We start from the raw sequence: 55,308 nt of genomic DNA, 5'->3' as shown, positions 1-55,308 counted from the left end.
GTCATAGTCGGAGCCGCGCTCGGCCCGCGGTGCCCGGGTGTACAGCCGGTCCTGCGTGGTCGTCAGCTCCTGGATGGAGTCGCCGTCGTGGTCGCGGCGGGCCTTCGGGCGCTTCGGCCTGCCGAGGATCCCGGCGAGCTCGTCGAGCAGCGGGATGTCGGACACCGACCAGTCGGGCTCGGTCAGCGAGGCCGCGACCGCCGAGACCTCCTGCCGCGACAGCATGCCCTGCGAGGCCGCGCCGAGCCGCCGCTCGTCGGACAGCCAGCGCAGCACCTCCTCGGGGGTGAGTTCGGGCCACCAGGCGTGCAGGAACTCCAGGAACTCGTTGCGGTGGCCGACCTCGCGGGAGAACTCGGCCGGGACGAGCCCGGTCTCGATGCGTTCTTTCGCCTTGCGCCACAAGGCGACCAGCAGCGCCCGGCCTGCTTCGGTGACGGCGTGGTTGTGCTGCTGGTTCTTGCGCTGCACGGCCGCGCGGGCCTCGATCAGGTCGCCTTCGCGCAGGCGCAGCACCTCACCCCGGTAGACCATCGTGAAGGTCTCGGGCGCGTTCGGGGGCGCGAGTCTGGTCGCGCGGGCGAGGATCTTCCGGATCCGCCCGGCGCCCTTGACGGCGGCGACCTTCAGCGGGTCCTGCCGGACGGCCTTGGCGCCGTCGACGAACTCGCCGAGGGCGTACAGGGCCGCGGCGTCCTCGCCGAGGGACGGCAGTACGCGCTCGATGTAGCGCAGGAAGACCGTGGAGGGTCCGACGACGAGCACGCCGCCGCCTTCGAAGCGCCGCCGGTCGGCGTACAGCAGGTAGGCGGCGCGGTGCAGCGCGACGACGGTCTTGCCCGTGCCGGGGCCACCGCTGATCAGCGTGACGCCGCGGGCCTCGGCCCGGATCGCCTCGTCCTGCTCGCGCTGGATGGTGGCGACGATGTCGCGCATGCGCTCGCCGCGGGCGCGGGCCAGGGCGGCCATGAGGGCGCCGTCGCCGATGACCGACAGGCCGGTCTCGCCGGGGTCGGCGTGCTCGGTGTCGAGGAGGTCGTCGGAGATGTCGAGCACGGTCCGGCCGCTGGAGCGGATGACCCGGCGTCGGATGACCGACATCCGGTCGGCCGCCGTGGCCTGGTAGAACGGCGCCGCGGCGGGCGCGCGCCAGTCGATCAGCAGCGGCTTCTGCTCGGCCGAGCGCAGTCCGAGCCGGCCGATGTGCCGGGTGACCGGACCGTCGAGGTCGAGGCGCCCGAAGACCAGGCCCTCGTGTTCGGCGTCGAGGGTGTGCAGCCGTTTGGCCGCCTGGTAGACGAACACGTCGCGCTCGTACTGCGCGCCCGGAACCCTTGCGTGCGAATAGTTGTAGCCGTCACGCTCGGCTCGGACCGCGACGTCGCGAAGCTCGTCCAGCCGGTCGTAGACAGTGTCGACGTGGCGTTGTTCGAGGGCCACCTCGGCGTCCCTTTCGGCTGTCTCCACAACACTCTTGTCGTCATCCCGCCCACCGCTGTGGCTCAACTGCGCACTCCCCTGGCCTTTGAAAACGAAGCCATTCAGTCTATCCCCTCGCCGGATTGATCATCGAATCCGGCGGACATCGAGTGAAGTCGATATGTCGCCATTTGGACTGACTTGGGAGGAGCCGAGGCCTTAGGTTTCGTCTGCGTCCGATCCGAGGTGGGCGGACGTGAACGTGAGACAACGGCGGATGCCCCTCAGGGTGGGGCACCTCTTTTCAGGAGGCTGGTCATGCTCGTCAGCATCGGTCTGGGAATCACGGTCATCGGTGGGTGGTACGGATGGCACTGCTGGTGGTGGTAGTGCTTCCGTAGCAGCCCGGCCCCCGCTTCTCTCCAGGTCTTGGAGCGGGGGCCGGGCCTTGTCCACGTTCGTTTCGAGCCGGATTCAGGCGGTGACCTCCTGCGGCCGGCGTCGCGACTGGGCGGTGAACAGCCACGGCATGCGCGGCTCCACGACCCACCGGAACAGCCGCGTCACGGGCGCGGTCATGAGCAGGACCGCCAGACCGGCTGCCAGCAGTGTGACGAGAACCGCACCCGCGGGCGTGTGCAGCCATTCGAAGCGGTAGAGGTCGAGACCCTCGTCGGCGATCTTGATCACGAAACCGTGCAGGAGATAGGCGTAGATGGTGCGCTCCCCCAGCGCGCTCAGCCGGAACTCGCGCTTCGGCGTCCAGGCCAGGAAGGTGACCACCAGGATCCCGGCGGCCAGGAAGGTGCCGACGCGGATCGGCACGATCCACGCCAGGGCCGTCTCCAGCTGGCCGTAACCCTGGTTGTAGTAGACCCACTCCGGCGCCAGGTCCGAACCGAAGACGTAGGCGACGGCCAGCAGACCGGCGGTGGCGGCCAGGCCGCTCCAGCGGATCCACGGCCGCCGCAGCGCCTCGAAGTGCTCGCGCCTGAGCCGGAGCCCGATCACGAAGAAGGGCAGGAACTGCAGGATGCGGCCGAGGTCGAGCACGTCACTGAGGGCGGTGAGCGAGGCGGCGAAGGAGATCGCGAAGGCCACCGCGATCGGCCACCGCACGACCTTCCAGATCTGTGAGGTCAGCCGCCAGAAGAACAGGGCGGGCAGGAACCACAGCAGGTACCACGGGTAGAGCAGGTTCCAGTCGAACTGACCCTCGGTGTAGATGCGCATCAGCCCGTAGGCGAGCGAGAAGGTCACGTACGGGAGCGCGACGCCGGTCAGGAGCCGCCGCCACTGATCGGGACGTCCGGCGAAGCTGCGGGAAAGGTAGCCCGAGATGAGGATGAACGCGGGCATGTGCAGGTCGTAGAGGACCAGATAGGCCGCGCGGACGGCGTCGCTGTCCATCAGGGGCGCCCACGCGTGACCGCAGGCGACCAGCACGATCAAGATCAGTTTCGCGTTGGAGAAGTACGGGTCCTTCCTGGTGGGGCGCGGGTTTGCCGGAGGCGCGTCGGGCGCCGTGGTGCTCGAAGCGGGTGCGGACATCAGCTTGGCGTGGTCTCCTCATCGGTTTTCACCGTTGGCGGGAGGCTGGGCTTCGGCCTCGTGCCGGGGACGACGTGAACGCCGCCGCCAGGGGGCCACACGGGGGCTGACAACGACGAACACGGACGCGGCCTACGGCCGCCGTCCGGCACCTGTCTTTTGTTGTCGCCGCGTCAGCGGTGGGCACTGACGGCAGGGCCACGGGCCACCGGGAACCTTTTACCCGCAAAGGAACAGGCGAAACGCGCAACCGGGACGGCCGACGTGGTCGAAACATCGTAACAAGCCGGGTGGATGCGGCCAATAGGGGCCGGAATCGCATACGGGGTAGGTGCGTCCACATAGGACCACAAAGGGCATGCCCCAGCAGCACACATGACCGTGTGCACACGGCGGATTACCATGCATGAAGAGATCTCGGCCCTCAGGCCGCCGCCGCGACCGTCCTTCGCAGGGCGGCGACGTAGGCCGCACGGACCGCACCGAGCAGCTCGTCGGCGTCGCCGAGCGGGGGCGCGACCGGCACGCCCGCCGCGACCGCCGCCGCGCGCACGCGCTCGTAGAGCAGACCGGGCGCGATGAAGTAGGAGGCGACCGCGACATTCCGGGCACCCGACGCGTGCAGGCGGGTGACCGCCTCGCCGACGCCCGGCTCCGCCGAGGCGGCGTACGCGGCCACGCCCGGCACTCCGAGGTGCCGGCCGAGGCGCAGGGCCATGTCGCGTACGTGTGCCTGCCCCACCGTGTCGCGGGTCCCGGCCGCCGCCAGCACGACCCCGTCGCAGGGGCCCAGCGCCCGCGCCAGCGCCGGAATGAGCGCCGCTCCGCCGACGGGTGGCCCCAGCGGCACCTCCAGCCCCGGCCGCTTCTCACGCACCTCGGCGACGAGCCGGGGCACGTCGACGCGGCTGTGGAAGGCGTCGGTCAGCAGGAGCGGGACCACGGCCACGGTGCGGTGCCCGGCGTCGGCGAGTGCCGTGAGCAGGGTCACCGGGTCGGGGCGGTCGAAGTCGATGAAACTCGCCCGGGCGTCGAGGCGCGCGGCGATGCGGCGGACGACCGCGGAGGAGCGGCCGTCCCTGCTGCCGTGGGCGATGAGCACGAGCGGCGGGCCGGGGCCGTCGCCGCGCCAGGCGGTCACAGGTGGATCCCGCATTCCTGCTTGTCGAACATGGCCCAGCGGCCGGCGCGGGGGTCCTCGCCGGGCTTGACGCGGCGGGTGCAGGGCCAGCAGCCGATGGAGCCGTAGCCGCGGTTGAAGAGGTCGTTGACGGGGATGTCGTTGGCCTCGATGTAGGTGTCCACGTCGGACTGTGTCCAGCGCGCGATGGGCGAGATCTTGACCTTCTGGCGGCCGGCGTCGAAGTCGACGATGCGGGTGTCGGCACGGCTGGGGGACTCGTCGCGGCGCAGACCGGTGGCCCAGGCGTCGTAGTCGGCGAGCGCCTCGGCGAGGGGTTCGACCTTGCGCAGGTGGCAGCACTCGTCGGGGGCGCGGTCCCACAGCCGGGGGCCGAACTCGCCGTCCTGGCGGCCGACGGTCATGGGCGGGCGGACCGACTTGACGGTCACGGGGAGCCTGCGGCGGACCTCTTCGCGGACGTCGAGGGTCTCCTCGAAGTGGAGTCCGGTGTCGAGGAAGACGACGTCGACGCCGGGGACCACGCTGGAGACCAGGTGGGCGAGGACGGCGTCGGCGAAGGAGGAGGTGACGCAGAAGCGTTCGCCGAAGGTGTCGGCGGCCCATTCCACGATGCGTTCGGCGGAGGCGTTCTCAAGGTCGCGGCCGGCCTTGTGGGCGAGGTCGCGGAGGGCGAAGGGGTCACGAGTCATGGCCGGTCTCCGGTCTGTTGTCGACGGGCACGGTCTGTGGGGTGGCGTCGTCGCCGAAGTTGAGTCCTTTGAAGGTCACCGAGAAGACGCGGGCGCAGGAGCGGCATTCCCAGCCGGAGGGGCGCGCGCCGGGGTCGGCGGGGAGATGGGGGTGCAGGTCCTCGTCTCCGCAGTAGGGGCAGAAGTAGGGGACGGCGCGGCCGCTCACTGGAGGTCCTTCTCGTCGGCGCGGGCGACCCAGGCGGCGAAGACCTCGCCGTCGGTGCGCTCGTCGAGGTAGCGGCGGGAAAGGCGCTCGACGTAGTCGGCGAGTTCGGTCGCGGCGACCTTGTGGCCGCGGAGTTTGCGGCCGAGGCCGGCGTGCAGGGCGTGGCCGCCGCCGAGGTGGACCTGGAAGCCTTCGACGCGCTTGCCGTCGACGAGGACGAGCTGGCCTTTGAGGCCGATGTCGGCGGTTTGGGTGCGGGCGCAGGCGTTGGGGCAGCCGTTGACGTGGATCGCGAGCGGGGTGTCCATGTCGGGTACGCGCTTTTCGAGCTGGAGGACGGTTTCGCGGGCGCGTTCCTTGGTGTCGACGAGGGCGAGTTTGCAGAACTCGATGCCGGTGCAGGCCATGGTGCCGCGGCGCCAGGGGCTGGGGTCGGCGTGGAGGCCGAGTTCGCGGAGGCCTTCGACGATGGCGTCCACATCGGACTCGGCGATGTCGAGGATGAGGAGTTTCTGGCCGGGGGTGGTGCGCACGCGGTCGCTGCCGTGGCGGGCGGCGAGTTCGGCGACCTGGTGCAGGACGGTTCCGGTGACGCGGCCGACGACCGGTGCGGCGCCGACGAAGTAGCGTCCGTCGGCCTGCCGGTGGACGCCGACGTGGTCGATGAGGGCGGGTGCGACGGCGGGTTCGTCGAGGTCGTCGAGTTTGCGCTTGAGGTACTCGTTCTCCAGGACTTCGCGGAAGCGTTCGATGCCCCAGTCGGCGACGAGGAACTTGAGGCGCGCGCGGGTGCGCAGGCGGCGGAAGCCGTAGTCGCGGAAGAGCTGGGTGACGGCGTGCCAGACGTCGGGAACGTCCTCAAGGGACACCCAGGTGCCGAGTCGCTTGGCGAGCATGGGGTTCGTCGACAGGCCGCCGCCGACCCAGACGTCGTAGCCGGGTCCGTGGATCGGGTGGACGGCGCCGAGGAAGGAGAGGTCGTTGGTCTCGTAGGGCAGGTCGGGCAGCCAGGAGATGCCGGACTTGTACTTGCGGGGCAGGTTCGACAGGCTCTGGTCGCCGATGAAGCGGCTGGTGATCTCGTCGATGGCCGGGGTGGCGTCGATCAGTTCGTCGGCGGAGACGCCGGCCACGGGGCTGCCGAGGACGACGCGTGGGCAGTCGCCGCATGCCTCCTGTGTGGACAGTCCGACTTCTTCGAGGCGGCGCCAGATGTCGGGGACGTCCTCGACGCGGATCCAGTGCAGCTGGATGTTCTGGCGGTCGGTGATGTCGGCGGTGTCGCGGCCGTAGAGCCGGGAGATCTCGGCGATCGCGCGCAGCTGCTCCACGGAGAGCTGCCCGCCGTCGATGCGGACGCGCAGCATGAAGAACTCGTCTTCGAGGTCCTCGGGTTCCATGACGCCGGTGTGGGTGCCGTCGAAGCCGGGTTTGCGCTGGGTGTAGAGGCCCCACCAGCGGAAACGGCCGCGCAGGTCGGCGGGGTCGATCGAGGCGAAACCCCGGTGCGCGTAGATGTTCTCGATGCGCGCGCGGACGTTGAGGGGGTTGTCGTCCTTCTTCTGCTGCTCATTGGGGTTGAGGGGCTCGGTGTGTCCGAGCGCCCACTGGCCCTGGCCCTTGGCGTTGTGCCGACTGCGGACCGACGACGTGGTCATGATGCTCCCGGTGCTCAGTGATCAGCACGCGAGGCGTTGGCGTCATGAGGATCCACGGCGGCGACACGTCGCGCGCCCTGGAGAAGGAAAGGGTTCGATCAGGCGCGACGATGCACCGGGCGACAGATCGCGCTGCGGGTACGCCCGAAGTCCACGTGGCGGCGGGCCACGAGGCGGATGCGCAGGGCAGCACTCATGCGGGCAAGCATGCCACAAGGGTGCGGGGGCCGTCACCTCCATGCGGACGGTCCCGGGGCGGCCGTGCGGGCGTCACACGCCGACATCTGGGGTAACGGTCCCGACATGGAGACGACGGGGGCCGATTCACGGTTTCCGGGCCGTCCGCATGGCGGGACGGGGTGGCTCAGATTGCGATGACCTCGACTCGGGCCGAGTGAGACCCTTCAAGTTTGCGATCGGACGTCAGCAGGGTGCTTCCCAGACTCTCGGCCAACGCCACGTACGACGCGTCGTACGGGTTGTAGTTATGCCGAAGTTCCCACGCCCGCTTGAAGGTCTCCGCGCCCGGGTGCCGGGTGATCGGGAGGTCGAAAAAGTCCCGCAGTGCCTGATCCGCCACCACTTCGGTGATCTTGCGGCCGACGAGCATGCCGCGCATCGCGCTGAGGAACTCGAAATCGATGAGAGCCGGAGCGTGCATCTGGCGCGGCGCGGACAAACGCCTTCGCAGAAGCTCGGTCCCCGCGGATTCGGTGAGAGCGTAGACGATGACGGAGTTGTCCACGACGATCGTCTGGCTCACCGTTCGCGATCCGCCCGCTGGAGCGCCACGATGTCGTCCACCGATACACCGGTCTTCGGGCGGTCGGCGGTCCGGGCGAACACTTCCGCCGCCGTCGGCTGGGCCGCTTGGTCGATGAGAAGCGCTCGCACATAGCGCTCGACGCTCATGCCGTAGGCCTGAGCTCGCGCCAGCAGTACGTCGTACGCATCATCCGGCAGCTCGGGAACTTCTATTCGCTGCGCCATGAAAGCCATGCTATCCCCCTCTGGTCACCCCCGCGATCAGTAAGAACGCACGGAAAACTACCAGTGGTGACGGCCCGATGACAAAGGATCTTTCTGTCGCATCCAGGACACCCCGCCCTACACCGGAACGACGAGCACCGCCTCGGTCCCGCCGCCCTCGCGCGGGCGCAGGTCGATCGTCCCGCGCAGCTCACCGGTCGCGAGGGTCCGCACGATCTGGAGCCCGAGCCGCTGGCTGTTCTCGATCCGGAAGGACTCCGGCAGCCCACGGCCCTCGTCGGCGACCCGCACGCGCAGCTCGCCCTGTTCCCGGTGCACGGCGAGCACGACCTCGCCCGACTGCCCCGGCCCGTAGGCGTGCTCGACGGCGTTCTGCAGCAGCTCGTTGAGGATCATCACCAGCGGTGTCGCCACCTCGGCCGGGAGGACCCCGAAGGATCCCTCCCTGCGCAGCCGCACCTGCGACTCGGCGGCGGCGACCTCGGCGGCCATCGAGGAGATGCGGTCGACGATCTCGTCGAAGGCGACGGCCTCGTCGCTGGACTGCGACAGCGTCTCGTGGACCAGCGCGATCGAGGCGACCCGCCGCACCGACTCCTCCAGCGCCGCCCGCGCCTGCGGCGCCCCGACCCGCCGGGCCTGGAGGCGGAGCAGCGCGGCGACGGTCTGCAGGTTGTTCTTGACCCGGTGGTGGATCTCGCGGATCGTGGCGTCCTTGGTCATCAGCGCCCGGTCGCGGCGGCGGACCTCGGTGACGTCCCGGACCAGGATCAGCGCGCCCGCCGGTGAGCCGACCGGCCGCAGCGGCAGCGCCCGCATCAGCACCGTCGCGCCCCGGGCCTCGATCTCCTTGCGCGGCGGGCTGTCACCGCGGAGGGCCGAGTTGATGCGCGCGACGGCGTCGCCGCCGTCGAAGGGGTCGTCGGCGAGACGGCCGGTGATGGCGGCCAGGTCCTCGCCGAGCAGGTGCCCGGAGACGCCGAGGCGGCGGTAGGCCGACAGGGCGTTCGGTGAGACGTACTTGACCTTCCCGGCGGCGTCGAGCCGGACGAGGCCGTCGCCGACGCGGGGCGCGGTCGTCGTCTCCCCGGGCAGACGCGGGGGCGGGAAGCTTCCGTCGGTGACCATCTGCGCGAGGTCGTCGGCGATGTTGAGGTAGTTGGACTCCAGGCGGCTGGGGCTGCGCACGGTCATCAGGTTCGTGTCGCGCGCGATCACCGCGATGACCGGCCCGGTCGCGGTCCGGCGCACCGGGATCGCCTCATGACGCGCGGGGGTGTCACCGAACCAGACCGGGTCGCCCTCGCGCCAGATCCGGCCCTCGGCGTAGGCGGCGGTCAGGTGCGACGCGTCGCCGCCGGAGCTGGTCCGCGCGACCTGGTCGTCGTAGTACGCCGTCATTCCCGTGGTGGGGCGCACCTGGGCGACGCAGACGTAGCCCTTGTCCTCGTCCTTGGCGCGCACCCACATGAGCAGGTCGGCGAAGGACAGATCGGACAGCAGCTGCCACTCGGCGGCCAGCAGGTGCAGGTGGTCGACAGCGTCGGAGTCGAGGGTCGTGTGCGCGCTGAGGAGATCACGGAGGGTGGCCACCTGTCGAGGGTAGCGACGCCGGGGCCGATATCGCGTTGAGAGCGCTCCCGGGCCTTCGTAGTGTGGCGGGATGGACTCCCTTGAACTGTGCGGCCAGCTCGCCGAGCCGGCCCGCCTGCGCGCCTTCGCCGCCGTGGTGCTCGGTGCCGGAACCTCCGCCGAGGTCGCCGAGGCGGCCGGCGCCGACGCGAAGTCGGCCGTCAAGGCCCTCCAGCGACTCATCGGCAGCGGGATCGTGACCACCGGCGAGGACGGTCGCCTGACCGCCTCCGCCGACCTGTTCAAGGAGGCCGCGCGGCAGGCCCCGGCCACCGAACCGGAATCCCTCGACGACGACCCCGACCGCAACGCCGTGCTACGCAACTTCGTCCGCGACGGGCGCCTGCTGAGTCTGCCCAGCGGTTTCCGCAAGTCCCGGATCGTCGTCGAGCACATCGCCGAGCGGAGCTTCGAACCCGGCGTGATCTACACCGAGAAGCAGATCGACGACGTGCTGAAGGGCTGGCACGCCGACCACGCCTCACTGCGGCGGTACCTGGTCGACCACGGCATCATGACGCGCGAGGACGGCCGGTACTGGCGTAGCGGCGGGCGCGTCGAGGTCTAGTCGAGCCCGACCGTCAGCGGCCGCGGGTCACCCAGCAGCCAGTTGCCGGGCGCGTCGAGATCCTCGCCGGTGAAGTACTCCCGGCAGACCCGGGCGAAGTCGTCTCGCGAAACACCCCTGCCGTGATGCGCGAGATGCTCGACGGCCGCGGCCACCTGCGGCTCGACGAGCCCGTGCGCGCGCAGCAGCGAACTCAGCTCGGGGGCGTCGAGACGGCCGTCGCCGTCGAGGTCGGCGAGCGCGAACAGCGCCTCCCAGAGCGGCCGGACCGTCGCGTCGAAGGTGGCGACACCGGCGATGAGGGCCTTGTCGTTGGCGGTGACGAACTCTTCGAGGGTGACCTTCGCCGTCCCGTCCCCGTGCACGTCGCGCCACAGCCGCTCGTAGGCGTCGCGGAGGGCGGCGACGCGGGCGTCGTCGTCGGCGAGCCCGAAGGCGCAGCGCAGCCTTTCGGCTATGCGCAGGTAGTCGGCGGGTTCGACGTGTCCCGCGTGGTCGGCGTCGAGCAGCCCGAAGCGGCGGATGAGCTTGCGCGTCTGGAACTCGCTGGCCATGGCCGGCCTCCCCCGTCTCTCGTACGGTCACTCTAAGTTGCCGGAGGGTCGCGCCGGACGGTTTCAGTCGCGCCGGATCTGCCGGAGGAGGCCGGTGGCGAGTTCGGCGGCGGCGCGGGGGCTCAGTGGGCCGTGGCCGAGCAGAACGCGGTACCACAGGACGCCGTACACCTGGTCGATGAGCAGGTCGAAGTCGGCGCCGGGGGGCAGTTCGGCGCGTGCGCGGCCGCGTTCGAGGAGCGCGCGGAGGGCCGTGCGGCGTCGGTCGGTGAACTCGCGGAGGGTCTCCAGGGTCGCCGGGTCGCGCTGGGCTTCGCCCATGAGCGCGCTGAGGACGGGGGCGGCCTCGGTCATGCCGTCGAAGGTCGCGACGACGAAGGCGCGCAGGTCGCCGTCGACGGTGCCGGTGTCGGGCTGGGGGACGACGGCGCTGCCGTAGGCGGTGAAGGCTTCGAGGAGGATCGCGTACTTCGAGGGCCACCAGCGGTAAATGGTCTGTTTCCCGACGCCCGCCTCGGCGGCGATCGCGCCGACGGTGACGTCGCCGCCGGAGGTGCCGAACAGGCGCAGGGCGGCGTCGAGGATGGCCTGCCGGGCGGCTTCGTTGCGCTGGCGGCCGGTGTGGGCGCGTTGGTGTGCCATGTCACCACGCTAGCAGTTGACGAAACCATGAGTCTCGACAAACACTTGTCGAGACAGCAAGACTCGACAACGAGAGGCTCAGGCCATGGAACTCAACGGTCAGCGGGCACTGGTCATGGGCGGCGGCAGCGGCATCGGCGCGGCCACCGCACGGCTCTTCGCCGAAGCGGGCGCCGAGGTGGTCATCACCGGCCGCCGGGCCGATGTCCTCGCCGACACCGCCGCGGCCATCGGCGCGCGGGTCCGACCCGCCACCGTCGACGCGGCCTCCGACGAAGACCTCGCGGCCTTCTTCGCCGACGGCACCACCTACGACCACCTCGTGCTCGCCCTCAGCGGCGGCAGCGGCGGCGGCCCCATCACCGCACTCGCCCTCGACGATCTGCGCGACGGCATCGAGGCCAAACTCATCGCGCACGTCCGGGCGCTCAAGGCGACCCTCCCCCACCTCGCCCCCGGCGGCTCGGTGACCTTCATCGGCGCCGTCTCGGCCCGCGCGGCCCTGCCCGGCACCGCCGGACTCGCCGCGATCAACGGCGCCGTCGAGGCGATGGTCGGACCGCTCGCGGCAGAACTCGCGCCCCGGCGCGTCAACGCCGTCTCCCCCGGCGTCATCGACACCCCGTGGTGGCACGCGCTGCCCGAGGAGCAGCGCCAGGCCATGTTCGACGGCTTCGCCAAGGCCCTGCCGCTGGGCCGCGTGGGACTGCCCGAGGACGTCGCGCGGGCGGTGGTGTCGCTGGCGACGAACACCTACATCACCGGCACCGTCCTCGAAGTGGCCGGTGGGGCTCAGCTGGCGACGGCCGGCTGACCCGCCCAGTCGGCGGCGTCGCTGAGCAGCGCCTCACGATGGTGATGCACGCTCAGGACCCCGGCGCCGCCGACGGTGAACCCGCTCAGATCGCCGTGCGGGGAACCGATCCCGGGGACGGCGTGGAAGGCCGAGAAGGTCCGCACGGGATGACCGGCGAGGACCACCTCGGCCTCCACTGTCATCGTCGCCAGGTCGACGATCCGCACGCGTCGACTGTAGGAGCCCCACGCGGCCTTCCCGCCCGGCAGCAGCCACAGGTCGCGGGTCGGGCGCTCGTCCTTCGGATCGGGCGAGATGTCGGTCCAGGGCAGGCGGGCCAGTTCGGACCCGCCGGGCCAGGAGACCCGCAGCAGGTCGGGCAGCGCGACGAGGAGCTCGCCGCCGCCGGGCAGGAAGACGGGCGGATCGGGGTTCTCAAAAGGAATCGGCTCCACCCGGAGCCGGTCGCCGTCGCGGGTGACGACATGGGCCTCACTGCCCGCCCAGACCGGCCCGGCCGTCCACAGCACGACCGTTCCGGGGTCGGGATGCGGGTGCAGCCACGCGCCCGAACCGCCGTACCGCTCGGGCAGGCTCGCCGCCGCGAGCACGCCGAAGTCGGGGTCGCGCAGCTCGACGGCGACCTCCTCGCCGGTCCGCGCGGTCCACAGCCCGCCGCCGGTCCACAGGACGGCCTCGGTGCGCTCGGGACCGGGCCGTGGCTTCTCCGGGGTGCCGGTCCACAGGCCCGAGTCCCCGACCCAGGCCCAGGTCCCGTCGCAGGCGACCCGCAGGTCGCCGATGCGCATCCCGAGGTCGACGCGGCGTTCGACGGTCAAGACCGGGTCGGTGACGGTGACGGTTCCGTCGAAGGCCGCCAGCGCCCACCCACCGCCGGGCAGGTGCCGGGCGAGGTCGACGCGGTGTCCGGGGGTCAGGGCCGCCCGAGGCTGGACTTCACGGAGCATGCGTCATTGTCTCCGCCCGCCTCAAGACGCGAGGAAGCCCTGTTCCATGAGCCAGTCCTCGGCGACGTAGACGGGGTCGCGGCCGTCGACGTCGACCTGCGCGTTGAGGCCGCGCATGACGTCGGTGGTCAGGCGCGCGGCGAGGTCGGCGAAGATCTCGCCGATCTGCGGGGACCGCTGGTAGATCTCCTGCCGCACGGTCAGCGCGGGCTGGTAGATCGGGAAGAAGTGCTTGTCGTCGGTGAGCGTGACCAGGCCGTTGGCGGGGATGCGGCCGTCGGTGTCGAAGACCTCGCCGAAGGTGCAGCTGCCGCCGATGCGGTTGTAGATCAGGCCGGTGTCCATCGACTGGACGTTGCCGGGCGGGATGTCGGCGTCGGTGAAGCCGTAGGTCTGCTTCATGCCGACGAAGCCGTCGTTGCGGTTGATGAACTCCGCCTCAAGACAGAAGGTCCGTTCGGCGACCGGCAGCTCGGTGATGTCGCTGATGTTGACCAGGCCGTACTTGTCGGCGGTGGCCTGCTTGACGGCGATGGCGTAACTGTTGTTGAGCGGCGCCGGCCGCGTCCACACGATCTGGTTCTGCGCCAGGTCCTCGTCGGCGACGGCCTGGAACTGCTCGGCGGGGTCGGCGATCGGGTCGGGGTGTCCCATGTAGACGATCCAGGCGGTGCCCGTGTACTCCCACATGACGTCGACCTCGCCGTCGAGCATCGACAGGCGCGCGTTGACGCTGCCCTTGATGTTGGTCTTGTCGGTGACCTGCGCCCCGGCCGCCGACAGCACCAGGCTGGTCATCTTGCCCAGCACCAGCTGCTCGGTGAAGTCCTTCGAGGAGACGGTGATCTCGGCGCCGTCGAAACCGGGGTACTTCTCCAGTTCGGGCCCGGCCGAGACCTCCGGGATGAACTGCGAGGCGGGCTGCAGCCCGCAGCCGGCGAGCATGAACGCGCAGGCCAGCAGCCACGGAAGCCGCCGCGACACGGCGTGGGACGAGCGAGGTCGGGCTGCGGGCTCGCGCACCGCTCACACCCCTTTCGGCCGCAGGTAGCGCTCGGCGAGCGCGCCGAGCCAGTCGATGCTCAGGGCGAGCAGGGCGATGAGGACGCTGCCGGTGATCAGGACGATGTTCTGCTGGAGTTTCACGCCGGCCGAGATCATCTCGCCGAGGCCGCCGGCGCCGATGAAGGAGGCGAGGGCGGCGACGCCGACGTTGAGGACGAGGGTGGTGCGGATCCCGGCGAGCATGATGGGCGTGGCCAGCGGCAGTTCGACGCGCAGGAGGGTGCGCATCGCCGACATGCCGATGCCGCGCCCGGCCTCGACGAGCGCGGGGTCGACCTGCTGGAGGCCGACCATGGTGTTGCGCAGGGCGGGCAGGACGCTGTAGACGCTCAGCGCGAGGATCGCCACCCAGAAGGGCGCGACGGTCGGCAGGACGACGGCGAGGATGACGATGACGCCGATCGCGGGCGCGCCCTGGCCGATGTTGGCGACGCCGAGGACCGCCGGGGCGGCGAGGCGGGCGCCTTTGCGGGTGAGCATGACGCCGAGCGGGATGGCCACGGCGAGGACGATCACGGTCGACACGGCGGTGAGGTTGAGGTGCTGGCCGAGGAGTTTGAGGACGAAGGGCGCCTCAAGGGAGCGCCGCTCGGAGACGTTCGGGTCGGCGGCGTTGACGCCGATGACCAGGGCGACGCCCGCGACGACGATGATCGCCGGGGTGATGAGCAGGTGCCAGGCCCGGCCGGTCGCCGACGGGGACGGTGCGACGTCGGTGGCGACCTCGACGGCGGCCTGCGCGGACGTCATCGCCGTTTCGCCTTCTCGCGGAGGCTGGCGATCGCCTGCTGGACGGTGTTGAGCGTGACGAGGCCCCGGTAGCGACGTTTGACGACGACGGGGACGAGTTCGGCGTCGGAACGCAGGAGCGCCTCCAGGGCCTCCTGGAGGGTCGAGCGACCCGAGATGGTGACGTCGACGGGACCGCCGAAGTCCTCGACGGGGCCGCTGGCGTCGGCGAGTTCCTCGCGGTTGACCCAGCGGACCGGGCGCCCGGCGCCGCGGTCGAGGACGACGGCCCAGTGTTCGTCGCGGTCGGCGAGTTCGCGGTGGACCTCGGCGGCGTCGGCCTCGGGCGCGACGGTGAGGGCCTGGTCGAGATCGATGTCGGCGACGCGGGTGACGTTGAGGAGCTTCATGGCGCCGTTCTCGCCGATGAAGCCGCGCACGAAGTCGTCGGCGGGGTTGGCCAGGATCTCGGCGGGTTCGGCGTACTGGACGATGCGCGAGCCCTCGGCGAGGACGGCGATGCGGTCGCCGAGTTTGACGGCCTCGTCGAAGTCGTGGGTGACGAAGACGATGGTCTTGCTGAGCTCGTCTTGGAGGGCGAGCAGTTCGTCCTGCAGTTTGGCGCGGGTGATGGGGTCGACGGCGCCGAAGGGTTCGTCCATGAGGAGGACGGGCGGGTCGGCGGCGAGGGCCCGGGCGACGCCGACGCGCTGCTGCTGCCCGCCGGAGAGCTGGCGCGGGTAGCGGGTCGTGTAGATCTCCGGTTCGAGGCCGACCATGGTCAGCAGTTCCTCGACGCGTTCGGCGATGCGCTTCCTGTCCCACTTGAGGATCCTGGGGACGATGGCGATGTTGTCGGCGACGGTCATGTGCGGGAACAGTCCGCCGGCCTGGATGACGTAGCCGATGTGGCGGCGCAGCTCGTCGGCCTTCTTCTTGCGGGCGTCCTCGCCGTTGATGAGGATCTCACCGGAGGTCGGCTCGATGAGGCGGTTGATGAGCTTCATGGTGGTGGTCTTGCCGCTGCCGGACGGGCCGACGAAGACGACGATCTCCCCGGCCTGGATCGTCATGGTGACGTCGTCCACGGCCGGTTTGGCCTGTCCCGGGTAGCGCTTGGTGAGGTTGCGCAGATCGATCTGCACACCGCCGACGTCGTCAGACACGCAACCCCCTGGAAGTGGTGAGACGGCCGATGAGGATGTAGGCCGCGTCGAACAGCAGCGCCAGCAGGATGATCCCGAGCGTGCCGGCGAGTGCGGCGTTGAGCGCGTTGGCGCCGCCGAGACGGGCGAGGCCGGAGAAGATCTCGTCGCCGAGGCCGGGACCGGAGACGTAGGCGGCGATCGCGGCGACGCCCATGGTGAGCATCGTGGAGACGCGGACGCCGGTGAGGATGACCGGCCAGGCGAGCGGGAGCTCGACGCGGGCGAGGACCATCGCGCGGCTCATGCCCATGCCGCGGGCGGCGTCGACCATCGCGGGGTCGACCCCGGACAGTCCGACGATGCAGTTGCGGATGATCGGGAGCAGCGCGTAGAGGGTCAACGCGACGACCGAGGGGACGACGCCGAGGCCGAAGACCGGGATCATCAGGCCGAACATCGCGAAGGACGGGATGGTGAAGATGACCGAGGCCGTCCCGGTGGCGAGGTTGGCCAGCCAGGACGTGCGGTAGGTGGCCACGGCGACGGCGAGGCCGATGACGGTGGCCAGCAGGACGCACTGGAAGACCATGCTCGCGTGCTGGTAGGTCTCGAAGAGCAGGAGATCCCAGCGGCTGGTGACGTAGTCCCAGAAACTCAACGGCTCGCCTCGCGATCGTGACCGGGCGGTCAGCGTGAGGCAATCAGATGACGGCGGGGAAGTCCAGGCGACTCGCCCGGTTATGCCGGATTAGTCCGTGCCGTAGGCGGCGAGGAAGGTCGTGACCGCCGCCGAAGCGACCTCGGCGGCCTTCTCCGCGGTGACCTCGCGGGTGCCCATCGCCGAGCAGATCTCCATGGGGCCGGTGATGAGGCTGACGAACTGCTCGGCGGCCAGGACCGGGTCGCCGACGCGGAGGCGGCCGCCCACCGAGAGCATCGCGACATGGCCGGCGAGGTCGTCGACGAGCCGCCCGTTGAGGGCGCCGCGGACGGTGTCGAGGAGTTCGGGGAACCGCGGGAGTTCGGCGTAGGTCAGGCGCCGGAGGGCGTGGGAGCTCTCGGTGAGGCAGCTGTCGAGCAGGAGCCGGGCGGCGGTGCCGAAGGCGGCTTCGAGGTCCTCGCCGGGGTGACGTAGTCCTTCCACGGCGGCGGCGCTGGTCGCGGACACGCCTTCGGCGGCGGCGGCCATCGCCTCGCGGAAGAGGGCGTCCTTGTCGTCGAGGTGGCTGTAGATGGTCGGCTTGGCGACCTTGGCCTCGGCGGCGATGTCCTTGACGCAGGCGTTGGCGAAGCCTTTGCGGGCGAACACGCGGAAGGCGGCCGCCAGGATCGCCTCGCGCTTGTCGATGCGTCCGCGCGAACCGGTCCGTCCGGGATGCGTCTTGGGTGCGGTCACTCCGAAAGCCTAGCTCACTGAACCCATGGGTTCATTTATACGCCCCCGAGGGTTTCCAAGGACCAACAGGTTCGCTACGGTGAACCCGCTGGTTCAGTTTCCCTCAATGGAGTCACTCATGACACGAACCGAAGACCGTCTCGAACCCGCAGTGCGGCGGACGGTCGCGGTGATCCTGCTCGGCGGGATCATGGGCATCCTCGACGGCTCGATGGTCGTCGTCGCCGCCGACACCCTCGCCGGGCACTTCGGCAGCTCCCTCGCCGTCATCGGCTGGGCCTCGACGGGCTACCTGCTCGCGCTGACGATCGCGGTCCCGGTGACCGCCTGGGCCGTCGACCGCGTCGGCGGACGGCGGCTGTGGCTGTTCGGGCTGGTGCTGTTCCTGGCCGGCTCGGTCGCCTCCGGGCTCGCCTGGGACGTCGGGCCGCTCATCGTCTTCCGCGTCGTGCAGGGCGCGGGCGCCGGGATCCTCGACCCCCTCATGCTCACCCTGCTCGTTCGCACGGCCGGACCCGGCCGCTCGGGGCGCGTCGTCGGGCTCATGGGCGCCGTCGGCTCCGCCGGGCCCGTGGTCGGGCCTATCGTCGGCGGTCTCATCGTGCAGAGCCTCGACTGGCGGTGGATGTTCTTCGTCAACGTCCCGATCGTCATCGTGGCGTTCGTCCTGGCCCGCAGGGTCCTCCCCGTCGACCGGCCCGCGCCCGGGACGGCCCGCACACGCCTCGACGTGGTCGGCGTGGCGCTGATCGGGCCGGGCGTCGCCGCCTCCGTCCTGGCGCTCTCGCAGGCCGCGGAGCACGGCGGGTTCACCACTCCGTACGTGGTCGCGCCGCTGGCCGTCGGGCTGGTGCTCGTCGGCCTGTACGTGTCCCACGCCCTGCGCCGTACCGAGCCGCTGATCGACCCGCGCATGTTCGCGCACCGGGGTTTCCCGCCCGGGGTCCTGGTGCTCGCCTTCAACGGGGTGACGACGTACGGAGCCCTCTTCGCGCTGCCGCTGTTCTACCAGCAGGCGAGCGGGGACGGGCCGTTCGCGGCGGGGCTGCTGCTGGCGCCGCTGGGGATCGGCGCGGTCATCTCGATGCCGCTCGCCGGACGGCTCTCGGACCGCCTCGGGTCGCGCAACCTCGCCGTCGCCGGATCCGCGCTGACGCTGCTCAGCGCACTGGCGTTCACCTTCGCCGACTCCGGCGACCGGGTCCTGCCCGCCGTGGCGTCCCTGGCGATCGGGCTGGGCCTCGGCTGCGCGAGCGCGCCGACGATGAGCGTCGTGTTCAAGATCCTGCCGCCCGAAAGGGTCGCGCAGGGCAGCTCGCTGCTCTACATGCTCAACCAGCTCGGCGCCTCGCTCGGGATCACGGTCGCGGCGCTGCTGATCCAGTCGGCGGCCGACCCGGCCACCGGCTTCCGCCACACCTCATGGGCCCTTGTCGTCGCCGCGACGGCGATGCTCGCCGCCACGACCCGCGTGCCCGGCCGCACCCCCGCCCCCGTACTCGAAGGAGCGTCCCTGTGAAGACCATCGTGATCACCGGCGGCACCGACGGCATCGGCCGCGGCCTCGCCCGCACATTCCTGCGGCGGGGCGAGCGCGTCATCGTCATCGGCCGCGACGCCGCCAAGGCGCCCGAGGGCGCCGAGTTCATCGCCGCCGACCTGTCGCTCGTGGCGGAGAACCGGCGGGTCCTGGCGTCGCTCGTCTCCCGGACGGAACAGGTGGACGTGCTGGTGTTCTGCGCGCGCCACTACCGTTCGGCCCGCGCCGAGACGGCGGAGGGGATCGAGGAGAACTTCGGGTTGTTCTATCTGAGCCGGTACATCCTGGGGCATGGGCTGGCGCCGCTGCTGGAGAAGGCGCCCGCGCCGGTCGTGATGAGCGTGGCGGGACCGGGGACGCCGATCGGCGGGGTCCGGTGGGACGACCTGCAGTTCACGCGCGGCTATCACGCGGGGAAGGCGATGACGCAGAGCGGGAAGCTCGCGGACCTGCTCGGGGTGGACTTCGCGCCGGCGCATCCGGGCACGCGGGTCCGCTACGTGCTGCACCACCCGGGGGTGACGGTGACCGGGCACTCGGGGACGTACAGCGAGGCCGACGCGGCGTTCGTCGCGGAGATGAGGAAGCGCGGGAAGACCGTCGGCGAGGCGATCGTGCCGATCCTGCGGCGGATCGACGATCCGCCCGCCGAGGCGCTGTCGGCGTGGGTGCACCACGAGCGGATGGCGGTCGACGACGAGGACTTCGCCCCGGAGGCGGCGGTGCGGCTGCGGGGGTTGACGGAGGGGGTGCTGGCGGGGGGTTGAGGAGCGCGCGCGGGTGGCGGACGGCCGCGCCGAAAGGCGCGGCCGTCCGCGAAACGTGAACTGGGCCAGGGGCCTCCCGGCCTCCGCCCTACATTCGACCGTAGCGCTTGCTCAGGCACGGCCGGCGAACATGAGCCCGGCTCCCTGTGCGCAAGCCATCGCTTGTGGATAACTCGGTGAATGGCTCGCTCGAACTGCGGAACCCGCGGCGGGAAACCCGGCCCAGGCGCCACGCCACAGCGGATTGCCACCGGCGCAGCCGAACCCCGGGAACCCGCCGCGCGACACACCACGGCGAGTCCCGTCCCACGACTCACACAGCCCGGGAACCCGGCACCGGCGGCGGGCCGCAGCCCGATCCCCTACCTCTCAGGCGGTTTCGTTCGCGCCGCCCAAACAAGCAGAGCGCCGCCCAAACCAGCAGAGCGCTGCCCAAACTACAGAGTCTCCGTCACCTTCTTCAGTCCTCGTGGCGCGTCCGGGTTTTCTCCGCGCGTGAGTGACAGCGCGAGCGCCAGTCGCTGTAGCGGCAGGATGTCGAGCAGGGGCGCGTATCGCTCGTCGACGTCGGGTGTCGGGATGCGGAGTGCGGCGCCGGGGACGTCGGAGCCGATGGCGACGACGTCGGCGCGGCGTTCGCCGAGGCGGCCGAGGACTTCGCGCATGGTTTTTCCGCCGGGGCCGTTGCCGACGATGGCGAGGACGGGGACGTCGGGGTCGGCCATGGCGAGGGGCCCGTGGAGGAGGTCGGCGCCGGAGAACGCGAGCCCGGAGAGGTAGCTGGTCTCCATGAGCTTGAGCGCGGCTTCGCGGGCGGTGGGGTAGGCGTAGCCGCGGCCGGTGGTGACGAGGCGTTCGGCGAAGCGGTAGCGGGGGGCGAGTTCGACGGCGGTGTCGTCGGCGAGGAGGGCACGGGCGAGCTCGGGGAGTTTGGCGAGTTCGGCGTGTTCTTCGGCGGGGAGGGTGCCGTTGCCGCCGCGTACGCCTTCGATGAGCATGAGGAGGGCGAGGAGTTCGGCGGTGTAGGTCTTGGTCGCGGCGACGGCGCGTTCGTGGCCGGCGGAGACGTCGACGTGGAGTTCGGCGATCTTGGCGAGGTTGGAGTCGGGGTTGTTGGTGACCGCGAGGGTCTGGGCACCGGATTCGCGGGCGACGCGGAGGACTTCGCCGATGTCGGGCGAGCCGCCGCTCTGGGAGACGCCGACGACGAGGGCTTCGGACAGGTCGGGCCGGGCGCCGTAGACGGTGATGGCGCTGGGCGAGGCGAGTCCGGTGGGGATGCCGAGGCGGATCTCGGTGAGGTAGGCGGCGTAGAGGGCGGCGTGGTCGGAGGTGCCGCGCGCGGTGTAGACGACGAACTTGGGCTTTTTGCGGGCGATGGCGCCGGCGACGTCGGCGATGGCCTTGGCGTGGTTGTCGAGCAGGTCGGCGAACACGGCCGGCTGCTCGTCGATGTCGGCAGCCATGCCGGACCCGCGCGGAACGCTCAGGCCGTCGGGCGCGGCTTGGGCGGCACGGGCCGTCCCCACTTGCTCGGTCATGCGGTTCTCCTCGTCAGGCTTACGCTATGCGTGATCATGCGCGAAGCAAGCATATTCTGCGCGAAACCGAGCAGTCACGCCGCACCTGAGGCGAGCTTAGGTCGCGAGGGGTCGGCCAATCAGTGAAATACCTCAGAAAGCAGGTCGGCGACCGGCCCGGGCGGGCACCGTGGGCGTGATCGTCAAGGTGCGGGCATGCGCGGGAGCGCACACCGGCCGGATCGTCCGCGCGGAATCACGCACGACCCCGTGGGCTCAGACCTCGATCCGCCACCCGATCAGCGAGATCCCCGCCACCGGCTCCCAGTCCTTCTCAGGCGTGCGCACGAACCCGAGCCTCTCGTACAGCCGCATCGCGCCGACGGCCACGTCGTCGCGACTGCAGATCGCCACGGCCGTGCGGCCGTTGGCGCGGGCACGTTCGACGCACGCGTTGACGAGGGCCTTCCCGACGCCCCTGCGCTCGGCGCGCGGGTCGACGGCCAGCATCCGGAACTCGGCCTCGCCGGGCGCCGACATCTCGGCCATCGGCGACCCGTGCTCCAGGTAGGCGACGGTGCCGAGCACGTCACCGGTCTCGGGGTCGACGGCGACGAGGAGCGTGCCGTCGGCGGCACGGGAGGCGGCGTCGGCGAGCTGTTCGGCGTAGAAGGACGCCGGACCGTCGGCGTCACCGAGGTGGCCGTGCTTGCGGTAGGCGTCGACGGCGATGCGCCCGGCCTCGGGGTAGTCGCCGGGCGTGGCGACGCGGACCTCGACGGCCATCAGTCGAGCACCGCGATGAGGTCGCCCTCCTGCACGACGTCGCCCTCGGCGACGGCGATGCTGGTGAGGGTGCCCTCCTCCTCGGCGATGACCGGGATCTCCATCTTCATGGATTCGAGGATCACGATCGTGTCGCCCTCGGCGATCTGGTCACCGGGCTTGGCCACGATCTTCCAGACGTTGGCCACCATCTCGGCGCGGATCTCTTCGGCCATCATCGCCTCCATTGGTCACAGCGGGGTTCATCCGACGATCACAGTAGGCTGCCTCGCCGACAAGCCGTGAGTGGGCAGCCAATATCGTGGAGTGCTGAACTAGTGAGGTTAGGAGTGATCACCATGGCGAAGCGAGCTCGCAAGCGTCGCGCGCGCAAGAAAAAGGGCGCGAACCACGGACGCCGTCCGAACGCCTAGCGCACGGACATGAACGGCCCACCACGTCGCAGACGGGTGGGCCGTTGTGCTGGGCGGCTCACTTCCCGGCGACGCCCGCAGGTTCACGCCCACGAAAAGACCCGCGACCCCGAGCACCCAAGCGCCCGGGACCCGCGGGTCCCTCCGTAACGAAACCGTCAGTGCATGGCCGCGAGCTTCGCCGCCTCGGCCTCGGCGGCGCCTTCGGCGTCACCGGGCTCGGCGTCGTTGTCGCCCGGCGCGGCGCCCGTGCGCAGCGGAACCTGCTTCACGAACAGCGCGAACAGCAGCCCGGCGATGGCGAACGGGATCGTCCACATGAACACGTTCGTGATCGCCTCGGTCACACCGTTGTGCACGACGTCGAGGATCGGCGCCGGCAGGTCCTTGATCTGGCCCGGGTCGAGACCCGCGCCGCCGCCGGTGAAGTTGGCCGCGGTGTCCCCGGGCAACCGGCCGGCGAAGTAGTTCGTCAGCTGGTTGGCGAAGATCGCCCCGAACAGCGCCACACCGAAGGACCCGCCGATGTTGCGCAGGAACGTCGAGGTGGAGCTGGCGACACCGATGTCGCGCTGGGGCGCGCTGTTCTGCGCCACGACCATCGACACCTGCATGATCAGGCCGAGGCCGAGACCGAACACGATCAGCATCCCGCTGGTGAGCCAGAGGGAGGTGTCGACGTTCAGCGTCGTCAGCAGGGCCATCCCGGCGATCATGATCGCGCCGCCCAGGATCGGGAAGATCTTGTACTTCCCGGTCTTGCTGAGCAGCTGGCCGGACAGCAGCGAGGCCACCATCGCGCCGAGCATCATCGGGATGAACGTGACGCCCGACTCGGTCGGCGTCTGCCCCTTGACGATCTGCAGGTACATCGGGATGAAGGTCATCGCGCCGAACATCGCGAAGCCCTGGAGGAAACCGACGGCGTTGATCAGGACGAAGTTGCGGTCCTTGAACAACCGCAGCGGCAGGACGGGCTCGGCCGCCTTGCGCTCGACCATGACCAGCAGGATCAGCGACACGACGCCGAGCGCGGCCAGGCCGAGGATCTGCGGCGAGTCCCACTCGTACTCGGTGCCGCCCCACGTCGTCAGCAGCACCATCGAACCGGCGGCGACGCTGAGCAGGACGATGCCGAGGTAGTCGATGCGGGCCTTGTTCCGGTGCCGCGGAATGTGCAGCGTGAAGGCCACCACCAGCAGGGCCACGATGCCCAGCGGGAGGTTGATGTAGAAGGTCCAGCGCCAGTTGATCGCGTCGGTGAGGAAACCGCCGATGAACGGGCCGCCGATCATCGCGAGCATCATCACCGCGGCCATGAAGCCCTGGTACTTGCCGCGCTCGCGCGGCGGGATCAGGTCCCCGATGATCGCCATGACGCCGACCATCAGACCGCCGGCGCCGAGGCCCTGGAGGCCGCGGAAGGCGATGAGCTGGCCCATGTCCTGGGCGGCGCCGGACGCGGCCGAACCGACCAGGAACAGCGCGATGGCGAACATGAACAGTCGCTTGCGGCCGTATAGGTCGCCGAGCTTGCCGTAGAGCGGCGTCGAGATCGTCGCGGCAAGGATGTACGCGGTCACCACCCACGACATGTGGGCGTAGCCACCGAACTCACCGACGATCACGGGCATGGCCGTGCCGACGATGGTGTTGTCCAACATCGCGAGCAGCATCGCGAGCATCAGACCAGGCATGACGACCAGGATTTCCCGCCGCATCTTCGGCGACGGTGAGGCGTCGGTAGCCTGAGACATGGGTAGGATCCTCTCAAGCAGTGCTTACTTGCCGACCGGCAAGTTATCTGTGAAACTTAAGTCGCAACTAGCCGGTCGTCAAGTAAGTATGAAGGGATTGTGATGCCCAGCACCCGCGAGCGCATTCAGCGCGTCTCTCTTGAGCTCTTCCTGGAACAGGGCTACGAGAAGACCTCGCTGCGCGAGATCGCCGAACGGCTCGGTGTCACCAAGGCCGCCCTTTACTACCACTTCAAGGCCAAGGAAGACATCCTCAGCAGCTACTTCGAGGATTTCGGCGGTGCCGTCAAGGAGCTCATCGCCTGGGGCGAGGCTCAGCCGCGCGGCCCCAAGCTGCGTCGTGAGCTGTTGCGTCGTTACATGGACCTGATCATCGACAAGCACGACATGATCCGGTTCTTCCACGAGAATCAGCCGACGATGCGGCGCATGGACGACAAGGGCCGGCACTTCAAGGAGCGCATGGGCGCCCTGCACCGCCTCATGTACGAGCCGGACGCCGACCTGGAGACGCGGGTGCGCGCGTTCCAGGCCATCATGACGGTCCACACGAGCTGGTTCGTGTTCTTCGAGGAGCAGGGCGTCGAACGCGAGCAGCTGCGCGACGCGGCCCTGTCGGTCGCGCTGGGGCTGGTCACCGCCAACGAGATCCACATGGCCAGCGACCCGCTCGTCGACGGTCTGGTGACGGCGGCGACGAAGGCCGCCGAGCACCTCCTCACCGTCGACGAGGAGCCGCAGAAGGCCTGAGACGACGAAAGGCGCGGAGCCCATGGCCCCGCGCCCGGTCGTGCGTCGCGGTTCTAACGCGGAAAGTCGAGATCGGAGAGCTTCGCGCGCAGGCGGTCCTTGAGCCCGTTGGGCGCGACCTCCTGGCGGCAGCAGCGCTGCACGAGCGCCCGGACCTCCTGCTCGATGCCGAACTCCCTCAGACAGGGAGTGCACTCGTCGAGATGCTGGCGGATGATCGCCCGGCGGGCGTCGGCGCATTCGGCGTCGAGGTAGAAGTACACCTCGGAGAGCACTTCGCGGCAGTCGACCTCATGCGGGTCCCCACAGCTCACCTCAGGCCCCTTCCGGGTCCGCGCCGGAGTGGGTGAAACCCCGCTCGGCGGCGTAAGACTGAAGCATGTCACGAAGCTGACGGCGGCCACGGTGCAAACGGGACATGACGGTCCCGATCGGCGTGCCCATGATGTCGGCGATCTCCTTGTAGGCGAAGCCTTCGACATCGGCGAGGTAGACCGCGAGCCGGAAGTCCTCGGGCAGGCGCTGGAGGGCTTCCTTCACGTCACTGTCGGGGAGGCGGTCGAGCGCCTCGGTCTCGGCGGAACGCAGGCCGCTGGACGTGTGCGACTCGGCCTCGGCGAGCTGCCAGTCGGTGATCTCCTCGGTGGGAGACTGCAGCGGCTGGCGCTTACGCCGACGGTAGGAGTTGATGTAGGTGTTGGTGAGGATGCGGTACAGCCACGCCTTGAGGTTGGTGCCCTCGCGGAACTGGTGGAAGGCGGCGAAGGCCTTCAGGAAGGTCTCCTGGACCAGGTCCTCGGCGTCGGCCGGGTTGCGGGTCATGCGCAGGGCAGCGCCGTAGAGCTGGTCGACGAACTGCATGGCGTCGCGCTCGAAGCGCGCGCCCCGTTCCTCGGCCGTTTCCGGAGCGTCGGGCGCCTGCGGCAAAGTGGTCGTCCCCCTCGGGTTGATCATCCCCGCTGAGGATACGCCGCCCGGTTCGACGGGAGAACCGGTAACCGGCCAGGCCGGACCGGCCAAAAGACGACGCAGCTGATCGGTCGTCTCGTCTTGCGACCCCGCACCAGACCCTCCGGGCTGGTTGCGCACCTTGGTCATCACGTCGGGTGGCTCCCTTCATCCCTTACGTGTGCCGAAACGTCGGTGTGGCGGGAGTAATTCCGTGGCCGGGGAGTGACGAAGGACTCCCCGGTTCGGGTGAGGGCGTCGTGTCTCGAACCTTCAGGTCCTCGGCACACCTCGCGGCGGGTTCGCGAACCGCCGGGTTCGAGGCGACGGCACGGCGGGCGGTGTCGGCCGCCTCGGGCGGGCGCCACGGCAGCGGCGCGACGTCATCTGCGGGGTTCGCGCACCCCGGCGGCCCGTTGACCCCGGCGACCCGTCCTCGCGCTTCCTGGCTCTGGTGGCGGTGCCTGCCACCAGAGCCAGGAAGGGCCTGGGAGGTCGGCGCGATCCCGAGGGACCGCCTCTGGCTAGCCAGATTTGCCGGTTCGCCCGGTCTAACGACCGACCTCCGACCTGGTTACGCTCCGAAGTCAGCCGACTCCGATGAGTTCTCTTCGCTCGCCGGCGCCCGCGCGCCAGGCGATCACCATCGCCCGGCGTTCGCGCGGCGTCGTCCCGCCCCACACACCGTGGGCGTCGCCGGCTTCGAGGGCCCAGGCGAGGCAGGCGCCTCGCACGGGGCATCCGCCGCACACGGCGACGGCCATGTCGGGCGGCTCGGTCGCCGCCGGAAAGAACGTCTCCGGGTCGACCGAGCGGCAGTTGCCCCGTACCCGCCAGGTCTCGTCCTCCGGTCGCTCTTCCCTCGCGCGGATCAATCGGCTGTCGGCACGGGCCGCGGCGACTTCCTCCGGCCTCGGCAGTCTCGCTCGGGTCATTCGACCCACCTCCCCAAGGTGGTCCGTCCAATATGGATGGTCGGCGCCGAGAGTCCCGCTGAGCGCGACGTTTCGGATCCGACACCGGCGACGGAGACCACTCCCTCGCCGGTGCCGTGATCTAACCCACGGCGAAAGCGAGCGGCAATGGTTCTGGGGAAAGGCGAACTGTTCAACCGGGAACGAACAGCGCCAAAACGGACTAGAACAGGGTGGGCGCGCCGTCCTGTTCGACGGGGGGTTCGACCCCTCGAACACCCACCGGCTCGACCCGTTCGGTAAGGAACGCTCCATCGTTGCGGACGTTACCGACGGCCTTGCCGACCGGCCTCGCCTCGATCGCCGCGATGACTTCGAGCGACGGCGGCAGCAACAACGACTCGGCGTCGTCGGACTCCCCCAGCCAGTCGGCCCAGCGGTCCGGCGACAGCACCAGCGGCATCCTGTCGTGGATGCCCTCCAGCCCGCCGTGCGCGTCGGTCGTCAAGACCGTCGTCGACATCAGCGGCCCCTCGCCCCACGTCTCCCACAGGCCGGCGAACACCAGGGGCTCACCGTCGTCGTAGGTCATGTAGAACGGCTGCTTCGACCCGTCCGCCAGCTTCTGCCACTCGTACCAGCCGTCGGCCGGGACCAGGCAGCGCCGCCGCTTGAAGGCGTTCTTGAAGGCGTTCGACGTCGTCACCGTCTCCGAGCGCGCGTTGAACATGCGGTTGCCGATCGCCGTGTCCTTCGCCCACCTGGGCACCAGTCCCCAGCGCGCCAGCGAGACCGCCCGCGACTCCAGGCTCTTCGACACGCGCACGATCGGCACCGACCGGGTCGGTGCCAGGTTAAAGCCCGGCTCCAGTTCCCCGCCGGTGTCGTCGGCCGCCTCGAAAAGAGCCGCCAGATCCGTCGCACTCCGCGTCGATGCGTAACGCCCGCACATGGAGGAAACAGTACGCTGATCGGCGTGACCGAGCAGACCTCAGTGCCCACACCGTGGCAAACCCCCCGTGCCACCGGCCCAGTCCTGTCGACCGTCTCCCTCCCGGGCTCGAAGTCGATGACCGCGCGGGCGCTGGTCCTCTCGGCCGCGGCCGTCAAGCACAGCAGCCTCGCCGAACCCCTCATCGCGCGTGACACCACCCTCATGGCCGGTGCCCTGCGCGCCATGGGCGTCGGCGTCAACACCGCCGAGGACAACCTGTGGGTCATCCGCCCCCAGCCCCTCCACGGCCCCGCCGACATCGACTGCGGCCTCGCCGGGACGGTCATGCGCTTCGTCCCGCCGCTCGCCGCGCTGGCGACCGGCGCCGTCCGCTTCGACGGCGACGCCTACGCCCGCGAGCGCCCCATGGGCCCCCTGCTGAAGGCGCTCAGCGCCATCGGTGTCCAGATCAGCGACGAAGGCCGCGGCGCGCTCCCCTTCGTCATTCACGGGACGGGCTCCGTGCGCGGCGGCGAACTCACCGTCGACGCCTCCAAGACCAGCCAGCTCATATCCGGGCTGCTGCTGTCGGCCGCCGACTTCGACCGCGGCCTCGTGCTCCGCCACATCGGCCCGCCGGTGCCCTCCGCGCCGCACATCCAGATGACCATCGCGATGATCCGCGCCGCCGGCGGCGCGGTCGACGACTCCCGCCCGAACGTGTGGGAAGTCGAACCCGGCCAGCTCACCGGCCGGGCCTGGGAGATCGAGCCCGACCTGTCGAACGCCGCACCCTTCCTCGCGGCCGCCCTGGTCACCGGCGGCGAAGTCACCATCGCCGGCTGGCCGCACAACACCACCCAGCCCGGCGACGCCCTCCGCGGCCTGCTCACCGAGATGGGCGGCGAATGCGTCCTCGACGACCGCGGCCTCACCGTCAAAGGCACCGGCCGCGTCAAGGGCATCGACGCCGACCTGTCCGACGTCAGTGAACTCACCCCCGCCGTCGCCGCCCTCTGCGCCCTCGCCGACTCGCCGTCGACGCTGCGCGGAGTCGCGCACATCCGCGGCCACGAGACCAACCGCCTCGAAGCCCTCGCCACCGAACTCAACCGCCTCGGCTGCAAGGTCGAGGAGACCGACGACGGCCTGCGCATCGCGCCGCGCCGCCTGACCGGCGCCGTGTTCGAGACTTACGCTGATCACCGCATGGCACAGGCCGGGGCGATCCTCGGACTCGTCGTCGACGGCATCTCCCTCGACGACGTGGCCTGCACGACCAAGACCCTCTCCGACTTCCCGGGGATGTGGACGCGAATGCTGGAGGACGGGTCCTGACGAAACGACGACGCGAGTACGACGAGGACGACGTCCGCATCCGGCCGACGCGCCGGTCCCGGCCGCGCACCAAGATTCGGCCCACCCACGACGACGCCGTCCCCGCGCTGGTCATCGCCGTCGACCGCGGCCGCTACACCTGCCGTGTCGACGGAGTCACCGACGGCACGAACGTCCTGGCCATGCGCGCGCGTGAACTCGGACGCAAAGGCGTCGTCGTCGGCGACAAGGTCGCGCTCCTCGGCGACGTGTCCGGAGCCGACGGGACACTCGCCCGGATCGTGCGCATCGAACCCCGCACCGGCGCCCTGCGACGCACCGCCGACGACGACGACCCGTCCGAGCGCGTCCTCGTCGCCAACGTCGCCCAACTCGTCATCGTCACCTCGCTCACCGACCCGCCGCCACGCACCGGCTTCATCGACCGCTGCCTCGCCGCCGCCTTCGACGCCGACATCGCGCCACTGCTCTGCCTGACGAAAGCCGACCTCGGCGCACCCGCCGACAACGCCCTCGCCGAACTGCGCGAGTACTACGCCGACCTCGACCTGCCCTACGTCACGACCTCACCCGAAGCGCCCATCGAACCGGTCACCGACCTGCTCACCGACCGGCTGTCGGTGCTCATCGGACACTCCGGCGTCGGCAAATCGACGCTCGTGAACAGAATCGTGCCCGGCGCCCTACGCGACGTCGGCCGAGTCAGCGCCATCGGCAAAGGCCGGCACACGTCGACGAGCGCGGTCGCACTCGAACTGCCGACCGGAGGATGGATCGTCGACACACCGGGGATCCGGTCCTTCGGACTCGCGCACGTCTCGGCCGAGTCCCTGCTGCACGCCTTCACCGACCTCGTACCGGGCCTCGAAGAATGCCCACGCGGCTGCGACCACACCGGCGACAACGACGAATGCGGACTCGACGAACTGGTCGCCGAAGGGAAGGCGCGGCCGGAAAGGCTCGCGTCGTTCCGGAGGTTGCTGGCGGTGAAACTGGAGCCCGAGCAGTACTGAGTTGATCGGCGGGGGCGAACGAAACCGGAGCGACCACCGACCGGCCGCGCCCCCTCCCCACCCCAACTTCCCACCCACCGAAACCCTCGTCCCACCCCCGCCCCCACCGCGCTAGCCTCGCCTCCATGTCCGAGGCCAAGATCGTTCGCGCCGGGCCCGACGACGCCGGCGAACTGCTCACCCTCCAATACGCCGCCTTCCTCTCCGAGGCGCGCGTATACGAGCGCCTCGATCTTCCGCCGCTCAAGCAGACCTTCGACGAGCTGCGCAGCGAGCTCGGTGACCACCCCACCTGGAAGGCCGTCGTCGGCACCCGCATCGTCGGGTCCATCCGCGTCCACCGTGAAGAGGACGTCCTGCACGTCGGGCGGATCATGGTCGCCCCCGACCAGCAGGGCCGCGGCATCGGCAGCAGACTGCTCGCCGCCGTGGAGGACGACGTCCCCGCCGGTGTCGAACGCCTCTCCCTGTTCACCGGCTTCCTCAGCACCGGAAACCTGCGCCTCTACGAGCGCGTCGGCTACCGCGAAGTCGGCCGCCGGCCCGGACCGACCGGGGTGATGCTCGTGTACCTGGAGAAAACGCTCGCAACGCCCGGATAGGCTTGCCGCCCGTGAGCGACGAGACGTGGGATTCGATAGCCGACTGGTACGCCGAGAAGCTCCGCGCGGGCTCTCCCCTGCACGACTTCGCCCGTGACCTGCTCCTCGACGCCCTCCCCGGCGACCTGTCGGGCCGCCGCGTCCTCGACGTCGGCTGCGGCGAGGGAATCATCACCCGGGCCGTCGCCGCCCGCGGCGCCGAAGCGCACGGCATCGACCCCAGCGAGCGGCTCATCGAGTACGCGCGGGCCACGGAGAAGACCAAACCCGTCGGCGCGAAGTACACCGTGGACGACGGCCGCACCCTGGCCACCATCCCCGACGCCTCCATGGACTGGGTGACCGCCGGTCTCGCCTTCAACAACGTCCCCGATCTGCCCGCCGCGCTCGGCGCCGCCAGGCGCGTCCTCGTCCCGGGCGGCGGGCTCGCGTTCACCGTCCCGCACCCCTGCTTCGAGGCGCCGCGCGCGGCCTGGACCGCCGAAGGGCAGCGGCTCGTCGGCGACTACCTCGACGAGGGCTTCTGGCGCTCGGCGAACCCCACCGGGATGCGCCGGGCGGGAAACCAGCACCGGACCATCGCGTCCTACGCCATGGGCCTGGTCATGTGCGGGTTCACCATCGACCTCGTCTCCGAACCCGCGCCGAACGCGCGGATCCTCGCCGAACAGCCCCGGCGGGTCGGGCTGCCGCCCTTCCTGCTGGTGGCGGCGCGCCTCGACTAGAGGCACGCCGCCGACCGACCTTCACACCGAGTCGCGTCCGACCCGCCGCAGCACGACCGCCGCGAGGATCCCGACCAGCGCCGAGAGGACCGCGCCGATCACCGCGGCCGCGTTCAGCCCGGAGCTGAAGGCCTCCCGCGCGACCGCCAGGAACTCACCGCCCAGCCGCGCCGGAAGACCCGCCGCCGCGTCGAGGGCGCCGCTCAGCGCGTCACGTCCCGCCTCGCCCGCCTCGGCGGGCACGCCCGCGGGCATGTTCCCGGTGAGCTCGGCGCGGTAGAGGGCCATGCCGATACTCCCGACGACCGCGATGCCCAGGGCCAGCCCGAACTCCGACATCGTCTCCTGCATCGCCGAGGCCGCGCCCGCCTTCTCCAGCGGTGCCGCACCGACGACGAGGTCGACGCTCAGGGCCATCATCGGCCCGATTCCCGTGTACACGATCGCGAAGCCGATCATGACGATCCCGGTGCCGTCGGTGTCGGCGAACGCGAGCACGGCGTAACCGATGGCCGACAGGAACATCGCGGCCCCGACGACCGTTCCCGGCCCGAACCTGCCGGCCAGCGCGGGCGCGACCATCGAGGCGATGATCAGCAGCGCGGCCGCCGGGAGCAGCCGCAGCCCGGCCTGGAAGGGCGACAGGTCGGCGACCATCTGGAGGAACTGGGTGATGAACAGGTAGGCGCCGCCGAGCGCGAAGGCCCCGGCCAGCATCACGCCGAGCGCGACGGTGAACGAGCGGTTCCGGAACAGCGAGAGGTCAAGCAGCGGGTCGGCCGAGCGCAGCTGCCGGCGCACGAACAGGACGCCGAACGCGATCCCGGCGAGCAGCGCGAGTGCCGTGGGACCGGTGAGGCCGTGTTTCGCGGCCTGTTTGACGCCGTAGACGAGCGGCAGGATCGCCGCCAGTGAGAGCAGGACGCTGACGAGGTCGAGGCGTCCGGCGGAGTCGTCCTTGAACTCGGGCAGCAGGAAGGGGCCGGTGAGCAGGAGCAGGGCCATGACGGGGACGGCCAGCAGGAAGACCGACCCCCACCAGAAGCGTTCGAGCATGAGCCCGCCGACGACCGGGCCGAGGGCGATCCCGAGCGAGAAGCTCGCGGCCCACACACCGTAGGCGACACCGCGCTGGCGCGGGTCGCGGAACATGTTGCCGATGAGGGCCATCGTGGACGGCATGAGCGTGGCCCCGGCGAGGCCGAGGAGGGCGCGGGCGCCGATGAGTGTTTCGGCACTGTCGGCGTAGGCGGCGAGGACCGAGGCCGCGCCGAACAGGGTGGCGCCGATGAGGAGCAGTCTGCGGCGTCCGATGCGGTCGCCGAGCGTGCCCATGGTGACGAGGAGTCCGGCGATCATGAAGCCGTAGATGTCGATGATCCACAGCATCTGAGCGCCGTCGGGGCGGAGTGCTGCGGCCAGGTGGGGAACGGCGAGGTGGAGGAGGGTGACGTCGAGGGACAGCAGGAGGCTTGGCAGGGCGAGCAGGGTCAGGCCGAGCCATGCGCGGGGGCCGGCTTGGGTGTGGGCGGGGACGGTGGTGGCGTGCATGAGGGACCGTTCTGTTGGACGTGGGTTGGGGTCTGCCGTGCCGGGGCTGTCAGGCGGGCGCCGCGATCCCCTGGGCGAAGCCGCCGTCGATCGGGAACTCGGCCGCCGTCGTGAACGTCGCGTCGAAGGCCAGGAACAGGGCCGCGGCGGCGACTTCCGCGACCGTCCCGTGCCGGCCGAGCGGCGTCTGGAGATCGCCCTGCCGTTCGAACTCGGCGCGTTCCTCGGCGCTTCGCCCCGGCACGCCCATCGTGGGCGTCTTGATGAAGCCCGGAGCCACCGAGTTCACGCGGATACGGCGCGGCAGCAGTTCGGCGGCGAGGACCTTCGCGGCGGCCGAGACCGCCTCCTTCGAGCCGGAGTAGGCGCTCAGACCGGGGAAGACGAGGTCGTTGGCGACGGTGGTGAACACCACGGCGCCGCCGTCGGTGAGCAGCGGCGCCAGGCGTTGCACGGTGAAGAACGCGCCCTTGGCGTTGACGCGGAAGTGGCGGTCCCAGGACTCCTCGGTGACCTGTTCGAGGGTCTGGATCTCGGCGATGCCGTGGTTGACGAACAGCGCGTCGACCCCGCCGAGGCGTTCGGCGGCCAGCGCTCCGAGCGCGTCGATGTCGGCCATGCTCGCCGCGTCGGAGCGGACGACGTGCGCGGCGCGGCCGGCCAGTGCCGTGCGGGCCTCCTCGACGGTCCGCTCGTTGCGGCCGGTGAGGATCACCTCGGCGCCTCCGGCGAGCAGGGCCTCGACGATGCCCAGGCCCATGCCGTGCGTGCCTCCGGTGACGATCGCCTTCTTGCCGTCGATTCCAGCCATGTCGCGCTCCTCGGTTTCCGTTGGCGTCGTGCTGACGGGCACCACCGTGCGGGGCGCGGCTTGCGCTCGGTTGTAGATCGACTTGCGGTTACGGTTGCGGCGTGCGTTTTGGTGTCCTCGGTCCCCTCGCGGTGTGGTCGGCGAACGGCGTGGCGGTCACGGTCCCCGAGGTCAAGGTGCGGGCGCTGCTGGCGTCCCTGCTCGTCGATCCCGGCAGGGTGGTCTCCACCGGCCGGCTCGCCGAGGACCTGTGGACCGGTGCGCCTCCGGCGGACCCTGCCGGTGCCGTGCAGATCCGGGTCTCCCGCCTGCGGAAGGCCCTCGGCGCCGACGGGAAGGCGCTGGTGTCCTACCGGCCGCCGGGGTACGCCTTCGGCGGCGACGTCGAATCCGTCGACGCCGTCCGTTTCGCGCGGCTGACGGCCCGCGCCCGCGAGGTCGCCGACGCGCGCGGACGGGCCGCGCTGCTCACCGAGGCGCTGGAGTTGTGGCGGGGCACGCCCTTCGCCGAGTTCGCCGACGCGCCCTTCGCCCGCGCGGCGTCCGCGCGGCTTGAGGAGCGTCGGCTGGCCGCGCTGGAGGACCTCGCGGAGGCACGACTGGAACTGGGCGAGCACGACCTCGCCGCCGCCGAGCTGGGCGAGCTGACCGCGGCCCACCCGCGCCGGGAACGCCTGCGGGCGGCGCACATGCGGGCGCTGTACCGGTCGGGCCGCCAGAGTGAGGCCCTCGACGCCTTCGAGGAGCTGCGGCGGCGCCTCGCGTCCGAGCTTGGCGTCGATCCTTCCCCCGAGCTGGCCACGCTGCACCGCGAGATCCTCGGCCAGTCCCCCGCGCTCGCGCCGCCCGCGCCGGTGCGCACGAACCTGCCGACACCGGTGACGAGCCTGGTCGGCCGCGACGCCGCCGCCGGGGAGGTCGCCGGGCTGCTGTCCCACCAGCGGCTCGTGACGCTCACCGGGCCCGGCGGTGTCGGCAAGACGCGGCTCGCGATCGAGGCCGCGTCCCGGGCCGCCGCGTCCTTCCCCGACGGCGTCCGGCTGGTCGAGCTGAGCTCGCTCGGACGCGATTCCGGCACGGAGGTGGTCGCCGGGGCGGTCGCGGCGATCCTCGGCATCCGCGACGACGGTGAGGCGCTCGCGCGGCTCGGCGAGGCGCTCGGCCCGAAGCGGACACTGCTGGTCCTCGACAACTGCGAGCACCTCGTCGAGGGCGCCGCCACGCTCACCGGGGCGCTGCTGCGGGCGGCGCCCGGCCTGACCGTGCTGGCGACCAGTCGCGAGTCCCTCGACATCGCCGGCGAACTGCTGTGGACCGTGCCGCCGCTCGACCCGGCGGGCGCGGCGGCCGAGCTGTTCGCCGCGCGCGCCACCGCGGCCTCCCCCGGCTTCCGCATGACCTCCGCCGACACCGAGGCGGTCGCCACGATCTGCCGCCGCCTCGACGGGATCCCGCTCGCCCTGGAGCTCGCGGCTACGAGGGTGCGGGCCCTGGGCGTGAGCGCGCTCGCCGGGCGCCTCGACGACCGCTTCGGCGTGGTCACCGGCGGCCACCGCGACGCGCCCGCCCGGCAGCGCACGCTGCGCGCGGTCATCGACTGGAGCTGGGAACTGCTGACGGCGGCCGAGCGGACCGTCCTGCGGCGGCTGGCCGTCCACGTCGACGGGTGCACGCTCGTGGCGGCCGAGGCGGTGTGCGCGGCCGACGGCGTCGCGCCCGGTGACGTGCTCGACCTGCTGGCGCGGCTGGTGGCACGGTCGCTGGTGACGGTCGTGCACCGCGCCGACGGGCCGCGTTACCGGCTGCTGGAGTCGGTCGCGGTCTACTGTGCCGAGCGGCTCGGCCTCGCCGGCGACGAGCGGGACGCGCGCCTCGCCTACGCCCGCCACCACGCCGACCTCGCCCGCACCGCCGACGCCCGCCTGCGCGGAGCGGACCAGCGCGCATGGCTGGCCCGCCTCGACGCCGAGTCCGCGAACCTGAGGGGCGCGCTGGAGGCGGCCGTCGCCTGTGGTGAAGGGCGGCTCGCGCTCGAACTGGCGACCACGACCACCTGGTACTGGTTCCTGCGCGGACGCCTCGGCGAGGCCGAGCGTTTCCTGGAGCGGGCGCTGTCGGCGGCGAACGGTCCCGCGCCGCATGCGCGTGCCTGGTTGCACGGCGTGCGGATGCTGTCCGGCCATCCCGCCGACGGGACCGACCCGATCGCCCTGCGCGACGCCATTGCCGACCCCGCCGAACGCGTCCGCGCCGGCTGGTTCCTGGGCCTGGCCGCCTCGCTGTTCGGGGAGGCCGCGGCCGCCGAACGGCTCCTCACCGACGCCCTGCGGGAGGCGACGGGGCTGGGCGACGACTGGACGGGCGCGGCCGTCCTGACCGCCCGCGGCATCCCGGCCTACGAGCGCGGCGACCTCGCCGGAGCCGCCGGTGACGCCGAGCGCGCCCGGGCCGTGTTCGCCGGGCTCGGCGACCGCTGGGGCCGCGAGCAGGCCCTCGGGGTACTGGCGAGGCTCGCCGAGATCGGCGGGGACTACGCCGGGGCCGAGCGGTACCTGCGCGAAGGGCTGCGCATCGCCGAGGAGCTGGGACTGGCCGGGCAGGTGTCGAGCGCACTGTCGCAGCTCGGCCGGATCGCGCTGCTGGAAGGCGACTTCGAGGCCGCCGACGCGCTGCACGGCCGCGCGCTGCGCCTGGCCGCCGACCGCGCCGACAAGCCGGGCGAGGAGAACGCCGCCATCGGCCTCGGCCTCGCCGCGCGCAGGCGCGGTGACCTGGACGCCGCCGAGCGGCGCCTGCGGCCCTGGCTCGACTGGAACCGGCGGCTCGCGCCTGACACCGGTGCCGCGCTCATCCTCGCCGAACTCGGCTTCGCCGCCGAACAGCGCGGGGACGCCGCCGCCGCGCTCGAACTGCACGGCGAAGGACTCACCGCCGCCCGCAACACAGGCGACCCCCGTGCCGTGGCGCTGGCCTGGGAGGGCCTGGCGGGTGCGTACGCGCTCGCGGGTGAGCCCACGCGGGCCGCGAGGCTGCTCGGCGCCGCGCACGCGGCGAGGGACGCCGTGGGCGCGCCGCTGCCACAGGGCGAGCGCGGCGACGTCGACAGGATCGGGGCGGCCGTGCGGGTGGCGCTGGGCGACGAGGGGTTCGAGGCGGCCTTCGCGCGTGGGCTCGCCGAGGGCCGGACCGGTGTGGACGTGTCGCCGGACGCCGGGTAGGGCCGAGCGTCAGCGTGGGAACCGGCCCGCGAGCCTCCCCGGCCGGAGCTCGCGTCGCCGGTTCGGTCGGTCGCGTCAGTACCGCTCGACCAGGTGTTCGCGGCCCGCCGGTGGCTCGTACGACTCCGGCCAGAAGTCGGTGATCGACACGAACAGTCCTTCGGCGTTCGTCTCGAAGAAGGTCACCGCGTCGACGGTCTCGCCGCCGTCCTCCATCCTGATCCAGGAGACGCCGCCGTCGGCCTCGGCGACGACGCGGTACAGCGAGGCGTGCCAGTCGCCCGGGTACTCGCGGTTGAACTGGAGGTACTTCTCCTTGCCCGTGATCCGTTCTCTGGACTGGGGCAGCTCGTAGACGACGTCCTCGGCGATCAGGGTCGCGAAGGCGTCCCAGTCGCGGGCGTCGGCGGTCGTCCAGTACTTCTCCACGGCGGCGCGCAGCGTCTTGTCGTCCATTCCCGCAGGGTAGGCGCCACCTCCGACAAAAAGCGGAAGCCGCCCTTGCAATACCCCCAGGGGTATGTTAGTTTTCTCTTCGTCAGATACCCCCCTGGGGTAACTATCACCGAGGAGACCTCCCATGTGCGACACCTGCGCCACCGACGCCCCGACCACCACCGCCGTGGGCGTGACCGGCGGAGTCACCGCGACCTACGACGTCGTCGGCATGACCTGCGGGCACTGCGTCAACAGCGTGAGCACCGAGGTCGGCGCCATCGAGGGCGTGACCGACGTGGCCGTGGACCTGTCCACCGGCAAGGTGACCGTCGTCAGCCGGTCCCCCATCGACGTCGACGCGATCGCCACGGCGATCGACGAGGCCGGCTACCGGCTCGCCTCCTGACCGACCCGGGGTGGGCCGCGTCTCCGCGTTCCCCGACCGGTGGACGCGCCCCACCCCAAACAGGCGACAATCGTTATCGAAGGAGTAGGCAGATGACTTCCCGTACGGACGCAGCCCCACCCCCGGCCGAGAGCCAGATCGAGCTGGCGATCAGCGGGATGACCTGCGCCTCCTGCGCCAACCGCATCGAGCGCAAGCTCAACAAGATGGACGGCGTCACCGCCACCGTCAACTACGCCACCGCCAAGGCGAAGGTGAGCTACGCGCCCGGCATCGCCCCCGAGGAACTCGTCTCGACGGTCGAGAAGACCGGCTACGGCGCCGCCCTCCCGCCGCCCCCGAAGACCCGTAAGCAGCGCACCGACGAGGGCGAAGCCGAGAACACCGCCGACCCGGAGCTCGACGAGCTGCGCGAGCGGACCCTGATCTCGCTCGTCCTGGCCGCCCCGGTGATCCTCCTGGCGATGGTCCCGGCCTTCCAGTTCGACGCCTGGCAGTGGCTGTCGCTGGTGCTCGCCTTCCCGGTGGTCACCTACGGCGGCTGGCCCTTCCACAAGGCCGCCTGGACGAACCTCCGCCACGGCGCGGCGACCATGGACACCCTCGTCTCCGGCGGCACGCTCGCCGCCTTCGGCTGGTCGGTCTGGGCGCTGTTCTGGGGCGACGCGGGCATGATCGGCATGACCCACCCCTTCAGCTTCTTCGGCGGGACGGGTGAGGCCTCGGCCAACATCTACCTGGAGGCCGCCGCGGGCGTGACCGCCCTGATCCTGCTCGGCCGCTACCTGGAGGCGCGGGCCAAGCGGCGCGCGGGTTCGGCGCTGCGGGCACTGCTGGCGATGGGCGCCAAAGAGGTCGCCGTCGTGCGCGACGGCGTCGAGACGCTGATCCCGGTCGAGGACCTCGCGGTCGGCGACGAGTTCGTGGTCCGCCCCGGCGAGAAGATCGCCACCGACGGCGTCGTCGTCGACGGCGCCTCCGCGGTCGACGAGTCCATGCTCACCGGCGAGTCCGTCCCGGTCGAGGTGCGGCCGGGCAGCAACGTCACCGGCGCCACCGTCAACGCCGGCGGCCGCCTGCTGGTCCGCGCGACCCGCGTCGGCGCCGATACGCAGCTGGCGCAGATGGCCAAGCTCGTCGAGGACGCCCAGAACGGCAAGGCCGCCGTCCAGCGCCTCGCCGACCGCATCTCGGGCGTGTTCGTGCCGATCGTGATCGTCCTGGCCCTCGGCACCCTCGCGACCTGGCTGATCCTCGGCAACGGCACCGCCGCCGCCTTCACCGCCGCCGTCGCGGTCCTGATCATCGCCTGCCCGTGCGCCCTCGGCCTGGCCACCCCGACCGCCCTCATGGTCGGCACCGGCCGCGGCGCCCAGCTCGGCATCCTGATCAAGGGCCCGGAGGTCCTGGAGAACACCCGCCGCGTCGACACCGTCGTCCTCGACAAGACCGGCACCGTCACCACCGGCAAGATGTCGCTCGTCGACGTCATCCCCGCCGCCGGACAGGACACCGACGAGCTGCTGCGCATCGCCGGAGCCCTCGAAGACGCCTCCGAACACCCGATCGCCCAGGCCATCGCGGCCGGAGCCGTCCAGCGCGTCGGCGAACTGCCCAAGGTCGAGCAGTTCGAAAACGTGCCCGGCCTCGGCGTCAACGGCCTGGTCGAGGAGAAGGCCGTCACGGTCGGCCGCACGAAGCTGCTGGCGGAGTGGTCGCAGTACCTCGACGACTCGCTCCAGGCCGCCAAGGACGCCGCCGAGGCCGAGGGCAAGACGGTCGTGGCGGCGAGCTGGGACGGGGAGGTGCGCGGTCTGCTGGTCGTCGCCGACACCATCAAGGACACCAGCGCCGAGGCGATCGTGCGGCTGCGGGCCCTCGGGCTCACGCCGGTGCTGCTGACCGGCGACAACAAGGCCGTCGCGGCGACCGTCGCCAAGCAGGTCGGTATCGACGAGGTGCACGCCGAGGTCCTGCCGCAGGACAAGGTCGACGTCGTCAAGGCTCTCCAGGCCGAGGGACGCACGGTCGCCATGGTCGGTGACGGCGTCAACGACGCCGCCGCGCTCGCCCAGGCCGACCTGGGTCTGGCGATGGGCACCGGCACCGACGTGGCGATCGAGGCCAGCGACCTGACGCTCGTCCGTGGTGACCTGCGCTCGGCCGCCGACGCGATCCGCCTGTCCCGCAAGACCCTCGGCACGATCAAGGGCAACCTGTTCTGGGCCTTCGCCTACAACGTGGCCGCCATCCCGCTGGCCGCGTTCGGGTTGCTCAACCCGATGATCGCGGGTGCGGCGATGGCCCTGTCCTCGGTCTTCGTGGTCACCAACAGCCTGCGGCTGAAGAGGTTCAAGGCACAGACCGGCTGATCACGGTCCGCGCGAACGGCGTCCACGCGAGTGGGCGCCGTTCGCGCGTGTACGGGCAGGATAGATTCACCGCCATGGCCGACTACACCGATGACCTTGGGCTCGCGCACGTCCTCGCCGACAGCGCCGACTCGATCTCCGCGACGAGGTTCCGCGCCAACGACCTCCACGTGGACACCAAGCCGGACACGACCCACGTCACCGACGCCGACCTGTCGGTCGAGAAGGCCATCCGCTCCACCCTCGGCCGGTACCGCTCCCGCGACTCGATCCTGGGTGAGGAGTTCGGTCTCGAAGGCAACAGCGGCCGCCGCTGGGTCATCGACCCCATCGACGCCACCGCCAACTACGTGCGCGGGGTTCCCGTCTGGGCGACGCTCATCTCGCTGATGGACGGCGACGAACCCGTCGTCGGACTGGTCAGCGCGCCCGCCCTCGGCCGCCGCTGGTGGGCCGCGAAGGGCGCGGGCGCGTTCGCCGGCAAGGACCGCTCGCGCGCCGAGCGCCTCAAGGTCTCCTCGGTGTCCACCGTGGAGGACGCGTCGGTCTCGCTGTCGTCGATCACGTCCTGGTACAAGCGGGGGATGGGCGACAACGCCCTCGGCCTGCTCACCGACGCGTGGCGCAACCGCGCCTACGGGGACTTCTACAGCTACGTGCTGCTCGCCGAAGGCGTCGTCGACATCGCGATGGAACCCGAGGTCGCGCTGTGGGACCTGGCGGCCCTGTCGGTGATCGTGACGGAGGCCGGCGGCCGATTCACCGCGCTCGACGGCACGCCGGGACCCACCGGCGGCTCGGCGGTCGCGACGAACGGGCTGCTGCACGGGGCGGTGCTGGAGCGGCTGAAGGGTTAGGTGCTCTACTTCGTCGGCGAGCCGTACTGTTCGCGCAGACTCCAGCCGAACTCCTGCCGGAGCCCGTTCTCGGTGTACTGGATCGGATGATCGGGGTCGATCTCGTAACCCTTCCTCCCGTCGAGGATCGGGTCGATCGGCAGCCCGACCGCCTGCCGTTCGGCGTTCGGCACCGGTTTGCCGTCCCGGAAGTCGGGGTCGGCCGGATCGATGTGGGGGCCGATCTTGGTGGTGTCGTTGAGGTAGTCGTAGCTGTGCGCGAGTTCGTGGTACAGGGTCGTCGACGGCGGCTTGTTCTGGTGCACCAGGCCGTATTCGGGGTTGTAGCGAATATTCGAGTCGTTCATCGACAGTTTGGTGAAGTCGTTCTCGCTGCCGGCGTCGGCGTCGCTCTCCTTGATGACGATCTCGCGCTCGCCCGGCCAGATGTCGTGGTGCGTCTTGCTCACCTCGTCCCCGAGCTCGATGATCATCTGCCTGCCGGTCGGCGAGGCGGCGAACAGGTCGAGGTCGGCTTCGACGCGCTCCTCGTACTCGTCGGTGCCGCGGACCTGGATGAAGCTCGCATCGGCGATGTCGACCCGCTCCGCCTTCGTGTTCCCGGAGACCGAGTCCTCCGCCTGGACGTAGGCGACCTCACCGTCGGTCCGGGTCCCGCCTTCCACGCGGTCGATCCCGTGGCCCGCGTACAGGACGTCACGCCCCTCGCCGCCGTACAGCCGGTCATTACCGCGTCCACCCGAGACGACGTCGTTGCCGGCTCCGCCGTCGACGATGTCGTCGCCCTTGGCGCCTTCGAGGTAGTCCTGGCCCGCGCCGCCGTAGAGCCTGTCGTTTCCGGAGAGGCCGTAGACGATGTCGGTGTCGTCGCCGGCGCGCACGACATCGTCGCCGAACTGACCGTCGACGTAGTCCCGGCCGGAGCCCGTGGCGATCGTGTCGTCACCGTCGCCGCCATAGACCTCGTCATCGCCGTCGCCCGTGGTGATCCGATCGTTCCCGCCTCCGGCCTGGACCTGGTCCGCGCCCGAACCGGTGTCCACGATGTCGGACCCGTCGCCGGTCTCGACCTTGTCGTCGCCGCCGCCGGAAGCGACGTAGCTCGGACCGTCACCGGTCTTGACCTTGTCGTCGCCGCCGCCGCTGAGGACCACGTGCCCGGCCGAGTCCGAGTCGGTCGTGACCGAGTCGTCGCCCGCCCCGGTGAGCGCGGTGACCGGGGCGTCGGTCTTGACCGTGACGGTGTCGTCGCCATCGCCGGTGCGCACGGTGACGTCCGACCCGACGATCGGTATCCGCACGCCGTTGATCTCGATGAAGGTCCTGCCCTTGCCGTCGGTGTCGACCACGACGCGGTCGTTTCGCGCTCCACCGGTATTGATGATGACCGACCCATCGGGGAGGTAGAGCACCTGTGATGCGCGAACCGCCTCGGGGGGCATGGCGAACGGGACGCCATCCCCGGCATAGGGGTGCCAGCGGTCACTGACGTCCTCGAAGCGCGTCCGCACCTCTCGCACCGTCGCGGCGGCGGAGCGCAGGCGGGCGTCGAGGCTCGACGTGGTGGCCTCGGCGTCGCGAACGCCCTGCCGTACGAGCTCTTCCTGGGCCGCGTCACGGGTACGGAACTCGATGACGCTCCCGGCGATGGTGAATTCGACCCGCCCCATCAGCGCACCGAGCGAGTCGGTCAGACCGGCCTGCGTGTCGCGCAGGTCCCCCGCGAGCTCGGTGAGCACCGTCGCGGCCGCGTCCGCGATGCCCTTCGTCCCGGCCATGGAGTCCCGAAGGGACTTGACGTGCCGCTCGTACTGCTCGCGTGAGAGGCCGGCCCAGTCGTTGTCGAAGAGCTTCGCCGCCTCACCGTTCAGCCGCTCGGCTTCACGGTCCACGGTCGAACCGATGGCGCGCCAGTTCGAGGCCGCCTGATCGAGAAGTCCCGGTTCGGCCTCAAGGCTCCACGTCGAGAGAGGCACCTGGGTGTGGAAGACGGTCTGAGCGGTGGTCACGGCGGACTCCTCGCGGTCGCGTTGTGGGACGGTCAACCCGGGAGGCCGACGGATTCGTGGCGCTCCATCTCCTCGTCGTCGGTCTGCTTGTAGGCGAAGGCGATACGAAGCAGCCGGTCGGCGTCGCCGTCGAGCACGCCGGTGAGATCCTCGACCGCTCGGCCGGCCGTCTCGATCGCGTCGCCGTAGTCGACCGCGAGGGACTCGGCGGCGTTGGTGTTGCCGAAGGCCGATGAGGGGACGAGGACGCCGCTCCATCCGCGCGGCAGCTCGGAGCGCACCCGATAGGCCACCATCAGCACCGCCTGCGATAAAACGGCCAGTTCCACCGGGTCGGCACGCACTTCATCGGTCATGGCGCGACCGTATCCCCGTCGCGCAACTGTCGAGAGTGGACAAATAGCGGCGGCGTCGGCCTGCGCCTTCCCGTCCGCGTCGACAAGTTCGGCGGCACGATTCCCCGGAATTGATGACCCGCGTGCCCTTCGGCGTCCCTAGACTCGCTCCCGTGACGCGAATCGTCGGTGTGCACGGAGTCCTCCAGTACCGCCCCGGCGACCCGTTGCGGGCCGGCGAGGCGATCGCGGCGGCCTGGGCCGAGGAGCTCGGACCGGACTCGGGCGCGGTGGTCGAAGTCGCCTACTACGCCGACCTGGTGCGGAAACCCGGTGCCTACGGTGAACCGCTCAATGTGGACCGTCTGGACGCCGACGCGTGGTCGACGGCGGCGGCCTACCTGGCCGCCGCGCTGCCCGACCTGACCCACGCCGACGGGCGGCTGCGGGTCTCGCCGCGCACGGCGATGGGGATCCTGGCCGGGCGGCGGGGTCTCAACGGCGCGGCGACGCACGGGTCCGTCGTCGCCTTCGCACGCGAGACCGCGCGGTTCCTGCGCGACCACGGGACGGCGGGCACACGCGAGGCCGTGACCGCGCGCGTGGCGCGCCGGATCGCGGGCGCCGACGTGGTCGTCGCGCACTCGCTGGGGGCCGTTGTCGCCTACGAGACACTCTGGCGCCATTCACCGATTGCGATACCAATGCTCATCACGATCGGTTCACCGCTCGCGATCCCAGGCGCGGTCTTCCCGCGCCTGTCACCGCCCACCATGGACGGTCGCCGGCCGAAACCGCCCAATGTGGACCGCTGGATCGACGTCCTCGACCCCCGCGACCTCTTCGCGGTACCCGGCGGCGAGGTCGGGGCGCGCTTCGACGACGTCGTGGCGCATCAGGACCGGGTACCCGGCTTCGACGCGCACCGGCCCGGCGGCTACCTGCGCGCCGAACCCGTGCGCACGGCGCTGCTGGCGCTAGATCTGGTACACCGCACCGGATCTGGCCAGATCGATGGGCCCGTTGAAGGCTGAGGCCGCCTCCTCGTAGGTGCGCTCCTCGCTACCCCACGCCTGCACCAGATGGGTCAGGACGAGCTTGCCGACGCCCGCCTTCGTGGCGTGCTCACCGGCCTCCTTGCCCGTCAGGTGCACGTTCGGCGGATTGTCGCGACCCTCCAGATAGGACGCCTCGCACAAGAACAGGTCACTGTGCTGCGCCAGGCGGACCAGCGCCTCGCACGGGCCGGAGTCGGAGGAGTAGGCCAGCGACCGTCCATTGTGGGTGATGCGGACCCCGTAGGTCTCGACCGGATGCGACACCAGGTCCACCGTCACACCGAAGGGCCCGAGCTCGAAAGTGCTGGGAGCCATGGGATGGAAGGCGTACACGTCCCGCAGTGAAGGCGCGATGTGCTCCTCCCCCGCACCGCCGTAGGCCTCCATCAGCCGCGCCTCGGTGTCGCGCGGCCCGTACACCGGGATCCGCGGGAAGGGCGCGCCCGGCGCGTACCGGCGCATCACCACGTAGGTGCAGGCGTCCAGCACATGGTCGGCGTGCAGGTGCGTCAGCATGATCGCGTCGATCGAATGCGGATCGACGTGCCTCTGCAGGGCCCCGAGCGAACCGGAGCCGAAGTCGATGAGCAACCGGAAGCCCTCGGCCTCCACCACATAGGCCGAACAGGGGGAATCGGGACCGGGGAAGCTGCCGGCACAGCCGATGATCGTCAGTTTCACGATGCCATTCCTCTCGCGCCGGCCGCGCCCCCACTCGACGGTGTGACCTCACCGAACGCGTCCGCGCGCACATCCGCCAGCTGCGGTCCCAGGAAACGCCGGGCGAGCCGCGCGAAGGACACCGCGTCACCGGTCGCCAGAAAGCGATGCGCGGGCGGCTCGGAAGCGTTCTCCCGCAGCAGACCCTGGTCGGTGAGCACCCGGTACAACTGCCGGGCCGTCTCCTCGGCGCTCGACACCAGCGTCACCTCGTCTCCCATCACCAGGCCGATCAGCCCGGCGAGCAGCGGATAGTGCGTGCAGCCGAGGACAACAGTGTCGACATCCGCACGCTGTAGCGGCTCAAGGTAGGCCGAAGCGAGGCCCAGTAGCTGTCGGCCCGTTGTCACTCCGCGTTCCACGAAATCCACGAAGGCGGGCGCGGCGGCGCTCGTCACCGCGATGTGCGGGGCGGCCCCGAAGGCGTCCTCGTAGGCACCGCTGGAAACGGTCGCGGCGGTCCCGAGGACCCCGATGCGGCCGTTGCGGGTCGCCGCGGCGGCACGGCGGACGGCGGGCCGGATGACCTCGACGACGGGGATGTCGTAGCGCTCGCGCGCGTCGTGCAGACAGGCCGCGCTGGCGGTGTTGCAGGCGATCACCAGGGCTTTCACCCCGAGCCCGACGAGGTGGTCGCAGGCGTCGAGGGAATGCCTGCGCACGTCGGCGATGGGCTTGGGCCCATAGGGCACATGCCTGGTGTCGCCGACATAGACCAGTCGCTCGGCGGGCAGTTGATCGAGCACGGCGCGAGCCACCGTCAGACCGCCGACGCCGGAGTCGAAGATCCCGATAGGTGCGTCCGTCACCTAGGGGAGCGTACGCGTCGAACACCTGTCAACGCAGTGCACGACGCCCGCCTTGTCACGAAGGTGACAGGTGAGGGCCGTCACCGCTGTGATCGAGCTTACGAAGCCTGAGCGGTCAAAACGACACCGATGATGAACACGACCGTGCTCGACGCCAGCAGAATCCACGGCGTCTGCTTCGCCCGCGTCATCGGGAAAGCCGCGATCGCCAGGGACAGGCCGACCAGGCCGGTGACGATGATGGCCGGCTCGAACCAGCCCGGGGTCTTACCGCCGAGAAGCAGGATCAGGTCGATCAGGCCGACGATCAGACCGCAGACGGCGAGGCACAGCGCCCAGGCGCACACGCCCATGAGCCGTCGCAGCCGCACGTCCGGCACGGGTCGGTTCTCCGGGGCGGCCTGGGCGGCGCGCGGCTGCTCGGTCGGCACCATCGGCGTCCGTGTTGAGGTCTGGATGCTCATGCTGCCCGACTCTACTCGTGGCCTCCGACAGCGCAACCATCCGTCACGCCCGCCGTTGACCTGGACAAATGGCGAGGCTCACGCCCACAGTTGGCCGTCGAGGGCCTCGGCGGCCTCTTCGAGCGAGCCCGAATAGGCACCCGTGGACAGATATTTCCACCCCGCGTCGGCGACGATCACGACGATGTCGGCGGGGACACCGGTCCGCACCGCCTCGGCCGCCACCACCAGCGCGGCGTGCAGCACGGCCCCCGTCGAGGGCCCCGCGAACACGCCCTCCTCGGTGACGAGCTGGCGTGTACGGCGCAACGCGTCGGCCGTGCCCACCGAGATCCGGCGGTGCAGGACCTTCTCGTCGTAGAGCTCCGGAACGAAGCCCTCGTCGAGGTTGCGCAGACCGTAGACGAGCTCGCCGTAACGCGGTTCGGCCGCGACGATCTTGACGCCGGGCGCGTTGTCGCGCAGGAAACGGCCGGTGCCCATGAGCGTCCCGGTGGTGCCGAGCCCGGCGACCAGGTGTGTCATGGTCGGCAGGTCCCGCAGCAGTTCCGGGCCGGTCGTCGCCGTGTGCGCGGCGGCGTTGGCGGCGTTGGAGTACTGGTCGAGCATCACCCAGTCGGGGTTCTCCGCGGCGAGCTTGCGCGCCATGGCGACCGCCTGGTTCGACCCGCCGGCCGCCGGGGAGGGCACGACCTTCGCGCCGTACAGCTCCAGGAGCTGGCGGCGCTCGGCCGAGGTGTTCTCCGGCATCACGCAGATCAGCCGGTACCCCCGCAGGCGGCTGACCAGGGCCAGCGCGATCCCGGTGTTGCCGGAGGTCGGTTCGAGGATCGTCGCACCGGGCTTCAGCAGCCCGTCGGCCTCGGCCGCCGACAACATGGACAGCGCGGCCCGGTCCTTGATGCTGCCGGTCGGGTTGCGGTCCTCCAGCTTCGCCCACAGCCGGACGTCGCCCGAGGGCGACAGGTTCGGCAACCCGACCAGCGGGGTGTCGCCCGCGGTGTCGAGTATCGAGTCGTACCGCGCCATGGCTCGCGTCAGCCGCCGGCCACGGCGGGCAGGATCGTCACCGAGTCGCCGTCGTTGAGGGCGGTGTCGAGACCGCCGGTGAAGCGGACGTCCTCGTCGTTGACGTAGACGTTGACGAAGCGGTGGAGCGCGCCCTCGCCGGTGATGACGCGGCCCGACAGGCCGTTGTGGCGGGTGTCGAGGTCGGCGAAGAGGGCCGAGAGGGTGTCACCGTCGCCCTTGACGATCTTCTCGCCGCCGGTGTGGGTGCGCAGGATGGTGGGAATGCGAACTTCGACAGACATGGTCGTTCTCTTTCACGCAGAGGTGTCGTACCGATTGAAGAGGGAACCGAGGTCAGCGCGGGGCTCGGCGCGCGCGGCGCGGCCTAGCGCGGTTCGGCACAGTCGTACACGATCGAGGTGGGGGTGTGCCCGATCTTGTACGTCTGGACGGCGAGCTCGTCGCCGGTGAGCTCGACGGGTTCCTCGGTGATCTCGCCGTCGACGATCCGGAAGGAGCGCACCATGGCGGTCTCCGGTTCGCGGGTCGAGATCAGCACGTAGTGCGCGTTCGGTTCGGACGCGAACTTCACGTCGGTGCGCGAGGGGTAGGCCTCGGTCGCGGTGTGGGAGTGGTAGATGACGACCGGTTCCTCGTCGTGGTCGTCCATCCAGCGCCACACGGCGAGCTGCTCGGCCGAGTCGAAGCGGTAGAACGTCGGCGAGCGTTCGGCGTTGATCATCTCCACGAGACGCTCGGGTGAATCGGACCCCGCGGGGCCGGCGATGATGCCGCAGGCCTCGTCCGGGTGGTCCCGGCGGGCATGGGCCACCATCGCGGCAACAAGCGCACGGTGGATCGTCAACACGCTCGACAGCCTACCCGGTCGGCGGGCGGTCACCACCCCGCGACGGCGACGACGAGCGACTCCTGGACGTAGGTGAGGAGTTCGTAGAGTCCGAGCGCCGCCGCACGTGGGGACACCGGGTCGGCGAGGATCTCGTCGTCCATCTCGCGGCCGAGGTCGGTGGATTCGCTGATGTCCAGGCGAACGCCGAGGGCGAGCCGGACGTCGGTGATAGCGCGCAGCCACGCCTCGGCGGTCTCGCCGTCGATGCGGACCTCGCCGCCTTCGGCGGGGAGCGTGTCGAGAAGCACATCGACCTGGGCGAGTTTGGTGCCGGTGAGTTCGGCGTCGGTGAGGCGGTGGAACTCGGCGGCGTCGTCGCTGGAGTCGTTGTAGACGTCGGGGAAGAGACGCGCGGTGACGGGGTCACCGGTGTCGTGCGCCCGGACGAGTCCGGCGATGCCCTGGACGGATTGCCGGATCGCATCGGCCTCGGCCGGTGCGAAGGTGGCGACGAATGAGTCGTCGCCGTCACGAATGAAGGCTCGCATGGTTCCTGTTCGGGTTACTGGCGCTCGACGGTGGCCCAGAGGCCGTGGGCGTGGAGACGGGTGGCGTCGAACTCCATGCGTTCGCGGGCCCCGGAGGAGACGGTGGCGCGGCCCTTGTGGTGCACGTCGAGCATGAGCTTCTCGGCCTTGTCGCGGTTGTAGCCGAAGAGCTTCTGCAGGACCCAGGTCACGTAGCTCATGAGGTTGACCGGGTCGTTGTGCACGACCGTCGCCCAGGGGCGATCGGGGTCGATTCGTTCCTCATGGTCCGACACGATGTCCGGACTCGCCAGTGGTGCACCCATGCCTCCATCGTGCCACCCCGGCGCCAGCCACGGGGTGGCGGTGGGTGCGCGCGGGGGGCCGCGCGGGGGCTGTTAGGAGGGGCGTGGTGCGGGGTTGGGCCGGTGCGCGACGGGAGGTGGGCGGGGCGTGGAGGGGCACGTGGCGGCGGGTGTTGGGGGTGGGGCCGGGGGTGGCGGTGCGGCGGGGAGTGGTGACGGGGAGGGAGGGGCGGGTGGGGTTCCACTGGGCGGGATGGGGGTGGGGGTGGACCGGCCCGCCGGCCCGTCCAGGTCTCCGCGTGGCATCCCCCGCACGCTGAAGTGCTCGGGGCTCGCCTTGCCACGGGGGCGTCGTCCGCGCGGCCGTGGGGGCGGCTGGGGACCCGGCACTCGGTGGCTTGGGCGGGATGCGGGCGGCAGGCGTGGTGGGGCGTGGCGGGCTTGCCGGGGGGCGGGGGGGGTGGAGGGCGGGGTCGGGGGGTGGAGGGCGGGGGGGCGAGCGGGGGCGGCCGAGGCTTGCGCGTGGCCGTGGGCAGGACCCAGCCCCGGCCTCCCGTCACGCACCACGGGTCGTTCGCGCGGACGTGGGCGAGACGCGGGCGGGGAGGCCACGTCGGCCCCGGAAACGCACTGTTCGCGCGTCTTTCCGGCGACGGCGGACCGCGCGCTGTCGGCGCTGGAAACGGCGTGGCGCGAGGTGCGACGAAGAGCCGCCGTGAGACCCGCCATCAGCTCGTCCGAGTCTCATCGCACCCATGCCCCGCACGGCTGAAATGCTCGGAACTCGCCTTGCCGCGCACCCGATCTCATCGCGAATCGCGGGTAACAGCGGGCGCAGGGCCCCGGTGCGCCGCTGACGGCGCGGGCGCGAGGGCAGTCACCGCCCTGGACGAGCCGCCGGCAGCGAAGGCGCGGCGACGCGATGGGTCCATCCGTCAGGCTGTCCCTGCCTTGCGGGGCATCCCCGGCGCGCTGGCGGGCTCGGGCTCGTCTCAGGCTCGTCTCAGGCTCGGCCCGTCTCAGGCTCAGGCTCGTCTCAGGCTCGGGCCCGTCTCAGGCTCGGGCCCGTCTCAGGCTCGGGCCCGTCTCAGGCTCGGGCACGGGCTCGTCTCGGGCTCGGGCTCGGGCTCGTCTCAGGCACGGCCCCGTCTCAGGCACGGGCTCGTCTCGGGCCCGGCCTCGTCTCGGGCCCGGCCTCGTCTCAGGCCCGGCCTCGTCTCAGGCTCAGGCTCGGGCTCGGGCTCGGGCTCGTCTCGCCGAGCCGCACCTCCTCCCACCGTGCCGCGTCCTCCTCCCACCGTGCAGCGTCCTCCGCACCGCCTCGGGAGCGGCTGGGCCGCCCTCCGGCACCCGGCCGCCACTGGCGGCGGCAGGCGCGGTGAAATGCGCGGCGGGTGGCGAGCGCGGCGATGCGAGGGGTGTGAGACCGATCGACGGGCCGTCCCTGCCTTGCGGGGCATCCCCGGCACACTGGCGGGCTCGGGCTCGTCTCGCCGAGCCGCACCTCCTCCCACCGTGCCGCGTCCTCCTCCCACCGTGCCGCGTCCTCCGCACCGCCTCGGGAGCGGCTGGGCCGCCCTCCGGCACCCGGCACCCGCCGGCCGCTGGCGGCGGCGGGCGCGGCGATGCGCGGCCAGCGGCGAGCGGCGAGCGTGGCGAGTTTCGGGCAGGGGTCGTCGCTTGGCGGCAAAACGCCCCCGAAAACGAACGATACGGACGAGGTGTGACAAAACACCGTCGGTCCGAGAGCCGGACCCACGCCCGCCTCCCCTAACTGCCGCATGGGTTGCGTTCTCGGCCCGGCGCTCGCCGGACCGGCCCGCCTCCCCTACCCCGCTCCCCCGCGCAGTCCTTCGATCTCCGCGCGCGCGGCCGCCAGTTCCGCCCGGACCTCCGTCAGCGCGTCGTACAGCTCGTCCAGTCCGCGCGCGTTGCGCAGCCGCAGTTCGTCCACGGCCCCCTCGAAGGCCGCCGTCGCGCGTCCTTGGACGGCGCGTTCCGCCGCCTTCTCGGCGCGGTGGTCGATGCGGGTCGTGACCGGACGCAGGATCTTCCGCAGGACTCGGCCCATCAGTGTCGCCTCCGCAGCAGTGCGCGTTCCATGAGTTCGGCGTCGTCGCCGCGGCCGGTGGCGCGCAGGGTCGCGACGGCGCGGGTGTGGGCGTCGGGGGTCTCATCGTCGAGGGCGGCGACGGTGGGGCCCGGCGTCTCGGGGGGCGGCCCGTCGTGGGCCAGGGAGAGCGCCGTCGACATGCGTTCGGCGAAGCGGGCGGGCGCGAAGAGTTCCTCGACCTCGCCGTAGGCGTCCTCGTCGACGTCGTCGGCCAGTACGGCGGCGATGGCGTCCAACGCGGCGCCGGGCGTGTACTCGCCGAAGCCCCGGTAACCGCCGACGCCTTCCAGGATCTCCTTCGACCCGACGCGGTCGTATGTCACGATCCGCAGCCTCTGCTGAACCGCCTCGATCACGGCGAGGGGCATCGGATCGTCCACACTCGACAGGAACAGCACGTCGGCCCGGGCGAGTTCGGCCCGCACCCGTCGCCGTGGCATGGCGCCCCGCCAGTCGACGCGCGGCGACTCCAGCGCCGACCCGCTCACGCCGCCTCGGTGCCCGTACCAGGCGAAGTCCCACGGCAGCCCGGCCGCGCGCTCGGCGACCCGCGAGAACAGGTCGACGCCCTTGCGGTCCTGCACCGTCCCGACCATCACGATCCGCGGCCTTTCGCCGACGGCGGCGCGCGCTCGCGGCGGCCGGTCGTCGAGCGGCACGGTGTTGTATACGACGACGGGGTTGCGCGCCCCCAGCTTGCGGTAGAAGTCGGCCTGCGCGCGCGAGACGCACAGCACCCGCAGGCGCGGCAGCAGCTCCAGGAGCCTCTCGTGCCGTACCCCGCGCGTGGCCGCCTCGTGGTTGAACACGTACTCCGTCTCGTGCACGTACACCGCCGTCGGCACGCGTGCTTCGAGCAGCGCCTCCGCGACCCGCGAGCCGAGCCAGTTGCGCCAGAAGAACGCCAGGCTGTTGATCAGCACCTGCTCGCAGCCCTCGATCGCGGCGAGCACGCCCTCGACGCTGGAGAAGGCCCAGATGTCGATGTAGCGGACGTCGACGGGCCCGGCGGCGACGAGGTCCCGCGTGTAGGTCAGCACGGGCACGGCGACGCCGGTGACGTACCCGAAGTCCGTGCCGATCACCGCCACCGAGCGCGGGCGGCGGATGCGGTCGCGGATCTCGTCGAGCGCGCGTTCGGCGAGGCTCGCGCGCGGCCCGGTCCCGGTGCGGCCGGGCGGGGGCGGGGGTACGGGGAGCGCGGCCTCTTCGACCACGGCGAGGACGCGTTCGGCGACGTCGGAATGGAAGGCGAGGTAGTGCTCGACGGGTTCGCCGGTGGGATTGCCGCGGAAGCGTCCGTCCACTTTGAGGCGCAGCGCGACCTCGCCGAGCTCGCCGGTGCCGCGGGTGGTGCGGATCAGGTTGTGCCGCAGGTCGGGCAGGACGCGGTCGCCGAGCCGGTGGTGGACCAGCGGGATCCCGGCGCGGAGGGTCTCCGGGTAGAGCGCTTCGAGTGAGGTGACGACGAGGTCGGCGCCCTCGATGGCGGTGTCGAACACGACCTCGCCGTAGGCGCCGAGTTCCCCGGCGGCCTCGGTCCAGTCGCCTTCGCCGGCGATCACGATCCGCAGCGGTGTCCCGGGCTCAACGGTCCTGCGGTGTACGGCGGAGCGGGCGGCGCGGAGCAGTTCGGGGTCGTCGCCGAGGCCGAGGGCGCCGGTGACGACGACGGCGGTGTCGGGGGCGCGGTCGGCGATCGCGCGACGGGTCGCCGGGCCCCACACGCACACCGCGGCCGGTCCGCCGTCGCCGAGTTGCCCCTGCACGGCGGTGACGGCGTCGAGGCGGGTGTGGCGGTAGTCGACGTGCCGGTCCTGGACCAGCACGACCGGCAACCGCGTGCGCAGGCCGCGCGTCAGCCGGCGCCCGAGACGGGAGCGGTCGCCGCACAGGACAAGCCGGTCGACGTCGTGGGCGTCCACGAAGGCCCGCACGCGCGTCTCCAGTTCGTGGGGCAGATCGACCTCGCTGATCGCCTCGCGCGGCCCGACGAGATCCGGGGTCAGTTCGTCGACGGTGTGCCCGGCCGCCTCGGCGGCGCGGCGGAACCTCGCGATGACCCGTCGGGCGTGGTCATCCTCGGTGAAGACGGCGATGCGCATGCGAGGGGGAGTCCTTATGGCGTGGACCTGTCGGTCCCCGGGGAGCGGGCTGCGCAAGGCTATGCGCCGGGAGCCGAACGCCGGGCGGTCGCCGCGTGAAAGTCGGGTGAACGAAAGACGCCAAGGGTCTTGCGAACGGGCGGGTGAAGATCGTCATCCTGCACTCGCCCCCGAGCGACCGTTGATTAGGCTCACGTTCGTGAGCGTGCTCCAGACCGACCATTACGAGCTGACCATGGTGTCGGCCGCCCTCGCCGACGGCAGCGCACAGCGACGCTGCGTCTTCGAGGTGTTCGCGCGCAGGCTGCCCAACGGGCGCCGCTACGGCGTCGTCGCCGGAACCGGCCGCCTGCTCGACCACCTCGCCGACTTCCGTTTCCACGACGAGCAGCTCGACTTCCTGCGCCGGCGGAAGATCGTCAACGACGAGACCGTCGACTGGCTGGCCGACTACCGCTTCCGCGGTGACGTCGACGGCTACGCCGAGGGCGAGCTGTACTTCCCCGGTTCGCCGATCCTGACCGTCACGGGCACCTTCGCCGAGTGCGTGCTGCTGGAGACGCTGGCCCTGTCGGTGCTCAACTTCGACTCCGCGATCGCGGGGGCGGCGGCGCGGATGGTGACCGCCGCGCGCGGCCGGCCGATCATCGAGATGGGCTCCCGGCGCGCGCACGAGGACGCCGCGGTCGCCGCCGCGCGGGCCTCCTACCTGGCCGGTTTCGCCGTGACCTCGAACCTGGAGGCGGGCATGCGCTACGGCATCCCGACCGCCGGAACCTCCGCGCACGCCTACACGCTGCTCCACGACAGCGAGCCGGAGGCCTTCGCCTCCCAGGTGGCGACGCTGGGCACGGACACGACGCTGCTCGTCGACACCTACGACATCTCCGAGGGCATCCGGCGGGCGATCGCCGCCGCCGGGCCGGGCCTGCGCGCGATCCGCATCGACTCCGGCGACCTGCACGTCCTCGGGCAGCAGTCCCGCGAGCAGCTCGACTCCCTCGGCGCCGCCGACACGCGCATCGTCGTGTCCGGCGACCTCGACGAGTACTCGATCGCGTCGCTGGCGGCCACGCCCGTCGACATCTACGGCGCCGGAACGGCCGTCGTCACCGGTTCGGGCGCGCCCACGGCCGGGCTGGTCTACAAGCTCGTCGAGGTCGAGGGCCGGCCGGTGGTGAAGCGTTCGGAGAACAAGGCGACCGTCGGCGGCCGCAAGACCGCTGTACGCCGCCACAAGCCGACCGGGACGGCCGTCGAGGAGATCGTCGTCTCGCAGGGCACGCCCGAGGCGGAGCCCGGCGACCGGATCCTCCAGCGGCCGCTGATCCGCGGCGGCGAGCGGGTCGCGGACCTGCCGACGCTCGACGGGTCGCGCGACCACCTCCGCGAGTGCCTCATCTCCATCCCCTGGGAGGGCCTGAAGCTCTCCCAGGGCGACCCGGCGATCCCCGTGGTGGTGCGGTCCTAGCCGCCCACGACAGGTTCACCGACGAGTGTCACGTCCGCCTCGCGCAATTGGCGCAGGGCGGACGTCGTCGTCTCGGCCGCCACACCGGCGGTCAGGTCGAGCAGCACGGTCGTCGCGAAGCCCTCGCGGGCGGCGTCGAGGGCCGTGGCGCGCACGCAGTGGTCGGTGGCGATGCCGACGACGTCGACCTCGGTGACGTCGTGCGCGCGCAGCCAGTCGGCCAGACCGGTGCTGTCGCTGGCGCCTTCGAAGCCCGAGTAGGCGGCGGCGTAGGCGCCCTTGTCGAAGACGGCCTCGGCCCGCGCGTGGTCGAAGTCGGGGTGGAAGGCGGCGCCCTCGGTCCCGACGACGCAGTGCACCGGCCAGCTGTCGACGAAGTCGGGCTCGGCGGAGAAGTGCGGGCCCGGGTCGATGTGGTGGTCGCGGGTGGCGACGACATGGGTCCAGCGGTCGGGTTCTTCGCGGAGGACCGCGGTGATGGCGGCGGCGACACCGGCGCCCCCGGTGACCGCGAGGGACCCGCCCTCGCAGAAGTCCTTCTGTACGTCCACGACGATCAGTGCGCGTGCCATGGGACAAGCCTAGGGGGTCCGCGCGAAAGGCGGCGGGTCAGCGCCGGGCGTAGTGCGACAGGAACACGTCGACGCCCGCCGCCACCGTGCCGTCGATGTCGCGGTCCTCGGCGCGCTCCTCCGGCAGGAAGGTCAGCACGAG

The 55,308-nt window shown here is 71.1% G+C and carries 58 protein-coding genes (2 of these 58 only partly in view); 16 read left to right on the top strand and 42 right to left on the bottom strand.

What is annotated here, in order from left to right; genetic code table 11:
- From HNR73_RS34805 to HNR73_RS34765, 9 genes are all read right to left on the bottom strand, one after another.
- Nucleotides 1-1,467, bottom strand: partial view of a HelD family protein gene (locus tag HNR73_RS34805; protein WP_184792295.1) — the 5' portion only. 618 nt of this gene lie to the left of the window's left edge; the window shows 1,467 of its 2,085 coding nt (coding positions 1-1,467); it begins with the start codon at nt 1,465-1,467; its stop codon lies off the left edge, out of view.
- Nucleotides 1,468-1,893: 426 nt separating this feature from the next.
- Nucleotides 1,894-2,970 (bottom strand): acyltransferase family protein, encoded by a 1,077-nt coding sequence (locus tag HNR73_RS34800; RefSeq protein ID WP_184792294.1) that lies wholly within the window; start codon nt 2,968-2,970, stop codon nt 1,894-1,896.
- Between the two features lie 424 nt (nt 2,971-3,394).
- Complete coding sequence (locus HNR73_RS34795) at nt 3,395-4,111, bottom strand: sirohydrochlorin chelatase (protein WP_373316621.1); 717 nt, start codon at nt 4,109-4,111, stop codon at nt 3,395-3,397.
- Nucleotides 4,108-4,803 carry a phosphoadenylyl-sulfate reductase gene (locus HNR73_RS34790; protein WP_184792292.1) on the bottom strand — a complete coding sequence of 232 codons (696 nt, stop codon included), beginning with the start codon at nt 4,801-4,803 and terminating at the stop codon, nt 4,108-4,110. Before HNR73_RS34790 ends, HNR73_RS34795 begins: the two co-directional genes overlap by 4 nt.
- Entirely contained in the window at nt 4,793-5,011 is a 219-nt protein-coding gene (locus HNR73_RS34785; RefSeq protein ID WP_184792291.1) for a hypothetical protein, read from the bottom strand. Before HNR73_RS34785 ends, HNR73_RS34790 begins: the two co-directional genes overlap by 11 nt.
- The gene (locus HNR73_RS34780) at nt 5,008-6,669 is read right to left on the bottom strand and encodes a nitrite/sulfite reductase (protein ID WP_184792290.1); all 1,662 of its coding nucleotides are present in this window, start codon (nt 6,667-6,669) and stop codon (nt 5,008-5,010) included. The genes HNR73_RS34785 and HNR73_RS34780 overlap by 4 nt, the downstream gene beginning before the upstream one ends.
- A gap of 364 nt (nt 6,670-7,033) precedes the next feature.
- Complete coding sequence (locus HNR73_RS34775) at nt 7,034-7,432, bottom strand: type II toxin-antitoxin system VapC family toxin (protein ID WP_203686352.1); 399 nt, start codon at nt 7,430-7,432, stop codon at nt 7,034-7,036.
- A complete protein-coding gene (locus tag HNR73_RS34770) occupies nt 7,429-7,659 on the bottom strand; it encodes a hypothetical protein (RefSeq protein ID WP_184792289.1) in 231 nt (76 codons plus the stop codon). The genes HNR73_RS34775 and HNR73_RS34770 overlap by 4 nt, the downstream gene beginning before the upstream one ends.
- Nucleotides 7,660-7,776: 117 nt before the next feature.
- Nucleotides 7,777-9,252, bottom strand: a complete 1,476-nt coding sequence (locus HNR73_RS34765) for a sensor histidine kinase (RefSeq protein ID WP_184792288.1) — start codon at nt 9,250-9,252, stop codon at nt 7,777-7,779.
- 70 nt (nt 9,253-9,322) lie between these two features.
- On the opposite strand from HNR73_RS34765, the gene HNR73_RS34760 reads away from it, so the two are divergent.
- Nucleotides 9,323-9,859 carry a DUF2087 domain-containing protein gene (locus tag HNR73_RS34760; protein WP_184792287.1) on the top strand — a complete coding sequence of 179 codons (537 nt, stop codon included), beginning with the start codon at nt 9,323-9,325 and terminating at the stop codon, nt 9,857-9,859.
- On the opposite strand, the gene HNR73_RS34755 is transcribed toward HNR73_RS34760, so the two are convergent.
- Both HNR73_RS34755 and HNR73_RS34750 read right to left on the bottom strand, forming a co-directional pair.
- Nucleotides 9,856-10,413 carry an EF-hand domain-containing protein gene (locus tag HNR73_RS34755; protein WP_184792286.1) on the bottom strand — a complete coding sequence of 186 codons (558 nt, stop codon included), beginning with the start codon at nt 10,411-10,413 and terminating at the stop codon, nt 9,856-9,858. The two genes, HNR73_RS34760 and HNR73_RS34755, sit on opposite strands and share 4 nt — an antisense overlap.
- A 63-nt stretch (nt 10,414-10,476) precedes the next feature.
- Nucleotides 10,477-11,055: a TetR/AcrR family transcriptional regulator gene (locus HNR73_RS34750; RefSeq protein WP_184792285.1), complete on the bottom strand. Its 579-nt coding sequence runs from the start codon at nt 11,053-11,055 to the stop codon at nt 10,477-10,479.
- A gap of 85 nt (nt 11,056-11,140) precedes the next feature.
- Between HNR73_RS34750 and HNR73_RS34745 the strand changes: the two genes are divergently transcribed.
- Nucleotides 11,141-11,869, top strand: a complete 729-nt coding sequence (locus HNR73_RS34745) for an SDR family oxidoreductase (RefSeq protein WP_184792284.1) — start codon at nt 11,141-11,143, stop codon at nt 11,867-11,869.
- Here HNR73_RS34745 and HNR73_RS34740 read toward each other — a convergent pair.
- The 6 genes from HNR73_RS34740 to HNR73_RS34715 form a co-directional block, all read right to left on the bottom strand.
- The gene (locus HNR73_RS34740) at nt 11,848-12,819 is read right to left on the bottom strand and encodes a hypothetical protein (protein WP_184792283.1); all 972 of its coding nucleotides are present in this window, start codon (nt 12,817-12,819) and stop codon (nt 11,848-11,850) included. The two genes, HNR73_RS34745 and HNR73_RS34740, sit on opposite strands and share 22 nt — an antisense overlap.
- Nucleotides 12,820-12,840: 21 nt before the next feature.
- On the bottom strand, nt 12,841-13,842 hold the full coding sequence (locus tag HNR73_RS34735) for a glycine betaine ABC transporter substrate-binding protein (protein ID WP_203686353.1): 1,002 nt from the start codon (nt 13,840-13,842) through the stop codon (nt 12,841-12,843).
- A 3-nt stretch (nt 13,843-13,845) separates the two neighbouring features.
- Nucleotides 13,846-14,634: an ABC transporter permease gene (locus tag HNR73_RS34730; protein ID WP_184792282.1), complete on the bottom strand. Its 789-nt coding sequence runs from the start codon at nt 14,632-14,634 to the stop codon at nt 13,846-13,848.
- Entirely contained in the window at nt 14,631-15,779 is a 1,149-nt protein-coding gene (locus HNR73_RS34725; RefSeq protein ID WP_275414567.1) for an ABC transporter ATP-binding protein, read from the bottom strand. Before HNR73_RS34725 ends, HNR73_RS34730 begins: the two co-directional genes overlap by 4 nt.
- Nucleotides 15,772-16,419 (bottom strand): ABC transporter permease, encoded by a 648-nt coding sequence (locus HNR73_RS34720; RefSeq protein WP_184792281.1) that lies wholly within the window; start codon nt 16,417-16,419, stop codon nt 15,772-15,774. The genes HNR73_RS34725 and HNR73_RS34720 overlap by 8 nt, the downstream gene beginning before the upstream one ends.
- A gap of 90 nt (nt 16,420-16,509) precedes the next feature.
- Nucleotides 16,510-17,157: a TetR/AcrR family transcriptional regulator gene (locus HNR73_RS34715; RefSeq protein WP_184792280.1), complete on the bottom strand. Its 648-nt coding sequence runs from the start codon at nt 17,155-17,157 to the stop codon at nt 16,510-16,512.
- Between the two features lie 118 nt (nt 17,158-17,275).
- On the opposite strand from HNR73_RS34715, the gene HNR73_RS34710 reads away from it, so the two are divergent.
- Together HNR73_RS34710 and HNR73_RS34705 are read left to right on the top strand one after the other, a co-directional pair.
- Nucleotides 17,276-18,676, top strand: coding sequence for a DHA2 family efflux MFS transporter permease subunit (locus HNR73_RS34710; protein ID WP_184792279.1), 1,401 nt, complete (start codon nt 17,276-17,278; stop codon nt 18,674-18,676).
- Entirely contained in the window at nt 18,673-19,464 is a 792-nt protein-coding gene (locus HNR73_RS34705) for an SDR family NAD(P)-dependent oxidoreductase (protein WP_184792278.1), read from the top strand. The genes HNR73_RS34710 and HNR73_RS34705 overlap by 4 nt, the downstream gene beginning before the upstream one ends.
- Nucleotides 19,465-19,901: 437 nt before the next feature.
- On the opposite strand, the gene HNR73_RS34700 is transcribed toward HNR73_RS34705, so the two are convergent.
- The 3 genes from HNR73_RS34700 to HNR73_RS34690 all read right to left on the bottom strand — a co-directional run bounded on the left by HNR73_RS34700 (nt 19,902) and on the right by HNR73_RS34690 (nt 21,985).
- Complete coding sequence (locus HNR73_RS34700; RefSeq protein WP_184792343.1) at nt 19,902-20,930, bottom strand: SIS domain-containing protein; 1,029 nt, start codon at nt 20,928-20,930, stop codon at nt 19,902-19,904.
- Nucleotides 20,931-21,260: 330 nt separating this feature from the next.
- Nucleotides 21,261-21,770: a GNAT family N-acetyltransferase gene (locus tag HNR73_RS34695; protein ID WP_308441951.1), complete on the bottom strand. Its 510-nt coding sequence runs from the start codon at nt 21,768-21,770 to the stop codon at nt 21,261-21,263.
- Nucleotides 21,770-21,985 (bottom strand): biotin/lipoyl-binding carrier protein, encoded by a 216-nt coding sequence (locus HNR73_RS34690; protein WP_373316622.1) that lies wholly within the window; start codon nt 21,983-21,985, stop codon nt 21,770-21,772. The genes HNR73_RS34695 and HNR73_RS34690 overlap by 1 nt, the downstream gene beginning before the upstream one ends.
- Nucleotides 21,986-22,108: 123 nt before the next feature.
- On the opposite strand from HNR73_RS34690, the gene HNR73_RS41285 reads away from it, so the two are divergent.
- The gene (locus HNR73_RS41285; protein WP_373316623.1) at nt 22,109-22,183 is read left to right on the top strand and encodes a 50S ribosomal protein bL37; all 75 of its coding nucleotides are present in this window, start codon (nt 22,109-22,111) and stop codon (nt 22,181-22,183) included.
- A gap of 158 nt (nt 22,184-22,341) precedes the next feature.
- Here the strand turns inward: HNR73_RS41285 and HNR73_RS34685 are convergent, their stop codons facing one another.
- Nucleotides 22,342-23,940, bottom strand: coding sequence for an MDR family MFS transporter (locus HNR73_RS34685; RefSeq protein ID WP_184792276.1), 1,599 nt, complete (start codon nt 23,938-23,940; stop codon nt 22,342-22,344).
- 102 nt (nt 23,941-24,042) lie between these two features.
- Between HNR73_RS34685 and HNR73_RS34680 the strand changes: the two genes are divergently transcribed.
- The gene (locus HNR73_RS34680) at nt 24,043-24,690 is read left to right on the top strand and encodes a TetR/AcrR family transcriptional regulator (RefSeq protein ID WP_184792275.1); all 648 of its coding nucleotides are present in this window, start codon (nt 24,043-24,045) and stop codon (nt 24,688-24,690) included.
- Nucleotides 24,691-24,743: 53 nt separating this feature from the next.
- On the opposite strand, the gene rsrA is transcribed toward HNR73_RS34680, so the two are convergent.
- The 4 genes from rsrA to HNR73_RS34660 form a co-directional block, all read right to left on the bottom strand.
- The gene (gene rsrA, locus HNR73_RS34675; RefSeq protein WP_184792274.1) at nt 24,744-25,004 is read right to left on the bottom strand and encodes a mycothiol system anti-sigma-R factor; all 261 of its coding nucleotides are present in this window, start codon (nt 25,002-25,004) and stop codon (nt 24,744-24,746) included.
- A 1-nt stretch (nt 25,005) separates the two neighbouring features.
- Nucleotides 25,006-25,788 (bottom strand): sigma-70 family RNA polymerase sigma factor, encoded by a 783-nt coding sequence (locus HNR73_RS34670; protein WP_275414568.1) that lies wholly within the window; start codon nt 25,786-25,788, stop codon nt 25,006-25,008.
- Between the two features lie 437 nt (nt 25,789-26,225).
- Nucleotides 26,226-26,573, bottom strand: coding sequence for a WhiB family transcriptional regulator (locus tag HNR73_RS34665; protein ID WP_184792272.1), 348 nt, complete (start codon nt 26,571-26,573; stop codon nt 26,226-26,228).
- A 202-nt stretch (nt 26,574-26,775) separates the two neighbouring features.
- Nucleotides 26,776-27,504 carry an SOS response-associated peptidase gene (locus tag HNR73_RS34660; protein ID WP_184792341.1) on the bottom strand — a complete coding sequence of 243 codons (729 nt, stop codon included), beginning with the start codon at nt 27,502-27,504 and terminating at the stop codon, nt 26,776-26,778.
- 18 nt (nt 27,505-27,522) lie between these two features.
- Between HNR73_RS34660 and aroA the strand changes: the two genes are divergently transcribed.
- The 4 genes from aroA to HNR73_RS34640 all read left to right on the top strand — a co-directional run bounded on the left by aroA (nt 27,523) and on the right by HNR73_RS34640 (nt 31,164).
- Nucleotides 27,523-28,824 (top strand): 3-phosphoshikimate 1-carboxyvinyltransferase, encoded by a 1,302-nt coding sequence (gene aroA, locus HNR73_RS34655; protein ID WP_184792340.1) that lies wholly within the window; start codon nt 27,523-27,525, stop codon nt 28,822-28,824.
- A gap of 74 nt (nt 28,825-28,898) precedes the next feature.
- Entirely contained in the window at nt 28,899-29,837 is a 939-nt protein-coding gene (rsgA, locus tag HNR73_RS34650) for a ribosome small subunit-dependent GTPase A (protein ID WP_203686360.1), read from the top strand.
- 125 nt (nt 29,838-29,962) lie between these two features.
- Nucleotides 29,963-30,439, top strand: a complete 477-nt coding sequence (locus HNR73_RS34645) for a GNAT family N-acetyltransferase (RefSeq protein ID WP_184792271.1) — start codon at nt 29,963-29,965, stop codon at nt 30,437-30,439.
- A gap of 11 nt (nt 30,440-30,450) precedes the next feature.
- On the top strand, nt 30,451-31,164 hold the full coding sequence (locus HNR73_RS34640; protein WP_184792270.1) for a class I SAM-dependent methyltransferase: 714 nt from the start codon (nt 30,451-30,453) through the stop codon (nt 31,162-31,164).
- A gap of 21 nt (nt 31,165-31,185) precedes the next feature.
- Here the strand turns inward: HNR73_RS34640 and HNR73_RS34635 are convergent, their stop codons facing one another.
- Both HNR73_RS34635 and HNR73_RS34630 read right to left on the bottom strand, forming a co-directional pair.
- Entirely contained in the window at nt 31,186-32,715 is a 1,530-nt protein-coding gene (locus tag HNR73_RS34635) for an MFS transporter (RefSeq protein WP_184792269.1), read from the bottom strand.
- 49 nt (nt 32,716-32,764) lie between these two features.
- Nucleotides 32,765-33,526 carry an SDR family oxidoreductase gene (locus tag HNR73_RS34630; RefSeq protein WP_184792268.1) on the bottom strand — a complete coding sequence of 254 codons (762 nt, stop codon included), beginning with the start codon at nt 33,524-33,526 and terminating at the stop codon, nt 32,765-32,767.
- A gap of 101 nt (nt 33,527-33,627) precedes the next feature.
- On the opposite strand from HNR73_RS34630, the gene HNR73_RS34625 reads away from it, so the two are divergent.
- Nucleotides 33,628-36,744: an AfsR/SARP family transcriptional regulator gene (locus tag HNR73_RS34625; protein ID WP_184792267.1), complete on the top strand. Its 3,117-nt coding sequence runs from the start codon at nt 33,628-33,630 to the stop codon at nt 36,742-36,744.
- 75 nt (nt 36,745-36,819) lie between these two features.
- On the opposite strand, the gene HNR73_RS34620 is transcribed toward HNR73_RS34625, so the two are convergent.
- Nucleotides 36,820-37,200, bottom strand: coding sequence for a nuclear transport factor 2 family protein (locus HNR73_RS34620; RefSeq protein WP_184792266.1), 381 nt, complete (start codon nt 37,198-37,200; stop codon nt 36,820-36,822).
- 172 nt (nt 37,201-37,372) lie between these two features.
- On the opposite strand from HNR73_RS34620, the gene HNR73_RS34615 reads away from it, so the two are divergent.
- The 3 genes from HNR73_RS34615 (at nt 37,373) to HNR73_RS34605 (ending at nt 40,817) form a co-directional block, all read left to right on the top strand.
- The gene (locus HNR73_RS34615) at nt 37,373-37,588 is read left to right on the top strand and encodes a heavy-metal-associated domain-containing protein (protein WP_275414570.1); all 216 of its coding nucleotides are present in this window, start codon (nt 37,373-37,375) and stop codon (nt 37,586-37,588) included.
- Between the two features lie 92 nt (nt 37,589-37,680).
- Nucleotides 37,681-39,960: a heavy metal translocating P-type ATPase gene (locus HNR73_RS34610; protein ID WP_184792264.1), complete on the top strand. Its 2,280-nt coding sequence runs from the start codon at nt 37,681-37,683 to the stop codon at nt 39,958-39,960.
- Between the two features lie 74 nt (nt 39,961-40,034).
- The gene (locus tag HNR73_RS34605; RefSeq protein WP_184792263.1) at nt 40,035-40,817 is read left to right on the top strand and encodes an inositol monophosphatase family protein; all 783 of its coding nucleotides are present in this window, start codon (nt 40,035-40,037) and stop codon (nt 40,815-40,817) included.
- 5 nt (nt 40,818-40,822) lie between these two features.
- On the opposite strand, the gene HNR73_RS34600 is transcribed toward HNR73_RS34605, so the two are convergent.
- Together HNR73_RS34600 and HNR73_RS34595 are read right to left on the bottom strand one after the other, a co-directional pair.
- Nucleotides 40,823-42,826 (bottom strand): M91 family zinc metallopeptidase, encoded by a 2,004-nt coding sequence (locus tag HNR73_RS34600; RefSeq protein WP_184792262.1) that lies wholly within the window; start codon nt 42,824-42,826, stop codon nt 40,823-40,825.
- A 32-nt stretch (nt 42,827-42,858) separates the two neighbouring features.
- The gene (locus HNR73_RS34595; protein ID WP_184792261.1) at nt 42,859-43,182 is read right to left on the bottom strand and encodes a hypothetical protein; all 324 of its coding nucleotides are present in this window, start codon (nt 43,180-43,182) and stop codon (nt 42,859-42,861) included.
- Nucleotides 43,183-43,334: 152 nt separating this feature from the next.
- Here HNR73_RS34595 and HNR73_RS34590 point away from each other — a divergent pair, with 152 nt between their 5' ends.
- Nucleotides 43,335-44,195: a hypothetical protein gene (locus HNR73_RS34590; protein WP_184792260.1), complete on the top strand. Its 861-nt coding sequence runs from the start codon at nt 43,335-43,337 to the stop codon at nt 44,193-44,195.
- Here the strand turns inward: HNR73_RS34590 and HNR73_RS34585 are convergent.
- The 10 genes from HNR73_RS34585 to HNR73_RS34540 all read right to left on the bottom strand — a co-directional run bounded on the left by HNR73_RS34585 (nt 44,139) and on the right by HNR73_RS34540 (nt 53,123).
- A complete protein-coding gene (locus HNR73_RS34585) occupies nt 44,139-44,900 on the bottom strand; it encodes an MBL fold metallo-hydrolase (protein WP_184792259.1) in 762 nt (253 codons plus the stop codon). The two genes, HNR73_RS34590 and HNR73_RS34585, sit on opposite strands and share 57 nt — an antisense overlap.
- Nucleotides 44,897-45,748, bottom strand: a complete 852-nt coding sequence (murI, locus tag HNR73_RS34580) for a glutamate racemase (protein WP_184792258.1) — start codon at nt 45,746-45,748, stop codon at nt 44,897-44,899. The genes HNR73_RS34585 and murI overlap by 4 nt, the downstream gene beginning before the upstream one ends.
- Nucleotides 45,749-45,846: 98 nt before the next feature.
- On the bottom strand, nt 45,847-46,212 hold the full coding sequence (locus tag HNR73_RS34575; RefSeq protein ID WP_184792257.1) for a hypothetical protein: 366 nt from the start codon (nt 46,210-46,212) through the stop codon (nt 45,847-45,849).
- 78 nt (nt 46,213-46,290) lie between these two features.
- Nucleotides 46,291-47,241 (bottom strand): PLP-dependent cysteine synthase family protein, encoded by a 951-nt coding sequence (locus HNR73_RS34570; protein WP_184792256.1) that lies wholly within the window; start codon nt 47,239-47,241, stop codon nt 46,291-46,293.
- A gap of 8 nt (nt 47,242-47,249) precedes the next feature.
- The gene (locus HNR73_RS34565; protein ID WP_184792255.1) at nt 47,250-47,525 is read right to left on the bottom strand and encodes a MoaD/ThiS family protein; all 276 of its coding nucleotides are present in this window, start codon (nt 47,523-47,525) and stop codon (nt 47,250-47,252) included.
- 83 nt (nt 47,526-47,608) lie between these two features.
- Entirely contained in the window at nt 47,609-48,091 is a 483-nt protein-coding gene (locus tag HNR73_RS34560) for a M67 family metallopeptidase (protein WP_184792254.1), read from the bottom strand.
- 29 nt (nt 48,092-48,120) lie between these two features.
- Nucleotides 48,121-48,621 (bottom strand): DUF2017 family protein, encoded by a 501-nt coding sequence (locus tag HNR73_RS34555; protein ID WP_184792253.1) that lies wholly within the window; start codon nt 48,619-48,621, stop codon nt 48,121-48,123.
- 14 nt (nt 48,622-48,635) lie between these two features.
- Nucleotides 48,636-48,926: an ATP-dependent Clp protease adapter ClpS gene (gene clpS / locus HNR73_RS34550; RefSeq protein ID WP_184792252.1), complete on the bottom strand. Its 291-nt coding sequence runs from the start codon at nt 48,924-48,926 to the stop codon at nt 48,636-48,638.
- A 1,807-nt stretch (nt 48,927-50,733) separates the two neighbouring features.
- Nucleotides 50,734-50,976 (bottom strand): hypothetical protein, encoded by a 243-nt coding sequence (locus tag HNR73_RS34545; protein ID WP_184792251.1) that lies wholly within the window; start codon nt 50,974-50,976, stop codon nt 50,734-50,736.
- Entirely contained in the window at nt 50,976-53,123 is a 2,148-nt protein-coding gene (locus HNR73_RS34540; RefSeq protein WP_184792250.1) for a glycosyltransferase family 4 protein, read from the bottom strand. The genes HNR73_RS34545 and HNR73_RS34540 overlap by 1 nt, the downstream gene beginning before the upstream one ends.
- A 199-nt stretch (nt 53,124-53,322) precedes the next feature.
- Between HNR73_RS34540 and HNR73_RS34535 the strand changes: the two genes are divergently transcribed.
- A complete protein-coding gene (locus tag HNR73_RS34535) occupies nt 53,323-54,594 on the top strand; it encodes a nicotinate phosphoribosyltransferase (protein ID WP_275414569.1) in 1,272 nt (423 codons plus the stop codon).
- Here HNR73_RS34535 and HNR73_RS34530 read toward each other — a convergent pair.
- Entirely contained in the window at nt 54,591-55,166 is a 576-nt protein-coding gene (locus tag HNR73_RS34530; protein WP_184792248.1) for an isochorismatase family protein, read from the bottom strand. The genes HNR73_RS34535 and HNR73_RS34530 overlap by 4 nt on opposite strands.
- A gap of 37 nt (nt 55,167-55,203) precedes the next feature.
- Nucleotides 55,204-55,308 carry the 3' end of a TetR/AcrR family transcriptional regulator gene (locus tag HNR73_RS41050; RefSeq protein WP_184792247.1) on the bottom strand. It continues 552 nt past the right edge of the window, so 105 of the gene's 657 nt are visible here — the last part of the coding sequence; its start codon lies beyond the right edge, outside the window; it ends in the stop codon at nt 55,204-55,206.

The organism is Phytomonospora endophytica (assembly GCF_014202425.1).
Taxonomy (GTDB): Bacteria; Actinomycetota; Actinomycetes; order Mycobacteriales; family Micromonosporaceae; genus Phytomonospora; species Phytomonospora endophytica.
The sequence above is the reverse complement of the archived record's forward strand: the minus strand, read 5'-3'. Positions and strand labels throughout refer to the sequence as shown.

Bases quoted from the DNA above. Each gene is read 5' to 3' on its own strand.
- HNR73_RS34800 (WP_184792294.1), bottom strand. From the start codon at position 2,970: ATGTCCGCACCCGCTTCGAGCACCACGGCGCCCGACGCGCCTCCGGCA.
- HNR73_RS34790 (WP_184792292.1), bottom strand. From the start codon at position 4,803: ATGACTCGTGACCCCTTCGCCCTCCGCGACCTCGCCCACAAGGCCGGC.
- HNR73_RS34780 (WP_184792290.1), bottom strand. From the start codon at position 6,669: ATGACCACGTCGTCGGTCCGCAGTCGGCACAACGCCAAGGGCCAGGGC.
- HNR73_RS34770 (WP_184792289.1), bottom strand. From the start codon at position 7,659: ATGGCGCAGCGAATAGAAGTTCCCGAGCTGCCGGATGATGCGTACGAC.
- HNR73_RS34760 (WP_184792287.1), top strand. From the start codon at position 9,323: ATGGACTCCCTTGAACTGTGCGGCCAGCTCGCCGAGCCGGCCCGCCTG.
- HNR73_RS34755 (WP_184792286.1), bottom strand. From the start codon at position 10,413: ATGGCCAGCGAGTTCCAGACGCGCAAGCTCATCCGCCGCTTCGGGCTG.
- HNR73_RS34750 (WP_184792285.1), bottom strand. From the start codon at position 11,055: ATGGCACACCAACGCGCCCACACCGGCCGCCAGCGCAACGAAGCCGCC.
- HNR73_RS34745 (WP_184792284.1), top strand. From the start codon at position 11,141: ATGGAACTCAACGGTCAGCGGGCACTGGTCATGGGCGGCGGCAGCGGC.
- HNR73_RS34740 (WP_184792283.1), bottom strand. From the start codon at position 12,819: ATGCTCCGTGAAGTCCAGCCTCGGGCGGCCCTGACCCCCGGACACCGC.
- HNR73_RS34730 (WP_184792282.1), bottom strand. From the start codon at position 14,634: ATGACGTCCGCGCAGGCCGCCGTCGAGGTCGCCACCGACGTCGCACCG.
- HNR73_RS34710 (WP_184792279.1), top strand. From the start codon at position 17,276: ATGACACGAACCGAAGACCGTCTCGAACCCGCAGTGCGGCGGACGGTC.
- HNR73_RS34700 (WP_184792343.1), bottom strand. From the start codon at position 20,930: ATGGCTGCCGACATCGACGAGCAGCCGGCCGTGTTCGCCGACCTGCTC.
- HNR73_RS34695 (WP_308441951.1), bottom strand. From the start codon at position 21,770: ATGGCCGTCGAGGTCCGCGTCGCCACGCCCGGCGACTACCCCGAGGCC.
- HNR73_RS34690 (WP_373316622.1), bottom strand. From the start codon at position 21,985: ATGGCCGAAGAGATCCGCGCCGAGATGGTGGCCAACGTCTGGAAGATC.
- HNR73_RS34685 (WP_184792276.1), bottom strand. From the start codon at position 23,940: ATGTCTCAGGCTACCGACGCCTCACCGTCGCCGAAGATGCGGCGGGAA.
- HNR73_RS34680 (WP_184792275.1), top strand. From the start codon at position 24,043: ATGCCCAGCACCCGCGAGCGCATTCAGCGCGTCTCTCTTGAGCTCTTC.
- HNR73_RS34670 (WP_275414568.1), bottom strand. From the start codon at position 25,788: ATGACCAAGGTGCGCAACCAGCCCGGAGGGTCTGGTGCGGGGTCGCAA.
- HNR73_RS34665 (WP_184792272.1), bottom strand. From the start codon at position 26,573: ATGACCCGAGCGAGACTGCCGAGGCCGGAGGAAGTCGCCGCGGCCCGT.
- HNR73_RS34660 (WP_184792341.1), bottom strand. From the start codon at position 27,504: ATGTGCGGGCGTTACGCATCGACGCGGAGTGCGACGGATCTGGCGGCT.
- HNR73_RS34645 (WP_184792271.1), top strand. From the start codon at position 29,963: ATGTCCGAGGCCAAGATCGTTCGCGCCGGGCCCGACGACGCCGGCGAA.
- HNR73_RS34635 (WP_184792269.1), bottom strand. From the start codon at position 32,715: ATGCACGCCACCACCGTCCCCGCCCACACCCAAGCCGGCCCCCGCGCA.
- HNR73_RS34630 (WP_184792268.1), bottom strand. From the start codon at position 33,526: ATGGCTGGAATCGACGGCAAGAAGGCGATCGTCACCGGAGGCACGCAC.
- HNR73_RS34620 (WP_184792266.1), bottom strand. From the start codon at position 37,200: ATGGACGACAAGACGCTGCGCGCCGCCGTGGAGAAGTACTGGACGACC.
- HNR73_RS34610 (WP_184792264.1), top strand. From the start codon at position 37,681: ATGACTTCCCGTACGGACGCAGCCCCACCCCCGGCCGAGAGCCAGATC.
- HNR73_RS34605 (WP_184792263.1), top strand. From the start codon at position 40,035: ATGGCCGACTACACCGATGACCTTGGGCTCGCGCACGTCCTCGCCGAC.
- HNR73_RS34595 (WP_184792261.1), bottom strand. From the start codon at position 43,182: ATGACCGATGAAGTGCGTGCCGACCCGGTGGAACTGGCCGTTTTATCG.
- HNR73_RS34575 (WP_184792257.1), bottom strand. From the start codon at position 46,212: ATGAGCATCCAGACCTCAACACGGACGCCGATGGTGCCGACCGAGCAG.
- HNR73_RS34570 (WP_184792256.1), bottom strand. From the start codon at position 47,241: ATGGCGCGGTACGACTCGATACTCGACACCGCGGGCGACACCCCGCTG.
- HNR73_RS34565 (WP_184792255.1), bottom strand. From the start codon at position 47,525: ATGTCTGTCGAAGTTCGCATTCCCACCATCCTGCGCACCCACACCGGC.
- HNR73_RS34555 (WP_184792253.1), bottom strand. From the start codon at position 48,621: ATGCGAGCCTTCATTCGTGACGGCGACGACTCATTCGTCGCCACCTTC.
- clpS (WP_184792252.1), bottom strand. From the start codon at position 48,926: ATGGGTGCACCACTGGCGAGTCCGGACATCGTGTCGGACCATGAGGAA.
- HNR73_RS34545 (WP_184792251.1), bottom strand. From the start codon at position 50,976: ATGGGCCGAGTCCTGCGGAAGATCCTGCGTCCGGTCACGACCCGCATC.
- HNR73_RS34540 (WP_184792250.1), bottom strand. From the start codon at position 53,123: ATGCGCATCGCCGTCTTCACCGAGGATGACCACGCCCGACGGGTCATC.
- HNR73_RS34530 (WP_184792248.1), bottom strand. From the start codon at position 55,166: ATGGCACGCGCACTGATCGTCGTGGACGTACAGAAGGACTTCTGCGAG.